55 protein-coding genes and 1 other annotated feature (1 of these 56 running past the window's edge) are annotated in these 55930 nt (G+C 61.5%); of the genes, 44 read left to right on the top strand and 11 right to left on the bottom strand.

Translation table 11 applies throughout. From position 1 onward, the window contains the following. Positions 1–61: 61 nt before the first annotated feature. The 10 genes from E6C55_RS12465 (at position 62) to nfsA (ending at position 13116) form a co-directional block, all read left to right on the top strand. Positions 62–1648 carry a family 10 glycosylhydrolase gene (locus E6C55_RS12465; protein ID WP_136370144.1) on the top strand — a complete coding sequence of 529 codons (1587 nt, stop codon included), beginning with the start codon at positions 62–64 and terminating at the stop codon, positions 1646–1648. A 16-nt stretch (positions 1649–1664) separates the two neighbouring features. Continuing rightward, entirely contained in the window at positions 1665–2180 is a 516-nt protein-coding gene (locus E6C55_RS12460; RefSeq protein WP_136370116.1) for a metallophosphoesterase family protein, read from the top strand. A 157-nt stretch (positions 2181–2337) separates the two neighbouring features. After that, positions 2338–4080: an ABC transporter ATP-binding protein gene (locus tag E6C55_RS12455; RefSeq protein WP_136370115.1), complete on the top strand. Its 1743-nt coding sequence runs from the start codon at positions 2338–2340 to the stop codon at positions 4078–4080. Beyond that, complete coding sequence (locus tag E6C55_RS12450; RefSeq protein WP_136370114.1) at positions 4067–5980, top strand: ABC transporter ATP-binding protein; 1914 nt, start codon at positions 4067–4069, stop codon at positions 5978–5980. Before E6C55_RS12455 ends, E6C55_RS12450 begins: the two co-directional genes overlap by 14 nt. A gap of 90 nt (positions 5981–6070) precedes the next feature. Further along, positions 6071–6673: a TVP38/TMEM64 family protein gene (locus E6C55_RS12445; RefSeq protein WP_136370113.1), complete on the top strand. Its 603-nt coding sequence runs from the start codon at positions 6071–6073 to the stop codon at positions 6671–6673. A 107-nt stretch (positions 6674–6780) separates the two neighbouring features. Beyond that, a complete protein-coding gene (locus tag E6C55_RS12440) occupies positions 6781–7446 on the top strand; it encodes a sulfite oxidase-like oxidoreductase (protein WP_136370143.1) in 666 nt (221 codons plus the stop codon). Between the two features lie 137 nt (positions 7447–7583). Next, entirely contained in the window at positions 7584–8642 is a 1059-nt protein-coding gene (locus E6C55_RS12435) for a M42 family metallopeptidase (RefSeq protein WP_136370112.1), read from the top strand. A 29-nt stretch (positions 8643–8671) separates the two neighbouring features. Then, the gene (locus E6C55_RS12430; RefSeq protein WP_168735603.1) at positions 8672–9397 is read left to right on the top strand and encodes an MOSC domain-containing protein; all 726 of its coding nucleotides are present in this window, start codon (positions 8672–8674) and stop codon (positions 9395–9397) included. Positions 9398–9809: 412 nt separating this feature from the next. Continuing rightward, positions 9810–11957, top strand: a complete 2148-nt coding sequence (locus E6C55_RS12425; RefSeq protein WP_136370110.1) for an acyltransferase family protein — start codon at positions 9810–9812, stop codon at positions 11955–11957. A 403-nt stretch (positions 11958–12360) separates the two neighbouring features. After that, complete coding sequence (nfsA, locus tag E6C55_RS12420; protein ID WP_136370109.1) at positions 12361–13116, top strand: oxygen-insensitive NADPH nitroreductase; 756 nt, start codon at positions 12361–12363, stop codon at positions 13114–13116. Here the strand turns inward: nfsA and E6C55_RS12415 are convergent. Continuing rightward, positions 13108–14136 (bottom strand): LLM class flavin-dependent oxidoreductase, encoded by a 1029-nt coding sequence (locus E6C55_RS12415; RefSeq protein ID WP_136370108.1) that lies wholly within the window; start codon positions 14134–14136, stop codon positions 13108–13110. The genes nfsA and E6C55_RS12415 overlap by 9 nt on opposite strands. Before the next feature lie 149 nt (positions 14137–14285). Between E6C55_RS12415 and E6C55_RS12410 the strand changes: the two genes are divergently transcribed. The 10 genes from E6C55_RS12410 to E6C55_RS12365 all read left to right on the top strand — a co-directional run bounded on the left by E6C55_RS12410 (position 14286) and on the right by E6C55_RS12365 (position 23857). Next, on the top strand, positions 14286–14975 hold the full coding sequence (locus tag E6C55_RS12410) for a metal-dependent hydrolase (protein WP_136370142.1): 690 nt from the start codon (positions 14286–14288) through the stop codon (positions 14973–14975). A 22-nt stretch (positions 14976–14997) separates the two neighbouring features. After that, positions 14998–15267, top strand: coding sequence for a YqkE family protein (locus E6C55_RS12405; protein WP_136370107.1), 270 nt, complete (start codon positions 14998–15000; stop codon positions 15265–15267). Positions 15268–15394: 127 nt separating this feature from the next. Further along, positions 15395–16468 (top strand): nucleoside hydrolase, encoded by a 1074-nt coding sequence (locus E6C55_RS12400; protein WP_168735602.1) that lies wholly within the window; start codon positions 15395–15397, stop codon positions 16466–16468. A gap of 104 nt (positions 16469–16572) precedes the next feature. Next, positions 16573–17250: a GntR family transcriptional regulator gene (locus E6C55_RS12395; RefSeq protein ID WP_136370141.1), complete on the top strand. Its 678-nt coding sequence runs from the start codon at positions 16573–16575 to the stop codon at positions 17248–17250. Between the two features lie 197 nt (positions 17251–17447). After that, positions 17448–18809, top strand: a complete 1362-nt coding sequence (locus E6C55_RS12390; RefSeq protein ID WP_136370105.1) for a GntP family permease — start codon at positions 17448–17450, stop codon at positions 18807–18809. 27 nt (positions 18810–18836) lie between these two features. Next, positions 18837–20399 carry a gluconokinase gene (gene gntK, locus E6C55_RS12385; protein WP_136370104.1) on the top strand — a complete coding sequence of 521 codons (1563 nt, stop codon included), beginning with the start codon at positions 18837–18839 and terminating at the stop codon, positions 20397–20399. Between the two features lie 28 nt (positions 20400–20427). Continuing rightward, positions 20428–21123 (top strand): response regulator transcription factor, encoded by a 696-nt coding sequence (locus E6C55_RS12380; protein ID WP_136370103.1) that lies wholly within the window; start codon positions 20428–20430, stop codon positions 21121–21123. 91 nt (positions 21124–21214) lie between these two features. Then, positions 21215–22138, top strand: a complete 924-nt coding sequence (locus E6C55_RS12375) for an ABC transporter ATP-binding protein (protein ID WP_136370102.1) — start codon at positions 21215–21217, stop codon at positions 22136–22138. Beyond that, entirely contained in the window at positions 22131–22898 is a 768-nt protein-coding gene (locus E6C55_RS12370; protein WP_136370101.1) for an ABC transporter permease, read from the top strand. The genes E6C55_RS12375 and E6C55_RS12370 overlap by 8 nt, the downstream gene beginning before the upstream one ends. A 17-nt stretch (positions 22899–22915) precedes the next feature. After that, the gene (locus E6C55_RS12365) at positions 22916–23857 is read left to right on the top strand and encodes a sensor histidine kinase (RefSeq protein WP_168735601.1); all 942 of its coding nucleotides are present in this window, start codon (positions 22916–22918) and stop codon (positions 23855–23857) included. A gap of 332 nt (positions 23858–24189) precedes the next feature. Here the strand turns inward: E6C55_RS12365 and E6C55_RS12360 are convergent, their stop codons facing one another. Beyond that, a complete protein-coding gene (locus E6C55_RS12360) occupies positions 24190–24669 on the bottom strand; it encodes a Dps family protein (protein ID WP_136370099.1) in 480 nt (159 codons plus the stop codon). A 158-nt stretch (positions 24670–24827) separates the two neighbouring features. Here E6C55_RS12360 and E6C55_RS12355 point away from each other — a divergent pair, with 158 nt between their 5' ends. The 3 genes from E6C55_RS12355 to E6C55_RS12345 all read left to right on the top strand — a co-directional run bounded on the left by E6C55_RS12355 (position 24828) and on the right by E6C55_RS12345 (position 26913). Beyond that, the gene (locus E6C55_RS12355; protein WP_136370098.1) at positions 24828–25709 is read left to right on the top strand and encodes a radical SAM/SPASM domain-containing protein; all 882 of its coding nucleotides are present in this window, start codon (positions 24828–24830) and stop codon (positions 25707–25709) included. Positions 25710–25789: 80 nt separating this feature from the next. Continuing rightward, on the top strand, positions 25790–26191 hold the full coding sequence (locus E6C55_RS12350) for a Fur family transcriptional regulator (RefSeq protein WP_136370097.1): 402 nt from the start codon (positions 25790–25792) through the stop codon (positions 26189–26191). Further along, positions 26161–26913: a winged helix-turn-helix domain-containing protein gene (locus E6C55_RS12345; protein ID WP_136370096.1), complete on the top strand. Its 753-nt coding sequence runs from the start codon at positions 26161–26163 to the stop codon at positions 26911–26913. Before E6C55_RS12350 ends, E6C55_RS12345 begins: the two co-directional genes overlap by 31 nt. Positions 26914–27611: 698 nt before the next feature. On the opposite strand, the gene E6C55_RS12340 is transcribed toward E6C55_RS12345, so the two are convergent. Further along, positions 27612–28559, bottom strand: a complete 948-nt coding sequence (locus E6C55_RS12340; protein ID WP_136370095.1) for a transposase — start codon at positions 28557–28559, stop codon at positions 27612–27614. 547 nt (positions 28560–29106) lie between these two features. Here E6C55_RS12340 and E6C55_RS12335 point away from each other — a divergent pair. The 5 genes from E6C55_RS12335 (at position 29107) to E6C55_RS12315 (ending at position 33364) form a co-directional block, all read left to right on the top strand. Continuing rightward, positions 29107–29316: a hypothetical protein gene (locus tag E6C55_RS12335; RefSeq protein ID WP_136370094.1), complete on the top strand. Its 210-nt coding sequence runs from the start codon at positions 29107–29109 to the stop codon at positions 29314–29316. A gap of 356 nt (positions 29317–29672) precedes the next feature. Then, positions 29673–29870, top strand: a complete 198-nt coding sequence (locus E6C55_RS12330; protein WP_136370093.1) for a cold-inducible protein YdjO-related protein — start codon at positions 29673–29675, stop codon at positions 29868–29870. A 170-nt stretch (positions 29871–30040) separates the two neighbouring features. After that, positions 30041–31465, top strand: a complete 1425-nt coding sequence (locus E6C55_RS12325; RefSeq protein ID WP_136370092.1) for an aldehyde dehydrogenase family protein — start codon at positions 30041–30043, stop codon at positions 31463–31465. Between the two features lie 24 nt (positions 31466–31489). Further along, positions 31490–32860, top strand: a complete 1371-nt coding sequence (locus E6C55_RS12320; RefSeq protein ID WP_136370091.1) for an aldehyde dehydrogenase — start codon at positions 31490–31492, stop codon at positions 32858–32860. A gap of 150 nt (positions 32861–33010) precedes the next feature. Next, a complete protein-coding gene (locus E6C55_RS12315) occupies positions 33011–33364 on the top strand; it encodes a hypothetical protein (protein WP_136370090.1) in 354 nt (117 codons plus the stop codon). A 58-nt stretch (positions 33365–33422) separates the two neighbouring features. Here E6C55_RS12315 and E6C55_RS12310 read toward each other — a convergent pair whose 3' ends face one another. The 3 genes from E6C55_RS12310 to E6C55_RS12300 all read right to left on the bottom strand — a co-directional run bounded on the left by E6C55_RS12310 (position 33423) and on the right by E6C55_RS12300 (position 36213). After that, positions 33423–34469, bottom strand: coding sequence for an ABC transporter permease (locus E6C55_RS12310; protein ID WP_136370089.1), 1047 nt, complete (start codon positions 34467–34469; stop codon positions 33423–33425). After that, positions 34466–35179 carry an ABC transporter ATP-binding protein gene (locus E6C55_RS12305; protein ID WP_211093571.1) on the bottom strand — a complete coding sequence of 238 codons (714 nt, stop codon included), beginning with the start codon at positions 35177–35179 and terminating at the stop codon, positions 34466–34468. The genes E6C55_RS12310 and E6C55_RS12305 overlap by 4 nt, the downstream gene beginning before the upstream one ends. Before the next feature lie 188 nt (positions 35180–35367). Continuing rightward, the gene (locus E6C55_RS12300) at positions 35368–36213 is read right to left on the bottom strand and encodes a helix-turn-helix transcriptional regulator (protein ID WP_136370140.1); all 846 of its coding nucleotides are present in this window, start codon (positions 36211–36213) and stop codon (positions 35368–35370) included. A 143-nt stretch (positions 36214–36356) separates the two neighbouring features. Between E6C55_RS12300 and fabF the strand changes: the two genes are divergently transcribed. The 3 genes from fabF to E6C55_RS12285 all read left to right on the top strand — a co-directional run bounded on the left by fabF (position 36357) and on the right by E6C55_RS12285 (position 39701). After that, positions 36357–37604 carry a beta-ketoacyl-ACP synthase II gene (gene fabF, locus E6C55_RS12295; protein ID WP_136370087.1) on the top strand — a complete coding sequence of 416 codons (1248 nt, stop codon included), beginning with the start codon at positions 36357–36359 and terminating at the stop codon, positions 37602–37604. 318 nt (positions 37605–37922) lie between these two features. Further along, positions 37923–38597 carry a hypothetical protein gene (locus E6C55_RS12290; RefSeq protein WP_136370086.1) on the top strand — a complete coding sequence of 225 codons (675 nt, stop codon included), beginning with the start codon at positions 37923–37925 and terminating at the stop codon, positions 38595–38597. A gap of 195 nt (positions 38598–38792) precedes the next feature. After that, positions 38793–39701 carry a hypothetical protein gene (locus E6C55_RS12285; RefSeq protein WP_136370085.1) on the top strand — a complete coding sequence of 303 codons (909 nt, stop codon included), beginning with the start codon at positions 38793–38795 and terminating at the stop codon, positions 39699–39701. Here E6C55_RS12285 and E6C55_RS12280 read toward each other — a convergent pair. After that, entirely contained in the window at positions 39672–40001 is a 330-nt protein-coding gene (locus E6C55_RS12280; RefSeq protein WP_136370084.1) for a hypothetical protein, read from the bottom strand. The genes E6C55_RS12285 and E6C55_RS12280 overlap by 30 nt on opposite strands. Positions 40002–40149: 148 nt before the next feature. Next, the gene (locus tag E6C55_RS12275; protein ID WP_168735594.1) at positions 40150–40428 is read right to left on the bottom strand and encodes a hypothetical protein; all 279 of its coding nucleotides are present in this window, start codon (positions 40426–40428) and stop codon (positions 40150–40152) included. A 170-nt stretch (positions 40429–40598) separates the two neighbouring features. Here E6C55_RS12275 and E6C55_RS12270 point away from each other — a divergent pair, with 170 nt between their 5' ends. From E6C55_RS12270 to E6C55_RS12240, 7 genes are all read left to right on the top strand, one after another. Continuing rightward, positions 40599–42554 carry an ATP-dependent DNA helicase gene (locus E6C55_RS12270; RefSeq protein ID WP_136370138.1) on the top strand — a complete coding sequence of 652 codons (1956 nt, stop codon included), beginning with the start codon at positions 40599–40601 and terminating at the stop codon, positions 42552–42554. Between the two features lie 106 nt (positions 42555–42660). Next, positions 42661–43401, top strand: coding sequence for a GTP pyrophosphokinase (locus E6C55_RS12265; protein WP_136370083.1), 741 nt, complete (start codon positions 42661–42663; stop codon positions 43399–43401). Positions 43402–43503: 102 nt separating this feature from the next. Further along, on the top strand, positions 43504–44379 hold the full coding sequence (locus E6C55_RS12260; RefSeq protein WP_136370082.1) for a cation diffusion facilitator family transporter: 876 nt from the start codon (positions 43504–43506) through the stop codon (positions 44377–44379). A 20-nt stretch (positions 44380–44399) separates the two neighbouring features. After that, complete coding sequence (locus E6C55_RS12255; RefSeq protein WP_136370081.1) at positions 44400–44957, top strand: GNAT family N-acetyltransferase; 558 nt, start codon at positions 44400–44402, stop codon at positions 44955–44957. Between the two features lie 46 nt (positions 44958–45003). Further along, positions 45004–45369 carry an ArsR/SmtB family transcription factor gene (locus E6C55_RS12250; RefSeq protein WP_136370080.1) on the top strand — a complete coding sequence of 122 codons (366 nt, stop codon included), beginning with the start codon at positions 45004–45006 and terminating at the stop codon, positions 45367–45369. A gap of 145 nt (positions 45370–45514) precedes the next feature. Then, positions 45515–47008 carry a 4-hydroxyphenylacetate 3-hydroxylase family protein gene (locus tag E6C55_RS12245; RefSeq protein WP_136370079.1) on the top strand — a complete coding sequence of 498 codons (1494 nt, stop codon included), beginning with the start codon at positions 45515–45517 and terminating at the stop codon, positions 47006–47008. 78 nt (positions 47009–47086) lie between these two features. Next, positions 47087–47330, top strand: a binding site (T-box leader). Between the two features lie 115 nt (positions 47331–47445). After that, positions 47446–48600 (top strand): aminotransferase class I/II-fold pyridoxal phosphate-dependent enzyme, encoded by a 1155-nt coding sequence (locus E6C55_RS12240; protein ID WP_330999624.1) that lies wholly within the window; start codon positions 47446–47448, stop codon positions 48598–48600. 736 nt (positions 48601–49336) lie between these two features. Here E6C55_RS12240 and trhO read toward each other — a convergent pair. Continuing rightward, on the bottom strand, positions 49337–50242 hold the full coding sequence (gene trhO, locus E6C55_RS12235) for an oxygen-dependent tRNA uridine(34) hydroxylase TrhO (RefSeq protein WP_211093570.1): 906 nt from the start codon (positions 50240–50242) through the stop codon (positions 49337–49339). A 226-nt stretch (positions 50243–50468) separates the two neighbouring features. On the opposite strand from trhO, the gene E6C55_RS12230 reads away from it, so the two are divergent. Both E6C55_RS12230 and E6C55_RS12225 read left to right on the top strand, forming a co-directional pair. Then, the gene (locus tag E6C55_RS12230; RefSeq protein ID WP_136370077.1) at positions 50469–51758 is read left to right on the top strand and encodes an MFS transporter; all 1290 of its coding nucleotides are present in this window, start codon (positions 50469–50471) and stop codon (positions 51756–51758) included. Positions 51759–51787: 29 nt separating this feature from the next. After that, complete coding sequence (locus E6C55_RS12225; protein ID WP_136370136.1) at positions 51788–52540, top strand: polysaccharide deacetylase family protein; 753 nt, start codon at positions 51788–51790, stop codon at positions 52538–52540. 11 nt (positions 52541–52551) lie between these two features. On the opposite strand, the gene E6C55_RS12220 is transcribed toward E6C55_RS12225, so the two are convergent. Then, positions 52552–52854: a hypothetical protein gene (locus E6C55_RS12220; RefSeq protein WP_136370076.1), complete on the bottom strand. Its 303-nt coding sequence runs from the start codon at positions 52852–52854 to the stop codon at positions 52552–52554. 75 nt (positions 52855–52929) lie between these two features. Further along, positions 52930–53193, bottom strand: a complete 264-nt coding sequence (locus E6C55_RS12215) for a hypothetical protein (RefSeq protein WP_136370075.1) — start codon at positions 53191–53193, stop codon at positions 52930–52932. 155 nt (positions 53194–53348) lie between these two features. On the opposite strand from E6C55_RS12215, the gene E6C55_RS12210 reads away from it, so the two are divergent. From E6C55_RS12210 to E6C55_RS12195, 4 genes are all read left to right on the top strand, one after another. Further along, the gene (locus E6C55_RS12210) at positions 53349–54596 is read left to right on the top strand and encodes a D-alanyl-D-alanine carboxypeptidase family protein (protein WP_230986663.1); all 1248 of its coding nucleotides are present in this window, start codon (positions 53349–53351) and stop codon (positions 54594–54596) included. Continuing rightward, positions 54593–55231, top strand: coding sequence for an AAA family ATPase (locus E6C55_RS12205; protein ID WP_230986662.1), 639 nt, complete (start codon positions 54593–54595; stop codon positions 55229–55231). Before E6C55_RS12210 ends, E6C55_RS12205 begins: the two co-directional genes overlap by 4 nt. Before the next feature lie 52 nt (positions 55232–55283). Next, positions 55284–55511, top strand: coding sequence for a hypothetical protein (locus tag E6C55_RS12200; RefSeq protein WP_136370073.1), 228 nt, complete (start codon positions 55284–55286; stop codon positions 55509–55511). A 163-nt stretch (positions 55512–55674) separates the two neighbouring features. Then, positions 55675–55930 carry the 5' portion of a manganese-dependent inorganic pyrophosphatase gene (locus E6C55_RS12195; RefSeq protein WP_136370072.1) on the top strand. 677 nt of this gene lie beyond the right edge of the window, so the window shows 256 of its 933 coding nt (coding positions 1–256); its start codon is at positions 55675–55677; its stop codon lies off the right edge, out of view.

Below are 55930 nucleotides of genomic sequence, written 5' to 3'. Positions count from 1 at the left end.
AGTTGCACGAACAATGAAGAATATGCTCCCTAACCGCCTTGTACATACAACCTTGCCGCTTATGCTGCTTGCTTCCGCATTCCTGCCGGCAGGGAGGCAGGCCGAAGCCGCAAGCTCGACCTCAGCGGCCCAGAACCAAATCCAGATCGTCATGGGCGGCGTGCCGATCGTGACCGATACCGCTCCTTACGTGCTGCCGAAGGTGAACCTGACGATGGTTCCGATCCGCGTCGTCAGCGAGAGCCTGAGAGCCATCGTCGATTGGAACCAGAGCTCGAAGACGGTGACGATCAGTCAGTCCGGCAAGACGATCAAGATGGTCAGCGGCCAGAAGAGCGCGACGGTGAACGGCCTGGCGGTGGCGCTGGATGCTCAGACGGAAGTGGAGAACGGCCGCGTCATGGTGCCGCTCCGCTTCGTGAGCGAGAATCTCGGCGTGCAGGTTGATTGGAACTCCAAGACGAAGATCATCACGCTGACGCCGCTTGCATCCGGAGGCGGACAAGCGGGCGGATCGGTCGCCGGCACCGATATTCGGGGAGCGTGGGTCTCGACCCTCTACAACCTCGATTGGCCTTCCGTCCAGTCGTATTCGAATGCGGCGAAGCAGCAGGAGGAGTTCTCCGCGATGCTGGACGGCTTGCAGGCGATCGGCATGAACGCGGTGTTCGTGCAGGTCCGCTCGGCGGGCGATGCGCTGTATCCGTCGCAGCTCGTTCCGTGGTCGAAGGTGCTGACCGGCACGCAAGGAAGCGATCCCGGCTATGATCCGCTCGATTATATGATCGAAGAGACGCACCGCCGGGGGATGCAGTTCCATGCGTGGTTTAACCCGTTCCGGGCGAACACGGCGCTGACGACGGACGGGCTGGCCGCGAATCATGTGGCCCTAACGCATCCGGAATGGATCGTGAAGGTGAAGACGGGGAATACAGGGAATACGGGGACAAGCTACATCGATCCCGGCATTCCGGAAGCCCGGCAGCACATCGTCGACGCGATTATGGAGGTCGTGAACAACTATGCGATCGACGGTGTTCATCTGGACGATTATTTCTATCCGTCGGGGTCGGAAGCGAGCTTCGACGACAGCGTATCCTATCTGCTGTACAACCCGAACAAGCTGCTGACGAAGGCGGAGTGGCGGCGCGACAACATCAACCAGTTCGTCAAGCTGCTCGATGAGACGATTCACCGGGCGAAGCCGAGGGTGTCGTTCGGCATCAGCCCGTTCGGCGTCTGGCGGAACGCGTCCGTCGATCCGACCGGCTCGGACACGACGGCCGGCGTGACCGCATACGACGGCATGAGCGCGGACGTGCGGACGTGGATTCGGCAGGGCTGGCTCGATTATGTCGCGCCGCAGGTGTACTGGAGCCTGACCCTCTCTGCCGCGCGGTACGACAAGGTGGCCGACTGGTGGGCGGGCGAAGTGGCCGGAACGGACGTGAAGCTGTACATCGGGCACGCCGCCTACAAGGTCGGAACGACCGAGATCGGATGGCAATCCGCACAGGAGATCATCGACCAGTTGCAATATAATAAGAAGCATAACGCTATCGAAGGCGAGTTGTTTTTCCGGGCGGCGCACTTGCTCTCAAGTCCGCTTGGGCTGGCGGATCGGCTCCGCGACTACTACGCCGATTGATCGGAGGAATGGACCCGTGAAGCTTGGCATCGTCTCGGATACCCACATGTTCCGAATGGCGAAGACGTTGCCCGGACCGCTCGTCCGAGCCTTCGGCAGCGTGGACGCGATCCTGCACGCCGGAGATTGGACCGATCTGCGCGTCCTTGAGCTGCTCGAGAAGCTGGCTCCCGTTCACGGGGTGGCCGGCAACAACGACGGACCGGACATCGTGAAGAAGTTCGGGCTGCGGCGAATGTTGAAGTTCGGCAACGCGACGATCGGGCTCGTGCACGGACACGGAGAGGGAGGGCGGCTCGCGACGGAGACGAGGGCGCTGCGCGCCTTCCAGAACGACAAGGTGGATGCGGTCGTCTACGGACATTCGCATCTTCCCGTCCTGAAGCGCGTGAACGGCTTGCTCGTCTTCAATCCGGGCTCGCCGACCGACAAGAGGCGGCTTAGCCAGTATTCGTTCGGCCTGATGGACATCGAGGACGGCCGAATTCAGGCCAGACACGTCTATTACACGGACAAGAACGCTCGCGCCTGACGTCGTTCCCGCCCTTCGCCAATCGTTCGCACCCTGAATTCCAAGTTGTGAAATACTTACCTCCGCTATAAAATAGATAGCGTATGGCAGACCGCAAGGAACCGCTTCCATGCGGTTTTTTGGCATGAATTGACGTGCGAAGGAGGAGAGCGTTCCCATGGGCTATATCAGAAAATACGTTCGCCGCTACGGCCGGGGCTTCAGCCTCTCGTTCCTGCTCGTCGCGGGAGAGGCGCTGTGCGACCTGCTGCAGCCCGCGCTGCTCGCTCGGATGATCGACGAGGGCGTCGCCAAGCTGGAGCTGGACACGGTGCTCCGGATCGGCGGCCTGATGCTGCTCGTTACGCTGGCGGGCGCGATCATGGCGACCGGACGGAACCTCGTCTCGAGCCGGGTGTCGCAGTCGTTCGGAGCGGAACTGCGGAGCGACCTGTTCCGGAAGATCCAGGCGCTCCCGATGCGCAGCCTGGACCGGTTCGACCGGGCGTCCCTCGTCACCCGCCTGACGAACGACGTGACGCAGATTCAGAACTTCGCGAACGGGATGATGCGGATCTTCGCGAAGGCCCCGATTCTCGGCATCGGCAGCCTCGTGCTGGCGATCAGCCTGAGCCCCGGCCTCAGCCTTGTGCTGCTGACGGTCGTTCCGCTCGTCGCGATTCTGATCGCGGTCAACTTCAAGATCGGATTCCCGTTGTTCGCGAAGGTGCAGCGGGCGCTCGATCGGCTTAACGGCGGCATGAGAGAGTATTTGTCGGGAGTGCGCGTCGTCAAGGCGTTTAACCGCTTCGAGCAGGAGACGGACAAGTTCGAGCTCGCCAACGACGAGTATAAGGGGCGTTCGCAGCGGGCGATGCGGGTGATGGCGTTCTTCAACCCGGCGATCGTCCTGATCGTGAATCTGGGCATCGTCGGCATTCTGTGGCTCGGCGCGGCCAAGGTCGATAGCGGCAGCATGCAGGTGGGCCATGTCGTGGCGTTCGTCAACTACATGACACAGATTCTGTTCTCGCTCATGATGGTGTCGATGGTCATCAACATGCTCGTTCGCGCGAGAGTGTCGGGAGGCCGCATTGCGGACGTTCTCACGCTTCAGGAGGCGGACGAATGGGTGCCGGGCGCGGAGGCGAAGGCTCGCGAGGAAGGGCGCATCGAATTCCGCGGCGTCTCCTTCTCCTATGACGGCCCCTCCGGCGAACCCGTTCTCAGCAATATCGAGCTGGACATCTTTCCGGGACAGACGGTGGGCATCATCGGTTCAACCGGTTCCGGCAAAAGCACGCTGGTGCAGCTCATTCCGCGCTTCTGCGAAGCGACCGCGGGCGAGGTGGCGATGAATGGGGTGGACGTGCGGGAGCTTGATCCGAAGTGGATTCGCGAGAAGGTGGCGATCGTGCCGCAGCGGCCGGTTCTCTTCACCGGAACGATCCGCGAGAACCTTCGCTGGGGCCGCGAAGACGCGACGGACGAGGAGACCGTCCGCGCGGCCCGCTTGGCGGAGGCGGACGGCTTCATCCGCTCGCTGCCGGAAGGCTACGAGACGAAGCTCGGCCAAGGGGGCGTCAACCTGTCCGGCGGCCAGAAGCAGCGCCTCTCGATCGCCCGCGCGCTTATCCGCCGGCCGCAGGTTCTTATCCTCGACGACTGCACGAGCGCGGTCGACGTGACGACGGAGGCGGCGATCAAGGAAGCGCTGAGCCGGTACGCCGAGGGAATGACGTGCATCATGATCGCGCAGCGGATCACGTCCGTCATGGATCTCGACCTGATCGTCGTGCTCGATCACGGGGAGATTGTCGGCCGGGGCAAGCACGACGAGCTGCTGCGCGGCAACCGAGTCTATCAGGAGATCTACCATTCGCAGATCGGCAAGGAGATGCACACTCATGGCGTCCAATGAATCCAGACCCGAATCCAGACCCGTATCGAGACCGGAAGCCGGCCGCGATGCCGGGTCCGAAGCCAAGCCCGCGTCCGGCGCCGACTTCTCTCCTCCCGTTACAATCGGAGCGAATCGCGGACACGGACGGGGCGGAGCAGGCCAGAAGCCGCGGAATTTCCAGGGAACGCTGCGGCGGCTATGGTCGTATATCGACAAGGAGCGCCGATGGCTGCTCATCGTCTTCGCTCTGATTCTCGTCGATTCCGCCGTGACGCTGTCGACGCCTTATCTGATCGGCGAAGCCGTCGACGCCATTCTGGGGAAGGGCCAGGTCGACTTCGGCTATCTGGAGATCGTGCTGCTGGCCATGTTCACGGCCTATGCGGGAGACGCGGGCCTTACGCTTCTGCAAGGCTGGATGATGGCCGGCATCTCGCAGCGCATCCTGCACCGCCTGCGCAGCGCTCTGTTCGTCAAGCTGCACCGTCTGCCGCTGGCGTTCTTCGACACGCGCAGGCACGGCGAGATTATGAGCCGCCTGTCCAACGACATCGACAACGTCAGCACAAGCGTCTCGCAGACGACCTCGCAGCTCATGGGCGGCGTCATCTCGGTCATCGGCTCGCTTATCTTCATGCTTGTGCTGAGCCCTCTGCTCACGCTGGCGAGCCTCATTACCGTGCCGCTCGTCTACCTGCTCGCCAAGTCGGTGTCGCAGCGCTCCCGCGTGCTCTTCAAGGAGCAGCAGGTGCAGCTTGGCATGCTGAACGGGCACATTGAAGAGACGATCACCGGCATCGACGTCGTCAAGGCATTCAACCGCGAAGATGCGTCGATTCTGGCGTTCGAGGAGGCGAACGCCAAGCTGCGGGAGACAAGCACGAAGGCGCAGATCGTGTCCGGCTTCCTCATGCCGCTGCTTGGCGTCATCAACAATCTCGGCTTCGCCGCGGTCGCCATCGTCGGCAGCGTGCTGGCCGTACACGGCCATATCACCGTCGGAGTCATCGCCAGCTTCATCGGCTATTCCCGGCAGTTCGTTCGGCCGCTGAACGACATCGCGAACGTCTTCAACGTGCTGCAATCCGGTCTTGCCGGAGCCGAGCGGGTGTTCGAGGTCATCGACGAGACGGAAGAGGACAAGGACGCAGAGGGAGCGGTTGTGCTCACGAACCCGCGCGGCGATGTTCGCTTCGACAACGTGACCTTCGGTTACCGGGCGGACAATCCGATTCTGAAGGGAGTCAGCTTCTCCGTTCCGGCCGGCTCGAGCGTGGCGCTTGTCGGACCGACCGGCGCGGGCAAGACGACGATCGTCAACCTGCTCACCAGGTTCTACGACGTGAACGGCGGGCGTATTCTGTTGGACGGAAGGATTCTTACGGACTACACCCGGGACAGCCTGCGCAGCTGCTTCGGCATCGTCCTGCAGGACACGTACCTGTTCTCCGGCACGATCGCGGACAACATCAAGATCGGCAAGCCGGAGGCAACGGACGAGGAGGTTCGGAAGGCCGCCGCGGCTGCTAACGCCGATACGTTCATCCGCAAGCTGCCCGGCCGTTACGACACGCTGCTGACCGAGAACGGCAGCAACATAAGCCAGGGCCAGCGCCAGCTCATCGCCATCGCGCGGGTCGTCCTCGCCAGCCCTTCGATTCTTATCCTCGACGAAGCGACGAGCAGCATCGACACCCGAACCGAGCTGCATATTCAAGAAGCGCTGCTGCGGGTTATGGAAGGAAGGACGACATTCATCATTGCGCACCGGCTCAGCACGATCCAAGGGGCCGACACGATCATGGTCATCGACAAGGGCGGCATCGCCGAGCAAGGCTCGCACGAGCAACTCGTTCAAGCGGAGGGCATCTATGCCGGCATGGTGCGCAGCCCCCTTACTGTCGCGGACGGAGCCTGAGCATGCGAATTCGCTTGCTAACTAATAAGGAAGTGCTAAGATAGAATAGCAATGAAGCAAGTCGGATAAGGAAGGTTCGGGACGACAACCATGGGCGATTATATCAATAATAATGTAGATTGGGTGCTGGACACGCTCGGCCTAAGCGGCTTCGGCATCGTGCTCATCACGCTTCCTCTGGCTGTCATCCAGGGCTCTCTCGGTATTTTCCCATTCTCGACATTAATCTTCCTTCATATCTCCGCCCTGGGGCTTGTGAACGGGATGTTGATGAGCTGGCTGGTGAGCATCGTCTCGTCGATCGTCGTGTACGCCTGCTGCCGCTACTGGTTCGCCGATTGGTTCGAGCGCCGGATGCAGCGGTATACGGGTCGTTATTCCAAGTGGAAAAGATACTTCGAAGAGTACGGGGTGTGGACAATTATTGTGCTGCGTACGATTCCGATCGTGCCGAACAACGTCATCTCGTTCCTCGCATCCGTGTCCGGCGTCAAGCCGGGACCTTACGCGATCTCGTCGCTGGTCGGCAACCTGTCGCATATCGGCATGTTCAGCATCATCAGCTCGTCGATCCTGTTCCCGGAGAACGACATCGGGCCGCTCATCGCAGCCTATGCGGCGTTCTGCCTGATCCTGATCGGGTGGTTCCTCATGCTTAAGCTGCGGGGGCGCTCGCGGAGCGAAGGAACGTGACGGCTGAACGCGACCGCCGGGGTTTGACAGGCCGAATGGCCGATCGCTATAATTTGGACATTCAGCTCCGCCGGGCAACGGCTCATCAAGAGAAAGGAATGGACATCATGCTGACCAAAGCGGAACGGATCAAGAAGAGCAAGGCGCCGCCGGCGCCGAGCGGGCTCGAAGGACGCCTGCCCCCGGGACAGACGCTGACCGATCGCTTCCCGATTCTTCACGAAGGCGAGGTCCCCCGCTACGAGATGGTCGATTGGACGCTGCGCGTATTCGGCGAAGTGGAGGAAGAAGCCACATTCACCTACGAGCAGTTGATGGCGCTCCCCAAGACGACGATCGAGACGGACATTCACTGCGTGACGCGCTGGTCCAAGTTCGACACCGTCTGGGAGGGCGTGCGATTCCGCGACGTGATGAAGCTGCTGAAGGTGAAGCCGGAAGCCAGGTACGTCATGGTCCACGCGGACAACGACTACGAGACGAACGTGCCGCTTGCGGACTTGCTCGGGGACGATATCCTGCTCGCCTATCAGTTCAACGGGGAACCGCTGACGGACAAGCACGGCTGGCCGCTGCGCCTCCTTGTTCCGCATCTTTACTTCTGGAAAAGCGCCAAGTGGATTCGCGGGTTCGAGTTCATGAAGGAGGACCGGCCCGGCTTCTGGGAGCGGAACGGCTTCCACAACTATGCCGACCCGTTCCGGGAGCAGCGCTTCTCCGGCGAGGACCTCGGACTCCCGGAAGACGAATGGCATCATAAGGACTACGATTGAATATAAGGACTACGTTTGAATAAGAGGCGACGCCTGTTGCCACGATAACGCATATCGGATCAACGCGGGATAGTCGAGATTATCGGCTATCTTGTTCTTTTGCACGGACGATCCGGCTACGGAAGGGAAGAGCGGACATGACGCAAGCGACGCCAAGCGGCTATCAGGTGAACGGGGCCTACGTGGAGCAGCTTCTGTTGAAGCTGCTGAATACGCCCAGCCCGAGCGGCTTCTGCATGAACATCATGAAGCTGGTGGAAGAGGAGGCGGCGAAGCTGGGCTGCGCCGTTGAACGGACGCCGAAGGGGAACGGCATCCTTGTCGTGCCCGGCGCCGCAGCCGGCGAAGGGACAGTGGCGCTGACGGCCCACGTCGATACGCTCGGCGCGATGGTGCGTGCCGTCAAGTCGGGCGGCACGCTGCGGATGACGCCGATCGGCGGCTACGACATGTCGACGGTCGAAGGCGAATATTGCACGATCCATACGCGCGACGGCCGAACCTACGAAGGGACGGTACTCTCGACGAAGCCGTCGGTGCACGTCTACCCGGATTCGCGGGAGTGGAAGCGGGACGAAGCGAACATGGAGATTCGCATCGACGAGGACGTCGCGAGCAAGGAAGACGTTCTGAAGCTCGGCATCGCGGTCGGCGACTTCGTCTCGTGGGACGCCCGCGCCAAGGCGCTGCCAAGCGGCTGGATCAAGTCTCGCCATCTCGACGACAAGGCGAGCGTCGCCGCGCTGTTCGGCGTGCTGGAATGGCTGAAGCGCGAAGGCAAGACGCCGGCGCGTACGGTGAAGATTGTCCTCTCCACGTACGAAGAGGTGGGCCACGGCGCCGCCTGGATTCCGCCGGACGTGACCGAGATGATCGCCATCGACATGGGGGCGCTCGGCGACGACCTGTCCGCCACCGAGAAGGACGTCTCGATCTGCGCGAAGGACTCGTCCGGGCCGTACGACTACGAGATGACGTCGCGGCTCATCGAGCTGGCGAAGCGGGAAGGATTGCCGCATGCGGTAGACATCTACCCGCAGTACGGCTCCGACGCGTCCGCCGCGCTTCGCGGGGGCAGCAACATCCGCGCCGCCCTCATCGGTCCGGGCGTCCATGCCTCGCATGGCATGGAGCGAACGCACCGGGACGCAGTGCTGAACACAGCGAGGCTTCTGCTCGCGTATATCATGGAGTAACGAAGCAAGCCGGACGGGAGGGAATGCGAATGATCGCAGGAAGCGTGGAGGAGCTGTGGCGATACCCGGTCAAGTCTTTCGCCGGGGAGCGCCTGGCGAAGAGCCTCGTCGAGAGCTGCGGGCTCTACGGAGATCGCCTGCATGCGTTCGAGGACGAGACGAAGACGGGCTGGGACCGGTTCGTAACCGCGCGGGGCATTCCGGCCATGCTCTCCTATCGGGCGGAGCTGGCAGGGACGGAAGACGCGGTCGGTGAGGGAGACTGCGCAGTCGCGATCACGGCGCCGGACGGCGAGAGGCTCCGCTGGGACGAGAAGCTGCTCGAGCGCGTCCAGACGCTGACGAAGACGAGGCTCAGCATGAAGACGTACGACGGACAAGCCGAAGGGCTGATGGGCGTCGACGACAGCCCTGTTCTGATCGTGTCGGATCGCACCATCCGCAGAATCGAGGAGCGTTGGGGCAAGCCTCTCGATCCGCTCCGGTTCCGCGCCAACCTGCTTGTCCGCCTAAGCGACGAGGCGCCGGACGAGCTGGAATGGATCGGCCGCGACATTGCGATCGGCTCCGCGAGGCTGCGCGTCGACAAAGGCTGCGAGCGCTGCTCGATGGTCACGTTCGATCCGGACACGCTGGAGCGGGCCCCTTCGCTGCTGCGGCTCGTGAACGAACAATTCGGGCTGACGGTCGGGGCGTATGCCGCGGTTGCCACTCCCGGAACGATCGCGGTCGGCGACGCGATTCGACTGCTGTAACCCCGCCCCGGTTCCGCATCGCAGCCTCGACATGACAGCAACACCAGACCGCGAAAGCGGTCTTATTTTTTTCTTGCTTTTCGACGAAATCTCCTATAAATCATTGAACCTTTAAGGTAGTCCTTTCGTCTAATTCGGCATAAGACAAAACAACGGGTGCAAACAGGCTTCACAGCGCTCGGAAAGGGGGAACAACGAACAAGAGATACCGGCAAGCAGGCGGAACAGCGGACTTTATTTAATGGCATTAACTGTATGCTTGAAGCATGCGCAAGGCACTGCCGACCCGCCGTGAGGCGCGTCTTCTTTAACCAAGAGCGGAACGAAAGGTAGAACGGGAATATGGAACCTAGAGAGAGATTCGTGAGTAATGATGACTTGCCATTCTTAATGAGTGGAGGAGTCCGCTGCCATGCCTGAGCAATCAAACAAGAAGCGTTACATGCCCGGCCTCGACGGTCTTCGGGCGTTGTCGGTGATAGCGGTAATCGTCTATCATCTTCCCATGAACGTGCTTCCCGGGGGATTCCTCGGCGTCGGCGTGTTCTTCGTCTTATCCGGTTATTTGATCACAGACCAATTGGTCGCCAAGTGGAAGGCCGAGCGGACACTCGATCTCCGCGGGTTCTGGCTGCGCAGGGCGAGGCGCCTGCTTCCCGCCATGCTGCTTCTCGTCGCTGTCGTGTCGGCGTGGCTGGCGGCGACCGATGCTTCCCGGCTTCATTCCTTGGGAGGGGACATCGGCGCCGCGCTCGCATACATCCACAACTGGTGGCTGATTTATCATAATGTCTCTTACTTCGAGAGCTTCGGACCGCCCAGCCCGTTCGGGCACTTCTGGTCGCTGGCGGTAGAGGAGCAATTCTATGTGCTGTGGCCGCTCCTGCTGGCGCTTGGCCTGACGATCGCCCCGAAGCGGGGACCGCTGGCCCTGCTCATCATGGGCGGAGCTGCGGCCTCGGCGATGGCGATGGCCTATCTCTATGCGCCGGGAACCGACCCGAGCCGCGTGTATTACGGGACGGACACGCGGGCGTTCGGCCTCTTGATCGGCGCCGCACTCGCCGTCGTTGTGCCGAGCGCAAGCCTTAAGCCTATTGAGTCGGGAAGAGGAAGATTCCTGATGGACGGAATCGGCGCGACCGCCTTAATTGCAATCGCGCTGATGGCTCTCTTCACGCACGAATACGGCTCCTTCGCTTACCGCGGCGGCCTGGCACTGCTGTCCGTCGTCACCGCGATCCTGATCGCCGTTCTTATTCATCCGTCCAGCCGACTCGCGCAGGTTTTATCCATCAAGCCGCTTCGCTGGATCGGCGTGAGATCCTACGGCATCTATCTCTGGCATTATCCGGTTATCGCCTTGACGAGCGAGGCGAATACAGCCGGCGGGGCCGATTACCCGAGAATCGCCTTCCAATTATGGTTGACCCTGCTGCTCGCGGCGCTGTCCTGGAACTTCGTCGAACGTCCGATCATCGGCGGCGCGCTCGGTCGGCTGTTCCGGAGATTGACATCCCGCCCGGCTTCATCCGGCGGCAGTGCGGCCTGGCGGGCTCTTCACCCGCGGGCGTTCGCGCTGCTGTCAGTGTCGGCGATCTTCGCCCTCTGCATCTCCTGCGGCAGCGGAAGCGGCGAGCGCCCGGGGGCATCCGCCGAAGCGGCAGGAACTACGCCTGTCGTGCAGGCGCCGTCTGCGGGCGGCAATTCCGATCTTGAGCTCGTATCCGGGGGAGCCGACAGCTCGCCGTCGGCATCCGGCAAGCCGGGGGCGTCGCCATCCTCAACCTCGGAGCCGGAAGCGACGCCGGGAGCTTCTCAGGCGGCGAAGCCAGGCGAGAAGGAGCCGACGGTTAAGCAGCCCGACGGATCGGAATCGAATGGATCGCAGTCGAACGGAGCGAATTCCAATGGAACGAACTCCAATGGAACGAACTCCAATGGTGCGAATCCTGGCGGGGCGAGCCCCACTGGATCGAAGCCGGGCGGAACGCAGCCCGGAGCAAGCGGGTCCAACGCAACAAAGCCTAATGAAGCGCAGCCGGACGGAACGAATTCCGCATCCGCAACGCCGCAGGCCGACGGCAAGGGAGTGACCGTCATCGGGGATTCGGTGATCCTCGGCGTGAAGCCTTATCTCGAGAAGCTGCTCCCCGGCATCCTCGTGGACGGCGAGGTCGGCCGCCAGATGAACAAAGCGATGGAGACGGTGGAAGCGCTCGAGAGCGGCGGCGACATCGGCAAGGTAGTCGTTATCGAGCTTGGGACGAACGGCTCCTTTACCGAGAAGAAGCTGAAGGAGATTCTTGACGAGCTTGGCGATGATCGGTCCATCATCCTGATCAACACCCGCGTTCCTCGGCAATGGCAGGACCCGGTCAACAAGACGCTCAAGGAAGTCGCTGCAGACTATGAGAATGTCAGCATGATCGACTGGTATCGGGCCAGCGCCGGCAAGGAAGAGTACTTCGGCAAGGATGGCGTCCACCTGACCCGCACGGGCGCGGAGGCCTACGCCGATCTCGTCGCGAAGGAGCTGGCAAGCGTCAGGGAAGCTTAGCCATTGCCATCCATCGCCATCGCCGTAAGGCCAAGCAAGCATAAGAGCCTGCCGTTCCTTCCGAATCGTCGCGATCAGGGAGGGCGGCGGGCTCTCTTTGATTGGAGATATACCCCTACCCCGTATATTTTCCTCGCCGCCCGCCATCGCCCCTATCCCTTTTCGCCAAAGGGTGCCTTATCCCCTCTAATCAGTATCCTAATAATTGGAAATTCAGATGAAGCCTGAACGGCAGGGATAAGGCACCCTTTTTGGAATAGGGGATGGTCCCCGCCAGGCCCCTGGAGATACATTTTGTAACCAAGCGCCCTCCGACGTCATCGGGTCGACGGGCGGGCACCAAGGCTCATCTGGTACAATACTGGTACAATAAAGGCGACATCATGGAAAAGAGGGGTGTACAATGAACGAGACCATCGAGCAACTGCGGAAGCATTGCTCCATTCGCGCTTATACCGATCAACCCGTATCCGAGGAGCAGCTTCGAGCGATCGTGACGAGCGCGCAGGCGGCGAGCACGTCGAGCTTCGTGCAGGCGTATTCGATCATCGGAGTGAGGGATCGGGCGCGCAAGGCGAGGCTGGCGGAGCTCGCCGGGGGGCAGAAGCATGTGGAGCAATGTCCTCTGCTGCTTGTTTTCTGCCTTGACTTGCATCGCCTGGAGCTGTGCGCCAGGCTTGAAGGCTTCGAGCCCGAGCGTACGGAGACTGCCCTGGAGTCGACCGAGCAGTATACGGTCGGGGTCGTCGACGCGGCGCTGGCTGCTCAGAATGCGGCGATCGCAGCCGAGTCGCTGGGCCTCGGCATCTGCTATATCGGAGGCTTGCGCAACCGCCCGAAGGACGTTGCCGAGCTGCTGAAGACGCCGGAGCGGGTCGTGCCGCTGTTCGGCATGACGGTCGGCCGCCCGGCGGAGCCGGCCGCGACGAAGCCGAGGCTGGCTCCGGAGGCCGTCTATTCGGAGGAGTTCTACCCCGCCGACGAAGAGGCGCTGACCCGCTTGACGGAATATAACGGCATGCTGTCGGCTTACTACCGCGAGAGGACGGGAGGCGGCCGGGCCGACCGCTGGAGCGAGCAGATGACGCTGCGGCTGTCGCGTCCCAGCCGCCTCGATTGGAGAACTTATTTGACCAACCGAGGGCTGCCGTTAAAGTGAAGGGGCGGAGGATGCGCCCAGGCCGAAAGCGTCCGCGAGCAGCCGGTACGACTTGACCCGGGCGTCGAAGTCATGCGTGATCGTCACGATCATGAATTCGTCGATGCCGAATTGATCGCTCAGGTTCAGCAGCCGGGCCTTCACTTGCTCGGGGGTGCCAAGGATTCGGCGGTGCGAGCCGGCGCGGATGCGTTCGCGGTCGTAGTCGGTATACGGGTAGCTTAATGCGGTGTCTACGGAAGGGAAGTAGTCGAGCATGCGGCCCTGCTCGAGCGACAGGAAGAACAGCTCGGTGCTTGTCGCGAGCCGAGCCGCTTCCTCTTCGGTGTCGGCGCAGATGACCATTACTGCGGCGAGCGCGCGCGGCTCGGGATGAAGGGCGTTCGACTGATAGCGATCCTTGTAATATGGAATAGCATCCTCGCTGCCGGGCACGCCGAAGAACTGCGCGTATGCGTAGGGAACGCCCAGTTGCGCCGCGATCTGCGCGGTTCCCATGCTGGAGCCGAGCAGCCACAGCTCCGGCCGCGTCTGGATGGCCGGGGAAGCATGGAGGCCGGCGAACCGGTGTCCGGCCGGAAGCGAGTCGTACAAGTAGTTCAGCAGGTCGTTCACCTGCTGCGGGTAACGGTCGATGTCGCCGTAGCGGCCTTCCTGAAGCGCCCGCGTGGAGAGGGGCATACCGCCCGGAGCGCGGCCGAGGCCGACGTCGATGCGGCCGGGATTCAGCGCTTCGAGCAGCTTGAAGTTCTCGGCCACCTTGTAGGCGCTGTAGTGGGGGAGCATGATGCCGCCGGAGCCGAGCCGGATGCGCTTCGTGTGTGCGCCAAGATGGGCCAGCAGCACCTCCGGGCTGGAGTGCGCGAGCGAGCGGGACGAATGGTGCTCGCTTACCCAGTAGCGATGATAGCCGAGCCGGTCGGCCTCCTGGGCGAGCTTTGTCGTATTCTGAAGGGCCTGCGAGGCGTTCTGGCCTTCGCAGACCTGGGATTGGTCGAGAATGCTCAGGGTAAGGGTCATGCGGGAATCCACCTCTTTTTCTCCACATCATACCTCTTGCGCTTAACTGTAGTCAATAAAATCACAGAATAAGATTGCCGGGGCGAACGGGCGATTGAATGGGGGCGCTTGTCTCGTATATGATAGGAGTAATCGGGAGGTGTTGAATGATGGAAATTACGTATCACGGCCATTCTTGTATCCAGATCGAGACGGAAGGGAAGTCGCTCGTTGTCGATCCGTTCTTGCGGGGCAACCCGATAGCGGTCACGAAGCCGGAGGACATCAAGGCGGATGCGATTCTGCTCACGCATGCGCACACGGATCATATCCTCGATGCGGAACCGATCTCGAAGGCGAACGGGGCTCCGGTCATCGCCATCGTCGAACTGGCGACGTACTTGTCGTGGCAGGGCGTTCAGACGATCGGAATGAACATGGGGGGCACGTATGATCTCGGCTTCGCCAAAGCGAAGATGATTCCGGCCTTTCACAGCTCGGGCATTGTGGATGAGAAGACGAAGACGATCCATTATGCGGGGATGCCGGCCGGCTTCCTGATCCGTGTCGAGGGCAAGACGATTCTTCATACGGGCGACACGTGTCTATATGGGGATATGAGAATGATCGGCGAGCTGGAGGATATCGACCTCGCCTTCCTGCCGATTGGAGACCACTACACGATGGGGCCGGACGACGCGCTGCAAGCGGCCAAGTGGCTCGGGGCGCGCCATGTCGTGCCTGTGCACTACAATACGTTCCCGCCGATCCGTCAGGATTCCGAAGCGTTCGTGAACCGCCTGGAGCAGAGCGGAATTCGCGGCCGCGTCATGGCTCCGGGGGATCGTTTTACGCTGTAATACGCTGTAAGGAGGGATCGGAATGGCGAAGAAGAAGATGGCGCCTCCGCCCCGCAAGCTGTCGCCGGACAGCTCGGCCGATTCGAAGCTCACGCTGAAGGAGCTGCTCGGAGCCGATGTCATCGGCAAGCTGAAGGCGCAGGCGGACGAGCTGAAGGCATCGGAAGCGGCCGCGCGGGAGCGCAAGCGGCTTGCGGAAGAGGAGAAGCGCAAGGCGGAGCAGAAGCGTCTCGACAACGACTTCGAGCACCTTCTGAACAACAGCTCGTCCGATTGGCGGAAGTTCAAGTAACGGTACGTTTAACGGCTGCAGGCGGGTTGGCTGAGAACCGAATAGAGTATAAAACGGAGGAGCCTGTCATTCGCAGGCTCTTTGGTCATATATGTTAGTAGTTGCGGAGCTAAGGGGGGACGGTCAGATGGAGAAGATGGGGGTGGAGGCACAATTCGAAGCGGGATTGGGCGGCGTGCGGAGGGAAGAGCCCGTTCCGCTGCTTCTGGACATCGGCGCCGATATCGACGGGGCGTTCGCGCTTGTGTACGCGCTGCTGTCGCCCGGCATCCGCCTCGTCGGGGTGACGACGTCCGGCGGCGACCTGCCCGCGCGTCAAGCGGCGGACAACGCGCTGCGGCTGATCCGTCTGTGCGAGCCGGGCTATGAGGTGCCGGTGGCGGCGGGAGAGGACGGGGAGCGGGAGTTGGCGGCGGCGGGCACGGCGGGCGGAAAATCGGGCGGCGGACCGGACGGCAGATCAGGAAGCGGAGCGGGGGACGGAGAGGACAACGGCCGCTTCGGCCTTGGCGATGCGCTGCTGGCGCCGTCCTCGCAGGCGCCGCTGCCCGAGTCCGCCGCGAGCTTCCTCGCGCGCGCGGCGGCGGCCCGTCCCGGCGAGCTGACGCTCGCGCTCGCCGGACGGGCCAGCAATTGGCCGGCCGCGCTGGCGCTCGAGCCGGCCACGGCCGCCCGGTTCCGCGAGGCGATCGCGGCGGGCGGAACCGTTCTGGCCCCGGGCGACGTCTCGCCCATGGCCGAGTCTCGCTTCCACGGCGACCCGCGGGCCGCCGCGGCGCTGCTGGAGACGGCCGACCGCCTGACGGTCGTCGGCCTCGATGCCGCCCGGCGCGCGCTGCTCGCCGGGCCGGACCTTGCGCTCGCGGCCAAGCTGGCCCGCGAGCCGCGCAGGCGCCGCGCCGCCGAGCTGCTGCGGCGCCTCCAGGCCTACCGAGCGGGCCGCCTGCTGGCGACAGGCTTCCCGCTCGGGGCCGTGCCGCTCCACGCGACGCTCGGCGTGCTCGCGGCGGAGGACCCGTCGCTCTTCTCGTTCCGCACGTGGCGCGCACGGGTGGAGAGCGGCCCCGGCCTGACATCGGGGACGGTCGTCGCCGACCGCCGCGACACGCCGGCGGCCGCCTCCGGCAGGGCGGTCCGCTTCGCCATGGACGCGGACGGGCCGCGCGCGGTCAAGCGGTTTTTGTCTGTTTTCGTGCAATGATGCCGTTTACAAATCCCCGCCGGAGGAGTAAGATAAGAAAACGATAAAGTTGTATACAAGTACACAGGGACTTAGGGGGGATACGAATGTCTGGGGCGACACGAATGCTTTATCCTTCCTCATGGCTGCGCGGAGCCTCCCTCGGAGAGGCGATCTCCTGCGAGCTTCGGCTGGGCATTGTCACCGGCAAGCTCAAGCCCGGCGAGAAGCTGTCGGAGAACGGCATCGCCGCGGACTTCGGGACGAGCCGCTCCCCGGTGCGCGAGGCGCTTCGGACGCTGTCCGGCGAAGGGCTTATCCGGCTTGAACGGATGGGAGCCGTCGTTGTCGGCCTCGGCGCGGAGGAGGTGCGCGAGCTGTACGATGTTCGCTGCCTGATCGAGAGCTTCGCTCAGGAGCGGCTCTCCCGCATGGATCGGGAGCCGATCCTGGCGCGGCTTGAGCGCATTCTCGACAGAATGGAGCTGGCGGCCAAGCACAAGGACATCGAGGAGTTCGCGCTTCTCGACTTCACCTTCCACGAGACGATCGTCGAGGAGGCGAACCATTCCCGCATCCGGCAGCTCTGGCGAAGCATCCGCCAGCTTGTGCTGACCGTCATGCTCGTCACGACGGAGGACGTGTTCGGCGAGGGCGAAGCGCGGGTGGCCGCGGTCATCGGGAAGCATCGGGCGCTGCTGGACAGCCTGCGTTCGGGCGACGAGACGGAGGTTCGGGAGCAGGTGCGGACATACTTTGCCGATTCCTTCGCAACGCTTGACCATACGCTCGGCCGAGCGTAAGCTCGTAACGCAAGAGAAGCGGCCTCCGGGCCGAGAGCCTCCTCCCGAGCAAGTTGTCGACAAGTATACATAATGTCATTCGATGAATTCCTTGCACGATGTGCCGATTGTGCCAGCAACGGGTAAAACTAGAAGTAACCCGTTGCCGGCCCCGTATGATCCGCAGAACCAAGCCCATAAGCATGAGGAGGACGCCCATGGATACCTTATTCGGCATGAGCCATACGGGAACGTTGCTTGTATGGACATTGCTGGCCATCGCTTTTCTTATCGTCATGATCTCCACATTCAAGTGGAACCCGTTCGTCACGCTGCTCATCTCGAGCTTCGGGCTCGCCTTGCTCGCGGGCATGAAGCCGGCCGACTCGGTGACGTCGATTACCAAAGGGCTCGGCGGCACGCTCGGCACGATTGCGATCGTTATCGGGCTTGGCACGATGCTCGGCAAGATGATGGCCGAGTCGGGAGGAGCGGAGCGCATCGCGACGACGTTGATCGACAAGTTCGGCGACCGCAAGGTTCACTGGGCGATGCTCATCGTCGGCTTCCTCGTCGGCATTCCGGTGTTCTTCGAGGTCGGCGTCATTCTGCTCATTCCGATTGCCTTCATCGTCGCCAGGAAAACCAAAATGCCCATGCTCCAGATCGGCATCCCGATGCTCGCCGGCTTGTCCGTCGTGCACGGGCTCGTTCCGCCGCATCCGGCTCCGATGATCGCCATCGAGGCGTACGGCGCCAACCTGGGCAAGACGATCCTGTATTCCATCCTGATCGGCATTCCGGTCGCCATCCTCGCGGGGCCGGTCTTCGGCAAGCTCATCGGCAAGCGAATCCAGGTCGAGCCCGATCCGAAGCTGGTCGAGCAGTTCGCCATGAAGGAGCAGCGCAGCCTGCCCGGCTTCGGCATCACGCTGTTTACGATTCTGCTGCCGGTCATTCTCATGCTGATCGGCTCGATCGCCAGCATCGCCGATCCCGATGCGACGAACGGCTTCACCGTGTTCTGCGAATTTATCGGCCATGAAGTCGTGGCGCTGTTGATCGCGGTTATCTTCTCGTTCTTCTCGCTCGGCTTCGCTCGCGGGTTCACGAAGGAGGAGGTGTCGAAGTTCGCTTCGGACAGCCTGCCTCCGATTGCGGGCATCGTGCTCATCATCGGGGGCGGCGGCGCGTTTAAGCAGGTGCTGATCGACAGCGGCGTCGGCCAGGCGATTGCGGATCTGGCGACCAGCGCGAACGTGAACGTCATTCTGTTCGCCTGGCTTGTCGCCGCGCTGATTCGGGTCGCGACCGGTTCGGCGACGGTGGCGATGACGACCTCGGCCGGCATCGTCGCGCCGGTGCTTGCCATGACGCCGGGAGCGAACGTCGAACTCGTCGTGCTGGCTACCGGCGCAGGCTCGCTGGTGCTGTCGCACGTCAACGACGCCGGCTTCTGGATGGTGAAGGAGTTCTTCAACATGAGCGTTCCGCAGACGCTCAAGTCGTGGACCGTCATGGAGACGATTCTGTCGGTCGCCGGGCTGATCCTGATTATGCTTGTAAGCGCATTGGTCTAACCGATAGACGGGGGAGGAAAAAAAAGGATGAGCAGCGTCAAAAGGTACCGAATCGGAATCGACATGGGGACCACAAGCACGAAGGCGGTTGTCTTCGACGAGGAGGGACGGGTCGTCTCGACGGCGAATGCGGGCTATCCGCTCTATACGCCAACGCCTTCCATCGCCGAACAGGACCCGGAGGAGATCTTCGCGGCGGTCGTTGCGGCCGTCGGCACGGCGGTGAAGGAAGCGGGGCTGGCGCCGGGAGACGTTCAGTTCGTCTCCTGCAGCTCGGCCATGCACAGCGTGATTCCGGTGGATGGGGCGGATCGGCCGCTGATGCGCGGCATCACATGGGCGGACAATCGCAGCGCGGAGTGGGCGAAGCGGCTGCGGACCGAGATGGACGGCATCTCCGTCTATCGCCGCACGGGAACGCCGATCCATCCGATGTCGCCGATCACGAAGCTGATGTGGCTCCGGCAGGAGCATCCCGAGCTGTTTGCCCGCGCGGCGAAGTTCGTCTCGATCAAAGAATACGTGCTGCATCGGCTGTTCGGCCGCTACGTTGTCGACTGGTCGATCGCGTCGGCCACCGGGCTGCTGAACCTGTCCCGCCTGGAATGGGACGAGGAGGCGCTCGCCATCGCGGGCATAACGCCGGACCGGCTGTCGGAGCTGGTGCCGACGACATTCGTCCTCGAAGGCATGACGAATACGAATGCGGCGGCCGGCATGGGCCTGTCCGCGTCCACGCCGTTCGTCGTCGGAGCGAGCGACGGCGTCCTGTCGAACCTCGGGCTGAACGCGATCGACCCCGGCGTCGTCGCCGTGACGATCGGCACAAGCGGCGCGATCCGCACGATGATCGACCGGCCCGCGACCGACCCGAAGGGGCGCTACTTCTGCTACGCGCTTACGGACAAGAAGTGGGCGATCGGAGGGCCGGTCAACAACGGCGGCGTTATTTTCCGCTGGGTGCGCGACGAATTCGCAGCCTCTGAGACCGAGACGGCCAACCGGCTCGGCATCAGCCCGTACGACGTGCTGACGCGGATCGCCGAGCGCGTTCGCCCCGGCTCGGACGGGCTGCTCTTCCTCCCGTACTTGACCGGAGAGCGGGCGCCGCTCTGGAATCCGGATGCGAGGGGCTCCTTCTTCGGGCTCACCCTGCATCATCGGAAGGAGCACATGATCCGCTCCGTGCTGGAAGGCGTCGTGTACAACCTGTACACGGTTATGCTCGCCATGCAGGAGACGATCGGCGAACCGAAGCGCATTCTCGCCACGGGCGGATTCGCCCGCTCGCCGCTGTGGCGGCAGATGATGGCGGATATTTTCGACCAGGAGGTCGTCGTTCCGGAGAGCTACGAGAGCTCCTGCCTCGGCGCCGTCATTCTCGGCCTTGCCGCCTTCGGGGATGCGAACGCCTTCTCGCGCGTCGGCGCGATGGTTGGCGCGACGCACGCCCACAGCCCGAACCCGGAGGCGTCCGCGACGTACCGGGAGCTTCTGCCGCTCTTCGTGCGCCTCTCCCGCAAGCTGGAGGAGGAGTATGCGGACATCGCGAAGTTCCAGCAGAAGCTGTTCGTTCGGGAGGACACTTGAATCATAGAGGCGAGAGGAGGACATTCCCGTGGATCACACCATTCGGGTTCTCGTGGTCGAGGACGATGACGATATCAACCGGCTGCTGTGCGGCGTGCTGGCAAGAAGCGGCTACGCTCCGCAGCCCGCTTACTCCGGGACCGAGGCGCTGTTGTACCTCGAGCGCGAGATGTGGGGGCTTGTGCTGCTCGACCTGATGCTGCCCGGATTGCGCGGGGATGAGCTGCTATCCGTCATCTCCGCGAAGGGCGACACGCCCGTCATCGTCATTACCGCGGAGAACGAGCGCGAGACGCGGATCGGCTCGCTCAAGAAGGGAGCGGACGATTACATAACGAAGCCGTTCGACCTCGAGGAGGTGTCGGCCCGCATCGAATCGCTGCTCCGGCGGTTCCGCCGGCTGCCTGCCGCAGCGTCGCCGAAGCTGCTCCGCCACAAGGACCTCGTCGTCGATCCCGAGGCGAAGTCGGTCCGCGCGGCCGGCCGGGAGCTGGTCTTGACCGCCCGCGAGTACGACATTCTGGAGCTGCTGCTCTCGCAGCCGAAGAAGCTGTTCACGAAGGCGAACGTGTTCGAGAGCGTCTGGGGAGAACCGTTCCTCGGCGGGGAAGAGAACGCGATCAACGTGCACATGAGCAATCTGAGAAGCAAGCTGGCGAAGGCGAACCCGAACGAAGAATATATCGAGACCATCTGGGGGATGGGCTACCGGCTCAAAACTTAAGATTTTCTTATGATATGGCTTTAGCTTCCCTTATGGAACGGTCTGTACAATCGAGCTTATCGAACCGGATAAGGGAGGACAGAGCGCAACCATGAACGAATACGTGCTGCGAACGCATCGGTTGGTCAAGGCCTACAAGAACCAGCTTGCGCTGGACGACGTCAATCTGAACATCCGCCAAGGCTCCATCTACGGATTCATCGGCCAGAACGGGGCGGGCAAGTCGACCCTGATGAAGCTTGTCACGGGAATGGCGTTCCCCACGTCGGGAACGATCGAGCTGTTCGGGGAGAGCGGGGATAAGGAGCTTGTGCGTGCGAGGCGCCGGATGGGCGTCGCCATCGAGAATCCCGCCCTCTTCCCGCAGCTTACGGCCAAGGAGAACCTGGAGATCCATCGGCTGCAGCGGGGCATTCCGGGGAAAGAATGCATCCGCCGCGTTCTCGAGCTGGTCGGACTGGAAGGCACGGGCAGGAAGACGGCGCGGAACTTCTCGCTCGGGATGAAGCAGCGGCTGGCGCTGGCGGTCGCTCTACTGGGGGACCCGGAATTCCTCGTGCTCGACGAGCCGACGAACGGGCTCGACCCGGTCGGCGTCGTCGAGATGCGGGAGCTGCTGCAGAAGCTGAACCGGGAGACCGGCATCACGATTCTGATCTCCAGCCACATTCTCAGCGAGCTGCATCTGCTGGCAAGCCATTATGGCATCATTCACCGGGGACGCCTGCTGGAGGAGCTTACGCTGGACGAGCTTCAGAAGCAGTGCCGTCAATACATCCATATCAAGGTCGACTCGCCGGAGCTGGCGGCCTCCGTATTGGAGCAAGAGCTGGCGACAACCAAATTCGAGGTGCTTGCGGACGGGACGATTCAATTGTTCGAGCATCTGGGGCGACCGTCCCGCGTATCGGGAGCGCTCGCGGCAGCCGGGCTTGCGATCGAGCAGTTCATGCCGATGGGGGAAGCTCTCGAGAGCTACTTCGCGAAGCGGATCGGAGGCGGGGCGCATGAATAACCTGATTCGGGCGGAGGGGTACAAGCTGCTCAGGAACCGCACGTTCTGGCTGCTTCTGCTTGTTCTGGCGGCGGCCGCTGTCGTCAACGTCCTGCTCGCCCGCTTCGACGACCCGAACGACGGCGGCGCTATTGACGCATTGTCGGGCATCGATGCTTGGACGTCGTCCCTGGCGGCCAATCCATACATTATCAAGATCGGCTTCGGCATCCTTGCCGGCTTCTTCCTCTCGAGCGAATACGCGAACGGAACGATGAAGCGCTCGGTGTCCGCCGGCTTCCCCCGCAGCCGGATTATTGCGGCCAAGCTGACGGTTTTCTCGCTTGGGGCTATGGGAGCCGCGCTTGTATATCCCCTCGTCAACCTGGTTCTCGGTTCGCTGGTTCTTGGCTTCGGCGAGCTGCCGGGCGGCTCGGAGGCGGAATACATCGTTCGCACGCTCGGGATGACTCTGCTTGTCGCTGCTGCTTTTGCGGCGGTTACCGGGTGGTTCGCCATCCTTCTGAACGACAGCGGCAAGACGATCGGCTTCTCGTTCGTATTCTTCTTCTTCATCGACGGCGTTATCCTCATGGCGAGCAAGTATGCTCCCGCGCTCGAGACCGTATACGATTACAGCATTCTGCGAGTCATCCTCGATCTCGCGAACGAGTCGGTCAGCCGGGGAGACCTTCTTGTCGATATCGCGATTTGCCTCCTCACTTGGGTGGCGTTTGTAGGGCTTGGCATTGTGGTTTTCCGGCGTAAGGAGATCAAGTAGAGGAGGAGGTGTCGGCCGTGTGGCCTGAGCTGGTCGGAACGGCGGCAAGCATCGCGACGGCCGTCGCCTTTTATCGAATCCACCGTTGGAAAAGACAGCTAAGCGAGCTCACGAGACAGTTGCGGCGTTATAACCGGAGCGAGTCCGGCCAGAAGCTTGTCCTGGACTGGCACGATGCGGCGCTGGAGGAATTGGCCGAGGAGATCAACCGGCATACGGCGCTCATCGAGCGGGCGCAAGCCGAGCAGAGGCGTTCCGAGACCGAGCTGAGGCAAGCCGTCGCCAACGTCTCGCACGACCTGAGAACGCCGCTTACCTCGATCTCCGGCTATATCCAGGTGCTGGAGCAAGAGGGACTGACCGACGCAGAGCGGAAGGACGCGATCTCCGTTATTCGGCATCGCACAGCGAGGCTGAAGGCGCTGCTGGACGACTTCTTCGAGCTGTCGGTGCTCGACTCGCCGGACTACCGGCTGAACCTCGGCGCAGTAGCCCTGGGGCGCCTGATCCCGGAGATTCTGCTCGGCTTCTACGACCGGCTCAGCGAGAGGCGGCTTCAGCCGGACCTCCGGCTCGAGGACGCGCCGCTGCCCGCAACCGCGGACGAAGCGGCCGTTCGCCGCGTCGTGGAGAACCTCATGCTGAACACGCTGCGCCACGCGCAAGGAGCGATTCGCATCGAGCTGCGGAGACGGGACAACGACGCCGTCCTGGAGCTTCGCAACGACGCTCCGCATCTGCGCGGGCACGATCCGGAGCTGCTGTTCAACCGCTTCTACATGGCCGACCGGTCCCGCTCCGCCGTGCGCAGCGGCGAGCCGGGAGGCGGGACCGGCCTTGGCCTGTCGATCGCGCGAGGCCTGATGGAGAAGATGGGCGGCTCGCTGCGCGCGGAGCTGGAAGGCGACTCGCTGCTCCTGACATGCCGCTGGCGCTTGGCGGGGCAAGGGAGCAATTAACCCCGGCCCTATGGCAGCCGAATTTATATGAATTTTCACATTCATCGGCTTCGAATAGAGGCAATCGCGGCGTTTTATGTGGTTTTTAGCATACATCCAGCAACTCGGGCCGGAATTTGCTCCACGAATGTGATTCTTCACATAGAATCGCCCAAACTCCCCGTTATCGCGCCGCACCAATGTGAATTTTCATACAAAACTGCCAAAAGTCATGCTGAAGACCATCAGCAACACGGTTGTCGAGTACGCAGAAGTAAAGAAGCCCTCCCCAAGCGAGCAATCGCGGGGGAAGGCTTCTTTATTACGTTTTGCTTATTCCGCATTCGCCTCCATTACTCCCCGGCCGAGCTGGCGAGCCGGATGGCGGACTGAGCGGGAACGCCCAGGTATGCGTTCAGCATCCATACGTGCTTCTCCAGGCCGGCTGCGATATCCTGCAGCAAGTCGGCGCTCGTGATGTCGCCGAGCGATTCCGCATACGACTGCCCGACGCGCAGCTCTTCGATCAGCAAGCTGAAGTCGTTCGCAATCGCGGCCACCATCTGCTCGGAGCTCTCCTTGCCGCCGCTCTCTTGCACCGAAGCGTTCCTAAGCGTCTCGGCCAGTGACAGGACGGCATTGTCGCCGAGGGCGAGCAGGCGCTCGGCCAGCTCGTCAATGTGGCCGGCGGCTTCGCCGTACAGTTCCTCGAATTTCGCATGAAGGGTGAAGAACTGCGGCCCCCGAACATGCCAGTGGTACGTTCTCAGCTTCATCTCGATGACGATCCAGTTGGCCAGTTGCTTTGTCAGTATGTTTTTCATCGCGCTCATGTGCAATTCCTCCTATGATTTAAATTTAAACTTAGTTTAAATATGTATATAATATAACACGCCATCGCGAGACCATCATGAAGATTGGATGAAGATATTCGGAGGCGGGCGACTCTGCTACAATAGAAGTGCTTAATGGAGGCGGAGGTACAAGACGGATGAAAACATTCAATAAGTTCTATATCGAGATCACGAGCGTATGCAATTTGGCATGCAGCTTCTGTCCGGAGACGAAGCGCCAGGCGCAATTCCTGCAGCCGGAACGGTTCCGGCATATTCTGGACGAGATCAAGCCGCACACGAACTCCATCTACCTGCACGTCAAGGGGGAGCCGCTTCTGCATCCGAAGCTGGGCGAACTGCTCGACATCGCCGCGGAGAAGGGCTTCAAGGTGAACATCACGTCCAACGGAACGCTTCTTCATAAGAATAGAGAGAAGCTGCTGGGCAAGCCGGCGCTTCGGCAGATGAACTTCTCCTTGCACAGCTTCGACGGGCATGAAGGGTCGACGGATAAGGAAGGCTACGTGAGCAAGGTGCTCGGGTTCGCGAAGGAAGCGGCGCGGGACTACGGCGTTCTGATCTCTCTAAGATTATGGAACCTGACCGAGCATAATGCCACGAACTTGGCCAGGCAGCGCAACCGCGACATTCTCGAGATGATCGAACGGGAATTCGAGCTCGCCTTCCGGATCGAAGAGGAGTTCCAGAGAGGCAAGGGAATCAAGCTTGCTGACAAAATCTACTTGAATCAAGATCACGAATTCAAGTGGCCGAAGCTGTCGGAAGAGGAGGATCTCGGGCGCGGCTTCTGCCATGGGCTGCGGAACCAGGCAGGCGTACTCGTGGACGGAACGGTTGTGCCGTGCTGTCTCGATGGGGAAGGCGTCATCAACCTCGGCAACATTTACAAGCAGCCCTTCTCGGAGATTGTCGAAGGGGAGCGGGCGAACCGGATGTACGACGGCTTCTCGCGCCGCGAGGTCGTCGAGGAGCTGTGTCGCAAGTGCGGGTACCGGCAGCGTTTTAACCTGGCTTGACATAAACTTAAATTCAATATAAAATTAAACTTAATTTAAGTATTGGATGGCTGTTTCGAACCGGGGAAGGAGGATGCTTGATGTCTCGCTACGGATTAACGACGCCGCGCAAGATCGTACTGGATATCGTCTCGGAAGCGCACGATCATCCGACGGCTGCGGATGTCATCGACCGATTGAAGGCTCAGGGACATTCCGTCGCCTATGCGACCGTGTACAATTCGCTGCGCTATTTGACGGAGAAGGGCATGATTCGCGAGCTGAAGCTGGAAGGGGACGCGAGCCGCTACGATGCGCGCACCGAAGATCACCAGCACATCGTCTGCACGGAATGCGGCCGAGTCGACGAGGTTATGACCAAGACGCCGCAGGACTGGCTGGATCTTATCGCGGAAGAAACCGGTTATCTGATCGTCGAAGAACAATTGCTGTTCAAGGGGGTGTGTCCATCATGCAGAGCGTCCGGCCGAACGAGAGCGTAAGCGATGCCGTCGTCGCAGGATTAGAGGGAGCCTTCTGCACGACGACGAGGCGAATCGCCGTGATCAGCGCATTTCCCGCAGCGCTGAAGCAGCTTGTCGCTGAACTGATGACCCGTTGTTACGACGTGCTCGTGTTCCATCACGCCCAGGACCCGGTCCTTCCGCTGCTGGACAACGACCTCGTCATCGTGGACCGTACGACGATCCAAGACGAGAGCGCCCCTTCCTTCATGAACGAATCAACGGGCGTGCTCTACCTCGTCCGCCAGACGGACAGCGGAACCTCCGGCAGCGGAAGAAGCCTTGTATGGCCTGGGCCCGTCCAGGAAGCGGTTCGCGTGATCGCAGAGATCACAAGCGAGAAGCAGACCGTCTCCTCCGGCGAAGGCGACCCCGTCTTCGGCATTGCCGCCCAGGCCGAGCAGATGCTTCGCTTCAAGGATCTTCTCATCGACCTGAAGCGGATGCAGACATACGCCAGCGGAGTCAAGATCGACCTGACCAAGACGGAGTTCGACCTGCTTCGCCTGCTGATCTCGGCCGGCGGTGTGCTGTCCCGCCAAGCGATCATGGAAGCCCTCTGGGGAACCGACTACTTCGGCGGCAGCAATTCGATCGACGTCCATATCAAGAGTCTTCGCCAGAAGCTGGGCGATAATCCGAAGCATCCGCAATACATCGCAACCGTTCGCGGCTTCGGCTACCGGATCGCCCTCGACTGACGGACTCGGCTCGCCCGTTTCCGCGACCGCTAGCCACCGTAATCTCGTACCTCGTATTCTTCTTGCCTTTCTCTTCGTCCTGCCCTCAGACAGCCTCCTATGCTGTTCGAGGGCAGGACTTTTTGTTCGCTGCCATCCTGTTGTTCGTTGCCATCCTATCGGGTCGGTCACTGAATATATGGAAATATATGTATTATTATCGATATACTCGCTCAGCGCGCTGTTACCCTTTTTCCCAAAGGGTGCCTTATCCCCTCCGTTCAGGTTGCGGGCTATTCAGCTCGCGGGCGGCGGCGGAGGTTGCAAGTCACATGCTTAGCAGGTTGCAGGTCCGGCGCTTAGCAGGTAGCAGTGCAGGCTGTACACAGAGGTTGCAGCTCGCATCTTGGCAGTGACAGTCGCAGGCTGTGTGCAGAAGTTGCAGCTCGCGTCCTTGGTAGATGACAGTTGCAGGCTACGTGTAGAGGTTAAAACTTGCGTGCTTAGCCGGTGACAGTTGCAGGCTGTGTGCAGAAGTTGCGGGTCGTGTGCTTGGCAGGTGGCAGTTACAGGCTGCATGCTAAGGTAATGGCTATGAAGCTATGGTTACGGAGTGCTCACATTGGCTCCAAGGCGCGCGTCTGGATGGAGGGCTATGGTTGAGATACCAGTTCAAGTTCAAAGTGGCGCTGTACGCTCTCGCTCAAACAGTCATCCTGCTAAACCGCGGTATACAGCCGAAGCCACTTGCCCCTCCACTTCGCCTTGCTCTCGAACTTGTGCCACGGAGGCAGGAGGACTGGTCGGTCCTTCGTGAGCTCGGGATAGGTGATCGCAGGAGTGGTAGCGCTCAGGCGAAGAACGGAGCCAAGCGACAGGCCGGCAACAAGGAAGTCCGCCGCATGATTGGCGCGATAGCCGTACTCGTTCAAGTAAGCTTGAAGGTGCTTGGGACGAATACCGCAGAACGTATCGTTCAGCCAACGCTCAACATGGCGTCGGTGGTCCCGAAGAGCGGGGTGCTTCCGGTTGGCGACAGGCGGAATAATCGTCGCGGGGCTTCCGTCCGTGCAAGCCGACCGGAACGCTTCGATGCCGGCTCGGATGATCCGCCTGAAGAACCCCTCCTCGACATGGTCCGGCGACGGCTGCCAGAAACGAATGAACTCGGGCTGCTGCTGCTCGTCCAACGACGCGGCAAGGAGCAAGGGCTGGCGTGCATCGAGATAGATGGCAGGGCCGTAATCGGCGTGTTCAATATGGATGTTGCCGCTCAGAATGCGGCTCTCGATCTCCAAGGACAGGGCGTGCCGGATTTTGTGAGCGATGAGCCAGGCTGTTTTATAGGTAACCCCGAGGATGTCGCGCAGCTCTGTCGCCGCAATGCCGGAAGGCTGCGAGAGCAGATAGATGGCTTGGAACCAGCGGGGGAGGGAAGTGGAACTTCCTTCCATGACGGTCCCCGAGATCAGGGATGTCTGACGGCGGCAAGAGGCGCATTCGAACAGGGGGAGCCTGCGGGTCCGAATAAGGAAGTAACGGGCTTGGCCGCAGCAAGGGCAACGGAAGCCATCGGGCCAGCGCGCGTCGAACAAAGCCGAGATGCAGGCTTGATTGGAAGCGAAGCGTTCCTTGAACTGTTCGAAAGCGATCGGATCGTCGATCATGAGAGGATCACCGCCAGGAGAGGGAATGTGCTTCCATAATACCAAACAAACGTTCTCGTTACAATCATTTTGTGGGAAAAACCATCCACTTCAATCTGGACACGACCGGATCGCCTAGTAAACAGCGCCCCCTGAACGAAGGGGATAAGACACTGTCAGGAGAAAAGCAGGAACTGAGCAACGGGGATAAGACACTGTTTGTAGAGGGGGAGGGACTGAACGGAGGGGATAAGGCACCCTTTTTGGAAAAAGGGAAGTGCTCTTTCTATGGGTTGATAATATACAATTAAAGGAAAATAATTAATAATTTAGAATTCTTTGAGCGGGTTGGTTCCTCGGATTGCTCCAAGTGAGGCAAGAGATCGAGAAAGCCAGGCGAAAGTGGGGGAGGGGCAGAAAGAGGAGGAGGGCCAGAGGCAGGCAGAAAGAGACAGACAGAGTCAGAGAGAGTCAGGGAAACAAAGACAGACAGTGACAGACAGTGACAGACAGTGACAGAGAGAGATAGAGAGAGCGCAAGAGAGAGACAACCAGAGAGACAAACAGAGTGAACAAGAGAGAGGAACAAACAGACAGGCAGAGAGAGCAAGAGAGAGACAAACAGACAGAGAAAGAGAGCGAAAAAGAGAGACAAACAGACAGAAAGAAAGAGAAAGAGAAAGACAGGCAGGCAGAGAGAAAGACAGAAAGACAGAAAGACAGAGACAGGGAGACAGAAAGAGGATGTGAGAGCTGGAGAGAGTTTTGGTACTTTTAAAGGAGGCTGAGGCGAGTCGGCAAGAAGGCGGCGGGGTAAGAGTAGGTAATTTCAGTGTTTGGGCGAATGGAGGTATAAAAACCGTTGTACGGGACATAACCATTCGTATGTGAACGGTTACATAGCTCGCAGGGCGAGTCAGTACCCTGAAGGAACGAGGGGGAAGCGTTCATGAAGACGAATCCATTGGCCAAGGGATGTCTGTGGGGACTGGTTATCAGCAGTTTATTCTGGCTGGCGCTCGCGTTCATGCTCATTCGGATAGGGTAAGGCTTGACTTGGACGATCCGAAAGGACTATATTAATTCGGTGTCTCTTAGTCTTCCAGAACCAAATGAAGGGAATGCGATTGCGAATTGTCAGGTAACGAAGAACAGAAGCCGAAGCTTAATCTCGTCAAGATTCTCAAATGCAAGAACAGCGATTGCAAGGCATGGGTTCGCGAGGAGCTCGCAACTCCGGGCCAGGTGTGCCCGATGTGCCAGGGGCCGATGCTGCGTACGATGAAGCATCTTCCCGCCCTTCAGAAGAAGTTCAAGTCCTCGTCGCGATAAGGCGGCGGGCGATCCCCCATTGAATCGAGAGCCTCCCATGCGGAGGCGGGCTGTCCGCCGGGCCGAGTGCCGTCCGGGATCGGGCAGCCTTTTTAATTGGGGATATATCAGAGAGGATAGAAGTGGTATTCTTAGGGAAGGAAGCTCGGAGCGGAAGGAGAATGACAACGATGAGACGAGAGCTCTGGATTGGCGGAAAATGGCTGCAGGCAAGCGAGTACACGGCGCTGACGTCCCCTTATGGCGGTGGGGTTATTGCCGAAGTGGCCCAGGCGGGGGAGGCGGAGACGGGGCTTGCGATCGATGCGGCCGAGCTGGCGGCGCCGATCATGGCGAGAATGCCCGCGCACGAGCGTTCCGCGATTCTGGAGCGGGTTGTTCGGCTGATGGAGAGCCGCAAGGAAGAGCTGGCCGGGCTGCTCGTCCGCGAAGCGGCCAAGCCGATCCGGACGGCGCGCGGGGAGCTCGCGAGGACGATCCAGACATATCGGTTCGCGGCGATGGAGGCTACGCGCATTCACGGCGAGACGATTCCGATGGACGCCGCTCCCGGAGGAGAAGGCAGGGTGGCGTACACGGTGCGCAAGCCGCTCGGCGTCGTCGGCGCGATCACGCCGTTTAACTTCCCCTTTAACCTCGTGGCCCACAAGGTGGGACCGGCGATAGCGGCGGGCAACACGGTCGTGCTGAAGCCCGCCGGGCAGACGCCGCTGTCCGCGCTGGCGCTCGGCGAGCTGTTCGCCGAGGCGGGCTTGCCGGACGGAGCGCTCAACATTGTGACCGGCCGCGGCTCGGTCGTCGGGGAAGCGCTTGTCCGGGACGAACGCGTGAAGGCGATCACGTTCACCGGCAGCCCCGAGGTCGGCATCGCGCTGCGGGCCAAGGCGGGGCTGAAGCGGGTGACGCTGGAGCTGGGCTCGAACTCCGCGCTGATTGTGGACGAGAGCGCGGAGCTGACGGACGAGCTGATCGACCGCTGCGTGCTGGGCGCGTTCTCGTTCGGCGGCCAGGTGTGCATCTCGATTCAGCGCATCTACGTCCATCGCTTGCGGACGGACGAGTTCCTGGGCAAGTTCGCGGAGGCGGCGCTGCGGCTGAAGACGGGAGATCCGGCGCTGGACGACACGGACGTCTCGGCGCTGATTCATCCGCGGGAAGCGCAGCGGATCGACGCTTGGGTCCGGGCGGCCGAGAAGCGGGGAGCGCGGATCGTCGCCGGCGGCCGGCTGTTGCCGGACGGCGTCTACGCGCCGACTATCGTAACCGGCGTGCCCGAGGACGAGCCGCTCTCCTGCCGGGAAGCGTTCGGTCCGGTCGTCTGCGTGGAGTCGGTCGATTCGATCGACGAGGCGATCGCTCGCGTCAACCGTTCGCGCTACGGGCTGCAGGCCGGCATCTACACGAAGGATATCCACGCGGCGATGCGGGCGGCCGACCGGCTTGAGGTCGGGGGCGTTATGATTAATGATTTTCCAACATTCCGGGTGGATCACATGCCGTACGGCGGCGTGAAGGAGAGCGGCATCGGCAGGGAAGGCATTAAGTACGCGATCGAAGAGCTGACGGAGCTGAAGCTCGTATCGATCCGAATCTGACGACCGGGCGGGGAGAGGAACGGGATGAGCGAGATCGCAGAGATCGTTCGCAAGCAGAAAAGGTGGTTCGCAGGCGGGGCGACGCGGGGGACGGAGCTTCGGCTCCGGAAGCTGAACGAGCTGCTTGGCGCGATCAAGGCGCGGGAGAAGCAGGTGATGGAGGCGCTGAGCCAAGATCTCGGGAAGTCCGAGAGAGAGGCGTACATGAGCGAGATCGGCATCGTCTACGAGGAGATCCGCTTCATTCGCAAGCGGCTGCGCAAGTGGGCGAAGCCGCGGAAGGTCAAGACGGCGCTGACGCATGTCGGCTCCGGCGGCTACATCGTCAGCGAGCCTTACGGAACGGCGCTGATCATCGCTCCGTTCAACTACCCGTTCCAGCTCGCGATCTCTCCGCTCGTCGGCGCGATTGCGGCGGGCAATACGGTCGTGCTGAAGCCGTCGGAGCTGACGCCCCGCGTGGAGGAGGTGCTGCGCGAGATCGTGTCGGCCGTCTTCCCGCCCGAACATGCGGTTACGGTGCACGGAGGCGCGGAGACGAGCCGGGAGCTGCTCGAGCAGCCGTTCGACTACATCTTCTTCACGGGGAGTGTGCCGGTCGGCAAGGTCGTCATGGAAGCGGCCGCGAAGCAGCTTATTCCGGTGACGCTGGAGCTCGGCGGGAAGAGCCCCTGCATCGTTCATCGCGACGCGGACCCGAAGCTGGCGGCGAGGCGCATCGCCTTCGGCAAGTTCATGAACGCCGGGCAGACGTGCATCGCCCCTGACTATATTTACGTTCACCGCGACGTAAAGGCAAGGCTGCTGGAGGAGCTGGACGGCGCGATCAAGGCGTTCTACGGCCCGGAGCCGATCCGCAGCCCGGAGCTGGGGCGGATCGTGAACGAGCGGCACTACAGGCGGCTGGTCGGCTTGCTCGAAGGAACGGAAGCGGTTATCGGCGGCGAGCGGGACCCGGAGACGCTGAAGATCGCGCCGACGGTTGTCTCTGTTGCCGATTGGGGGCAGCCGGTTATGGGCGAGGAGATTTTCGGCCCGGTGCTTCCCGTGCTCGAGTACGAGAGCCTGGACGAGGTCGTCGCCCAGGTGAACGCACGGCCGAAGCCGCTGGCGCTCTACCTGTTCACGCGGGAGAAGCTGACGGAGAAGCGGGTGCTGGAGACGATTCCGTTCGGAGGCGGCTGCGTCAACGATACGCTGATGCACATCGCGACGCCGTACCTGCCGTTCGGCGGAGTTGGCGCCAGCGGCATCGGAAGCTATCACGGGCTCTACAGCTTCAAGACGTTCACCCATGAGAAAAGCGTGCTGAAGCAGACAGTCCGCTTCGACTTCTCATTCCGGTATCCGTCGGCGAAGAACGGCCTCGCGATATTGCGCAAGCTGTTCCGCTGAGCGGGACGCGAAGGGGAATACGAACGAGGCGAAGCGGAAGACGAACGGAAGATGAATGGAATGTGAACGGGTTCATTGAACCGACGCGGTTTTTGTAATATGATAGTCTCTCGAGGGTATGTATCGGCTTGAACGGAGGGGCATGACGTCATGCGTGAGGTTGCCATTGATTTGCAGAAGGATTGGCTGGATACCGTGCGGGAGATTTATCGGGGCTCGGGCATGCCGTTCGCTCCGGACACGCCGGCGGAGGAGGTTGCGCTTACGTACTTCCTGAACGCGGCCGGGAACGAAGAGGATGCGCGGCGGATGCGCAGCGAGAACGAACAATGGCTGCAGGAGCTGGAGACGAGAATCCGGGACAATCTCGAATCCGTCATCATTCCGGACATTCGCGTCAGAACCGGCTATCAAGGAGAGCAGTTCCGGTTCCGCTGGGTGTATCAGGACGGCGAGCACATCGTCGAGGAGCTCTCGAACTACCGAATCTCGCTGAATCCGTAAGTGCGCAACAAGAAGAGAGGGGCTGCCGCGTTGCCGGGCAGCCCCTGTTCGCGCGCGGTTAGAAGGCGCGCTGCTTCCCGAGCGCCAGCAGGTTCAATAGGAAGAAGAGGGCGGAGAAGCCGAGCAGGATGGAGAGATCGGGCAAGACGCCCGCGAAGCTTGCGCTGCGCAGCATAACGCTCCTCAGCGCGTCCGCTCCGTAATAGAGCGGCATGACGTAGCTGAGCTTCTGCAGCCACGGGTTCATCGCGTCGAGATTAAACAGCCCGGAGAAGAACACCTGCGGCACGATGACGACCGGGATGAATTGAATGATCTGGAACTCGCTTCCGGCGAACGACGACAGCAGCGTGCCGAGTGTCAGGGCGACCAGGCTCAGCAGAAGGTTCGTCAGCAGCACAAGCCAGAAGGAACCGTCCATGTACAGCCCAAGCACATGAATCGAGTACGTGGCGATGAGCGTGGCCTGCAGGATCGCGAAGACGCCGAAGCCCGCGAGGTAGCCGGCCGCCACTTCGAAGCGGCGGATCGGCGTCGCCATCAGCCGCTCCAGCGTCCCCGTTGTCTGTTCCCGCAGGAAGGCGACGCCGGCGAGCAGGAAAACGAAGAAGAACGAGAAGAAGCCGACGAGAACCGGTCCGAACGAATCGAATGACGTGAGTGTGCCGTCCCCGTATTCGTAAGAGACGAGGAGCTGGGACGAGAAGGCGCTGCTCGTCGTAGCCTCGGCCGATTCGTCCGGCTGCATGGCCTGCTGCAGGAGCAGCAAGGCCGACTTCGCTTCCGCTGGGTCGCTGCCTTCGAGCCGCACGGCGATCCGATTGCCCTCCGTGAAGACGATCGCCGACAGCTTGCCTTCCTTAAGGTCCGCCTCCGCCTCGTCCTTGGACGAATAGGAGACGAGGTCCGCTCCGGCGGCCGTCAGCTTGGCGCCGAGAAACTCCGGAAGGCCGACCCCCGCCAGCTTCGGAGCGGTGCTCTGGCCGTTGAAGACGAAGTACATCAGCGTCAGAACGAGCAGCGGCGCCAGGAACAGCAAGGCAAGCGTTCGTCGGTCCTTGCCGAATTGGCGAAGAATGCGGAGAGCAAGCGCACGTATTCTCATGCTTCCGTCCCCCTTCCGAGAACGATGAACGCTTCTTCGATCGTGGCCGCGCCGGTGGCCGTGCGAAGCTCGTCGGGGCTGCCGATCGCGATCAGTCTGCCGTCGCGGATAAGCCCGATCCGGTCGCAGCGGTCGGCTTCGTCCATGACGTGTGTCGTCAGGACGATGGTGATTCCGCGGCCGCGCAGCGCGAGCAGCTCCGCCCAGATCGACTGGCGCAGCGCCGGATCGATGCCGACGGTAGGCTCGTCGAGCAGCAGCAGCTCCGGCTCGTGGAGCAGCGCGACGGCGAGCGAGAGCCGCCGCTTCATGCCGCCCGAATACGCGGAGACGGGCTTGCTGCGATGCTCGGTCAGGTCGACGAGCGCAAGGACGCTCTCGATCCGCTCCTGCCGCCTTGCTCCGGACAGCCCGTAGAGCGCTGCGAAGAATTCCAAATTCTGTGTGCCTGTCAGCTCGTTGTACAGGGCATCCGCCTGCGCCATATAGCCGACTTTCGCGAGAACTTGCCGGTTCGGCACCCGCTTCCCGAGCAGCGTCGCCTCTCCGGCGCTTGCAGCCTCGAGCCCGGTGATCAGCTTGATGAGCGTCGTCTTCCCCGAGCCGGACGGGCCGAGCAGTCCGAACAGCTCGCCGCGCTCGACGGTGAGGCTCAGGTCCTTCAAGATCGTCCGGCTTCCATAGCTTCTCGAGGCGCCCTTAAGATCAATAGCCGGAAGCTTAAGCCCGTTGACGGGCGCTTCATCGACCGCCGCGTTCGACGCTTGTCCCCGTTGCTGCTCGTTGTCCGCCACAGCCTCGCCCTCCCTTTTTTTTGTCGACTGGATATAAGTGAGTGATGGTCATGCCCCTATTATAGGTGACTTGGGAGAACGTGGATAGAGAGGGAGGCGGCGGCTTACGACGATTGGGTTCTGGCCATCAAGCGCCGCAGCTTCTCTTCGGTCGTCGTGCCCGGGTCGGGGGTGTACACGCTGCAGCGCAGGTCGGGACTTCCGTGGATCATCAGCGACGTCAGGTGGAACTGCATCTTGCCGGCCTTCGCGTGCCGGAACTCGATGACCATCTCGGGAGCCGAGCTGACCTTGCTCGCTTCCCACAAGCGGAGGAAGTCCGGGTCGAGCTCGCTCATCTCTTCCAGGAATGTCTCGTACCAGCCGTCTCCCACGTATTCCCCGTAGTAGGAGCGGAAGATGGCGAGGAACCCGCCGACGAACAGCTCCCAGTTGACGGCGAGCCGGCGGAATTCCTTCCGCTCGAACAGCAGCCGAATGAGGTTGCGGCGCTCCGGGGCGATCCGGTCGAAGTCGAGGAAAATATGCGATGCGGCTTCGTTCCACCCGACGATCTGGCAGCGGCGGTCGGAGACGATCGTCGGGCACGAGGCGAGCTCCTTCAGAATATGGCGCAGCGGCGCGTCGATGCGGGGCGGCTCCTGCGGCAGGGGGGCGGGCTCTCCGCTCTCCAGCGCCAGCGAGAACAAGTACTTGCGCTCGTCCTTCGTCAGCCGGAGCGCGCTCGCGATCGCATCGAGCACGGCCGAGGAAGCCTGGATGTCGCGGCCTTGCTCGAGCCAGGTGTACCAGGTCAGGCTGACGCCGGCGAGCTGGGCGACTTCCTCGCGCCGCAGGCCCGGCGTTCGGCGGCGGCCGCCCTCGGGGAAGCCGGCTTCGGACGGCCTGAGCTTCGCGCGCTGCGATTGCAGGAAGGCGGACAGCGCTTGAAGGCGGGCGGATCGGTTCATGGTCGTTCTCATGTTCGCATTCCTCTCCATTACCTTGAATCATCATAGTAGTTATTATACTAGGATAAACGACAACTTGTAATAGGATACTTGCTGTGTCATTCTAGTTCCATCGTCAGCTATTAAGAGGAGGTACTAAAACGATGGAACGAGTCGTCATCACGGGCATGGGTGCGATTACGCCGCTCGGCAACGATGCGGAGACGATGTGGGGGAAGATGGCGAGGGGCGAATCCGGCATTCGCGAGATCGATGTTTTCGATGCGAGTGCGTTCAAGACGCGAATCGCGGGAAGCGTGCGCGACTTCGACGCGGACGGCCGGTTCGGCAGGAAGGAAGCGCGAAGAATGGATCGCTTCACCCAGTTCGCGCTGGCGGCGGCCGAGCAGGCGTGGGACGATTCCGGCTTGGGGGCGGCCGCGGTGGACAAGGAGCGTCTGGCCGTCTATATCGGCTCCGGCACGGGCGGAATTCGGACGCTGCACGAGCAGGAAGGGGTGCTCCGGGAGAGAGGGCCGGACCGCGTCAGCCCGCTGCTCGTGCCGATGATGATCTCGAACATGGCGGCGGCAACGATCGGCATTCGCTTCGGGGCGATGGGGCCGTCGATGTCGCCGGTCACGGCCTGCTCGATTGGCAACACCGCGATCGGCGAGGCGTTCCGGCTGATCCGCCTCGGCCTCGCGGACGCGGCATTCGCCGGCGGGGCGGAGGCGGCGGTCGAGCCGATCTCGCTCGCGAGCTTCGGCAACGCGACATCGCTCTCGACCCGCAACGGGGAGCCGGCGCGGGCAAGCCGCCCGTTCGACGCGGACCGCGACGGCTTCGTCATGGGGGAGGGGGCGGGCGTTGTCGTGCTGGAGTCGCTGAGCCACGCGCGTCGGCGCGGCGCCCGCATTCATGCCGAGGTCATCGGTTATGGTGCCAGCTCGGACGCTTATCATATGGTGGCGACGCATCCGGAGGGCTACGGCGCTTACTTGGCGATGCGGGCCGCGCTGGCTGAAGCCGGTCTTGCGCCGGATGACGTCGACGTCATCAGCGCCCACGCGACGAGCACGCCGATCGGCGATCTGTCGGAGACGCTTGCGATCAAGCGGCTGTTCGGGGAGCGGGCCGGGCGGGTTCCGGTCACGGCGAACAAGTCGATGCTTGGCCATCTGCTCGGCGCGTCGGGCGGGGTGGAGGCGATCGCGCTCGTCAAGAGCTTGCAGGACGGGCTGATTCCGCCGACGATCAATTACGAGCGTCCCGATCCGGCATGCGACATCGACTGTGTCCCGAACGTCGCACGCAAGGCCGCGCTTCGCGTCGGCATGTCGAACTCGTTCGGCTTCGGCGGCCATAACGCGGTTATTCTGCTCCGGGCGGTGGTGCCGGAGGAGGAGTAATACCGGGGCGAAGGCGAGGGGGAGGTGGGGGCGTACCATTTGCTTTTTCGAAAAAGGGTGGCTTATCCCTGCCGATCAGGTTGAGGGTTTCCAATAATTGGGATACTGACGAGAGGGGATAAGGCACCCTTTGGCAAAAAGGGATAGTGGCCCCCATCGGCCCGCGCAGCAGCAGATACGGGGTGGGGGTACCCAAGTCGCTTCATCCGCCTACCGTCAGCTCCTGCCATGCATAGAAGTTTTTTGCCGATCACCGCCTCGTTCTCTTCCTTCCGAAGCCCTTCCGATGGTATGATAGGACTAAGGTAGGTGCTATGGATGACGACAACCCAAGATAACGGTCAAGAAAATCAAGAACGCCAAGAAGCGGAGAAAGCGATGGAACAGATGAAGGAGCTCGTGAAGGCGCTCCATCATAACGGCATCGTTGCGCTTCAATCGCAATTCGAAGGCTGCAAGGTGGACGGGCAGGTCACTCAGCACAATGTGTACGGGCCGATGTTCACGTTCCGCGTAACGAAGGAAGATGGGAACGCTTACGTGTGCGGGTTTTTCCTGCGCGAGCTGCTGAGCAACTTCCAGACGCGTCCGAATCCGGCGCTGTGGATGTCCTCCTTCTTCGTCGACCTGATGAAGTCGCCGGAGAGCGTGCTGCTCCCGAGGCCGCCGCAGAATGAGGACGAGGCGAAGAAGGTGATGGACGGCCACATTCTTCCGCATTGCTTCGGCACGATCAAGGAGGAATTCGGTCCGGACGAGATTTATTCCGGTCTCGATCTTCACCCCGAGCACGGTCCGGTGCTCGAAGCCGGCTTCCCGAAGTACAAGGACGGCAATAACGTCGTGGCGATGCCGCTCCATCTGCTGCTGGCGCACTTCCTGCTCAATCGCGATCCGGCCGATCTCATTCTGGACGGGCTGTACCGGATTCTGGAGGAGCAAGAGAAGGCGGCAGGCGAGACGGCGGATGCCAGCGAACAACCCCAAGCGTAATCGCAGCTCCATCGATAGGCTTTATAAGCAGCGGCGCCCGGAGAGCTTCTCCGAGCGCCGCTGCTGCTCGTTCCGGGCGACGAACGGCTGCGGCAGGGATGAACGGATAGGCGGGAATGACGGGAATGAATGGAAGGAGTTGGAGACACTACTAAGGGGATTCGAATGCACAGCTCTATAAGGAGAGAAAACAACATGGAACGATGGAAGCGAGCGGCGGCGGCACTCCTTCTCGGGGGAGCCGGCTTGTTCGCCCCGCTCGGCAGCGGGAATGGCGCCCAGGCGGCGGTCATCGACACGATGGCGCCTGCTCGCTCGCACACGCATACACACTCGCACACGCATACGCACGAGGGCGAGGATGAGGCGCCGGAGACGGAGGAGGAGAGGAGCAAGCTCGCCTCCTGGAGCTGGCCGGAAGGAGTGCCGAGCGCGGAGCGGCCCGCCAAGCTGGTCATTCGGCTTCGCGACAGGGATGGCACTCCGATCGACGGATTGGAGCTGAGCCACGAGAAGCTGATGCATCTCATCGTCGTCAGCAAGGACCTCGCGTCGTTCCAGCACCTGCATCCCGTTTATGAAGGGGGCGGCGAAGGGGGCGGCGAGTTCCGCATTCCCGTCGTGTTCCCGAGCGGCGGACGCTACAAGCTGTTCGCGGGCTTCAGGCCGACCGGCCTGAACGAATTGACGCGCACCGCCGAGATCGAGGTTCAAGGACCAAGCGCGAGCGGCGAGGCGCTGGCTCCGAGCGAATCGTTCTCCGCTTCCGCGAACGGGGTGGAGATCGCGCTGACTGCGGCGCACCTGATGGCCGGGATGCCGTCCTCGCTGACGTTCGCGTTCCGGGACGAGCAGACGGGCAAGCCCGTGCGCGATCTGGAGCCTTACCTGGGGGCGATCGGCCATGTTATCGCGATCAGCGAAGGCGCGCAGGAGATGCTGCACGTGCATCCCGTGAACGCGAGCGCGTCCGGCCCCCAGGCGGTATTCGCCGCGACGTTCCCGAAGGGCGGCCTGTACAAAATCTGGGGGCAATTCCAACGAGGCGGAGAGGGAATGACCGTGTCGTTCGTGCTACGGGTTCCTTCTCAGGAGGACGGCTGAGAGCAGATAGAGCAGGAGAACGGCCGCGAACAGGTTAAACAGGCCGGGAATCGCCGCAATCGCGAGATAGCCCCCGACCGGCAGCGACCAGACGAAGACGACGACGAGCAGCACCGGGGATTGCAGGATCGCGCCGATCAGGCCAAGGCAGGCGGGCAGAATCAGCATGAAGGTGACGACGGCGATCGTTCCGCTTCCGGGGCTGGCGTCGGAATAAGGATTCCACAGCAGCAACAATCCGCACAGCAGAAGGCAGCCGAGCGATGCGAGCCCTCCCGCTGCAACCGCGAAGTTTCTCATGCGCGAACCTCCTCGGGGGTTTTCTTTATTTTACCAGATAATGTGTATGGGAAAAACGCCCCTTCAGCCGCATCCGAAGCCATGCTCGGTCGGCGGGAGGGGCGAGGGAGCGGTGCGTCCGGATCGGGCGCCGGTCCTCGTGCGGGAATCAGCCGCAGGTCGGATAAGGAAGCACGTCGGCGATGTCCGTCAGCGGGTAGTGGAAGGTGGCGAACTGGGAGTGGTACAAGTACTGCAGCAGCGACAACTGGCCGTTCTGCACGTTGCACAGAATGCCGGATGCGCCCGTTCCGTTCCGGAAGGAGATGCCGACCGGCCTTCCCATGAAGTACGTTGCTTTCTGCTGTACGGTTACGCCGCTGCCGGACGGCTGCTGCTGCTGTTGCAGCGGCTGTTGCTGGCCTTGGTTCGCGAACGGCATGAGCATGGCGGGCAATCCCTCCTGTGAGATGGTCTGCGGTATTGTATGCACGGTGCCCCTTATATGGTTATTCGTCTATAGGGTATTCAAAAATAGGGTATTCCAAAAAAACGATTGCGCCGCTTCCGCGATTCATGATATATTCACTCAATTGCGAGGAGAAAGGTTGATTGTTCTTGAATCGTTATCCCTTCGTCTACGAGAAAAACAAGCCGTTCCTTCAGCAGGTCGGCGAATGGGTCGCCGATGTGTTCTACGACATCCTGCCGGAAGCCGGCTTCGAGATCCGCGACGAACAGATCTATATGGCGTACCAGTTGGAACGGGCGTTCGCCGACAAGGCGACGCTCTTCGCGGAGGCGGGCGTCGGCACCGGCAAGACGCTTGTCTATCTGCTGTATTCGGTCTGCTACGCCAGGTATGTCGGCAAGCCGGTCATTATCGCCTGCGCGGACGAGTCGCTGATCGAGCAGCTCGTCAAGCCGGAGGGCGATCTGGCGAAGATAGCGAAGCATCTTCAGCTCACGATCGACGCCAGGCTCGGCAAGTCGCCGGACAAGTACCTGTGCCTCAGGAAGCTGGACGAGGCCCGGGAGAAGGACGCCGAGGCGGAGCTGTTCGACAGCGTCAGCAGGGAGCTGCCGGACTTCGTCTACAAGTCTGCGGCGATGCAAGCGTTCCATGCATACGGCGATCGCAAGCAGTATCCGTATCTGAACGACGAGCAGTGGGAGCGGATCAATTGGGACCCGTTCCAGGACTGCTTCGTCTGCGACCGCCGCCACCGCTGCGGCCAGACGCTGTCGCGCGATCATTACCGCGGGTCTTCCGATCTGATCGTCTGCTCGCACGACTTCTATATGGAGCATGTCTGGACCTTCGAGAGCCGCAAGCGGGAAGGGCAGCTCCCGCTGCTTCCCGACCACAGCGCGGTCGTGTTCGACGAAGGCCATCTGCTGGAGACGGCGGCCCAGAAGGCGCTCACCTACCGGCTTAAGCATTCGGTCTTCGAGTCGCTCATCACCCGGCTTCTCGATGGCGAGATCCGCGAATCGCTTGCGCTCGCCATCGAGGATGCGCTGATGCGAAGCGATGCGCTGTTCCTGCTGCTCGAGCGGACAAGCAAGGCGGTCGCGGGCTCAAGCCGCAAGCGTGTCGAGGCCGGCGAGGAGCTGCTGCGCGAGATCGGGAAGCTTCGCTCCGCCCTGGATCTCGTCGAGGAGGAGCTTGTGTTCGAGAGCGAGCTGTATACGCTGAACGATTACCATCTGAAGATCGTCGAGGAGCATCTCGAGCTGATGCAGCGGGCGCTCGCCTTGTTCGGCCGGGGCGAGACGCCGATCTGCTGGGCGCAGGACAGCCCGGAAGGGCTTATGCTTGTCATTATGCCGCGGGCGGTCAAGGAGGTGCTGCGGGAGCGGGTGTTCTCGCAGCGGATGCCGGTCATCTTCTCCTCCGCGACGCTGTCGGTCCGCGGCTCGTTCGACTATCTGGCGGACAGCCTCGGCATCGATGCCGGCAAGTCGTTCAGCGTCGACTCCCCGTACGAGTATGCGGAGCGGATGGAGGCGTTCGCGCCCCTGCAAGGCGGCTTCGCGAATTCGGCGGAGAAGACGGGGGCGGCGCTGGCGCAGATCGGCCATACCGATGGCCGGGCGCTGCTGCTCTTCAACTCGCGGGAGGAGCTGAATCGCTTCAAGAAGGAGAGCGAGGAGCTGAGAGGCGCGGCCGATTACCCGTTCCTGTTCGAAGGGGACCGGGAGATCTCGGGCCTCATCTCGGACTTCCAGAACGAAGAGAGAACCGTTCTCGCGGCCGTGACGCTCTGGGAGGGCTTGGACATTCCGGGCCCCTCTCTGTCGAACGTGATCGTCTGGTCGCTGCCATGGCCCCCGCAGGACCCGGTCTTCGAAGCGAGAAGGAACGCCTCCGCGAACCCGTACGAGGAAGTGGAACTGCCGTATATGCTGCTCAGGCTGCGCCAGGGGATCGGCCGGTTGATCCGGACCCGCGAGGATCGCGGGCGAGTCGCGATTCTCGACGAGGGGCTGGCGGCCTCCGCGGAATTGCGGGAGATCGTGCAGGGGCTGCTGCCGGAGGGAGTCGTTCTCGAAGCGCTGCAGCGCCGCTAAGGCATCGCTGACGCGCCGATTTGTTCTTGGGGCCGTCATCCCCTACAATAGAAGAGATTGGCATGGCGGCAACAGCCCGTTAAACAGCAACGATCGGAGAGATACGATGAATCCATTCCCGGTTACGCAACTCAAGCAGTTCCGAGACGAGATTACTCGCTTTATGATGCTTTATAAATTCGCGCTTGCCGAGCTTGAGACCAAGGTGGAGATTCTGCAGGAAGAGTTCCAACTGCTTCACGATTACAATCCTATCGAGCATACGAAGTCGCGGCTCAAGTCGCCGGAGAGCATCCTGAACAAGATCCGGAGGAAGAACTGCCCATTCAGCCTGTCGGAGATCCGGAGCAGCATCAAGGATATCGCGGGCCTGCGAATTACTTGCTCGTTCATTGCGGATATATATCGAATTCGCGATATGCTGCTCTCGCAGCGAGACTTGACGCTTATCGAAGAGAAGGATTATATCGAGCGTCCGAAGGGCAACGGCTACCGGAGCCTGCATCTGCTCGTCGACGTTCCGGTGTTCATGTCGGACCGCGAGGAGCAGGTGTGCGTCGAGATTCAGATTCGCACGATTGCGATGGACTTCTGGGCCAGCCTCGAGCACAAAATCTATTATAAATACGACGAGACGGTGCCGAGCCGGCTGACGGAAGAGCTTAAGGAGGCGGCCGAGGCGGCGTTCCAGCTCGACAAGAAGATGGAGCGGCTGCAGAACGAGATCGGCCAGATCAAGTCGGAACGGGAGGACGAGCTTCAGGCGAAGCTGGGACAGCTTCTCGGACAAGCCGGCCCGCTCCAGATTCCGCCCGATCTGCTGAAGCTGTTCGCCGGCAGCGAATAAGGATAGAACGGGCGGAATTGGGCAACACTGGTAGCTTATCGGAATATCGCCATCTCGCGTCGGCGGGGCACCGCGAGGCCGAGAGGGTGAAGGAGGCCGGTGTTGGAAGCTTACGAGAAAATCAAGCAAGGAGAGAGAGGCGCCCTGCTCAGCATCGGGGTGTACATCGTTCTCGCCTGCATGAAGCTGTGGATCGGGTTCGCCTACCATTCGGAAGCGCTCCGTGCGGACGGCCTGAACAATTCGACCGACATCGTTGCGTCCGCGGCGGTGTGGATCGGGCTGCGCATCTCCCGCAAGCCTCCGGACCAGAACCATCGGTACGGCCACTTCCGCGCGGAGACGGTGGCGGCGCTTCTCGCCTCGTTCATCATGCTTGTCGTCGGCTTGCAGGTGCTCTATCAGGCGGTTGCGAACTTCGTGTCGGGAGCGTACACGGAGCCCGACCTGCTCACGGCATGGACCGCGCTGTTCTGCGCGTGCGTCATGCTCGTCGTCTACGTCTACAATTCGCGGCTTGCTCATCGAATCGAGAGCCGGGCGATGCTGGCGACGGCGCAGGACAACCGCTCGGACGCGATGGTCAGCCTCGGGGCGTTCGTCGGCATCATCGGGGCGAAGCTCGGCTTCGCTTGGCTCGATCCGGCCGCCGCACTTGCGGTCGGCTTGTTGATCTGCAAGACGGCGGTCGATATTTTCCGCGATTCGAGCCATGCGCTGACGGACGGCTTCGACGAGAAGGCGCTGCAGCGATTCCGCGAGACGATCGGGAGCACGCCCGGCGTCGCGCGGGTTAAGGACGTGAAGGCGCGCGTTCACGGCAACAATGTGCTGCTCGACGCGACCGTTGAAGTGGCGGCCAGCTTAAACGTGGCGGAGAGCCACGGCATTACGGAAGAGATCGAGCGGCGAATGGGAACGGCGCACGGCGTGAAGCATGTCTTCATCCATATTGAACCGGAGGGAGAAGGAGCCTGACGGCTTCGGGAGCACGAGCGATGGCGAATTATCGGTATGTGACGCAGAAGGTCAACGAGGAGATCCGGGTTCGCGAGGCGCGGCCCGAGGATGCGGCGCGGGTGATGGAGCTGCTCGTCCAGACGGCCGCCTGGCTTCGCAGCATGGGCTCTTCGCAATGGGGCGCGCTGCTCGAAGGGAACGATTACCATCACACGGAGGACGCCGTCCGCAGGGGCGACGTGTTCGTGTTCGAGCGGGAAGAGGAGCTGGCCGGCGTGGTCATGCTGCTGCGGCAGCCGAGCGCGTGGGATCTCGACCTGTGGGGCGGCGAAGGGCACGAGGGAGCGGTGTACGTGCATCGGCTTGCCGTCTCGAGGCTGTACCGCGGCAGGCAGCTTGGCCGGGACATGCTCGCGTGGGTGAGAAGCGGCATTCGCTTCGGCGGGCAGGACCGGATTCGGCTCGACTGCATTGCGGACAACCCCGTTCTGAACGACTTTTATACGCGTATGGGGTTTGCGCACAGGGGAGTGTCGGAGGGCGGCTTCTGCAAGTACGAGCTGCTTCTTCCCGAGCGGACGCCCGATCTGCTATAATGGCGTCATTCGCAGGAATGGCGCGCCATGGAGAGGAGGAGCCGGAATGGAACCGTCCCTGATGGAGGAATGCGAGGGCGCGTGCATCGGCACGGAGCCGAATCTTGACGAGGTCCGCAAGGAGCTGCTGGACGAGGCATCCGTCCTCGAGATGGCCGAATGGTTCAAGGCGCTCGGGGACCCGACGCGGGTAAGGCTGATCGGGGCGCTGCTCGAGCGCGAGCTGTGCGTCCACGACCTGGCGGAGCTGCTGGAGATGGGGCAATCGGCCGTCTCCCACCAGCTCAGGTACCTTCGCAACGTGCGGATGGTCAAGCGGCGCAAGGTCGGCAAGACGGTCTATTATTCGCTCGACGATTCGCATATCGAGCAGATTTTCCACGTGACGCTGCAGCATCTGAAGCACAAGTGAGATCACGGCATTCATCAGGGTATTCGCGAGGCGGGTTCGCCTTTGCGGATGCCCTGGTTTTTTTGTCGGGCGGGGATTCGCGGATCGGGAGCCGAACATACACTATGGGTGGAAAATAGGCGGCGAACGGGAAGGGGATACCGAGGTGGGAATCAAGAACGGGGAGCAATATGCCGCGCGCGTCGACGAGGCGAAGCCGGACGTATGGCTGCGCGGAGAGCGGCTGACGGGGAAGCTGTCGGCGCACCCGGCGTTCGGCGGGCTGATGCGGACGCAGGCCGCCTTGTACGATATGCAGCACGAGGAGAAGCTGCGGGAGCGGATGACGTTCCTGCGGCCGGAGTCGGGAGAACGGACCGGGCTGTCGTACTTGCAGCCTCGAACGAAGCGCGATCTGGCCCGCCGGAGGGAGATGATGCGGCTCTGGGCCGAGCGGCATCACGGGTTCCTGGGGCGCTCGCCCGACTACATGAACACGGCGGTTATGGCCTTCGGCGTGTCTGCCCGCCTGTTCGCCAAGGAATACCCCGAATACGCGGACAACGCCCTGAGCTATTACCGCTATTGCATGGACAACGACATCACGCTGTCCCATGCGTTCATTCAGCCTCCGTCCGCGAGAATATCGTCGTTCCTGCAATCGCTGGAGGTTCCCGCGGCCGCGCACGTCGTCCGGCGCACGGCGGAAGGGATTGTCGTAAGCGGGGCGTTCTATCTGACGACGCAGGGGGCGACGGCGGAGGAGATTCTTGTGTTCCCGGTGCCGCTGCCTCACTTGTCCGCGACGGAGAACCCGTACGCCTTCGTCTTCGCCGTTCCGAACAATCTTGAAGGCATGCGCTTCGTCTGCCGGGACAACTGGGCATCATCCGATTCCGCCGGCGAACACCCCCTCGGCTCCTCGCTGGATGAGATGGACTCTCTGGTTATTTTCGACCAAGTGCTTGTGCCTGCGAATCGCGTCTTCCTGTGCGGAGATCCGTTCATGGTTAACCGCTGGATGGAGCTGAGCCGGTTCCACACGCACGCTTCCCACCAGATTCTGTGCCGAATTCTGGCCAAAACAGAGTTTCTGAGCGGGCTGGCGGACAGTCTGGTCGAGACGATGGGGCTTGGCGCGTATTCGCATGTGGTGGAGAAGTCGGCGGAGCTGATGGCGGCCGCAGAGACGCTGCGGTCGATGCTGCTCGCCTCGGAGGCGACGGCGAAGAAGGATCGGTTCGGCTCGATGCTCCCGAATCCGGACATTCTGTACGCCGCCAATCTGCTCTATCCCCGACTCTATCCGCGGATGGTGGACATTCTCCAATTGATCGGGGCCGGGGGGCTGATCATGCTGCCGACGGAGCGGGACTTCGCGTCGGAGAACGGCCCTGCGCTTGAGACGTACCTGAAGTCGGGCCGGCTCGACGCCCGCAGCAAAACCGCCTTGCTGCGCCTCGCCTGGGAGATCGCAGCCAGCTCGTTCGGCGGACGGCAGACGCTGTACGAACGCTTCTTCTTCGGCGATTCGACGCGGGTGGCGGCGCGGCTGGCGGACCATTATACTCTCAGGCAGGCTCATCGGGAGCGGGTTGGCGAGTTCTTGAGAGGGCTGTCGGGCGAAGAGGGCGAGCGGCCGCCTAATAGCTGCCGATAAAAAAGGCTTGCAACTTGGAACGGAACGCGGCTATAATAGCTTTAATTTTAATTTCAGCTTTAATTTTATAAGCGAATGATAAATTCTATGACGAGAAAGAGTACGTTATCGAGCTGTTCCTCCAGAGAGTCGGGCGAGGTGAGAGCCGACGTTCAGGCGATAACGGAAAGCCATCTCCGAGAAGCGGGCTGAATTCAAGTAGGTTCCGACGCAATTCCAGCGTTAAAGGGAACGCGTATTGATGGATACGCGAGCGGAGCGCCGTCTTGTTTGGATTCGGACGGAACTAGGGTGGTAACACGGGTGCAGACTCGTCCCTTTTTTGGGGACGGGTTTTTTTGTTTTATTTGGGTTGATTAAGGAGGAGACTGGCGATGAACAAAGTAACTTATCCGAGCCTGAGCCTGGAGCTGCAAGAATCGAATCTGAGGGACAGAATGAATCCGGTTGTGCGCGACATTCCGCCGTCCGGCATTCGCAAGTTCTTCGATCTGCTGGACGGCAAGAAGGAGGTCATCTCGCTTGGAGTCGGCGAGCCGGATTTTGCGACGCCGGAGGTGGTGCGGGAGGCGTGCATCCGCGCTCTGGAGCAGGGGAGGACATCGTATACGTCGAACTCGGGCATGCCTGAGCTGCGGGAAGCGATCGCGGATTATTTGAGCGAGGAGTTCTCGGTCGACTACGAGCCGGACAGCGAGATTCTCGTGACGGTCGGAAGCAGCGAGGCGATCGACTTGGCGCTGCGGACGCTGATCTGTCCGGGGGACGAGATCCTGATGCCGGTGCCGTGCTACATCTCCTATTCGCCGATCACGTCGCTCGGGATGGGGAAGGTCGTGCCGGTCGATACGGAGGCGGCGAGCGGCTTCAAGCTGACGGTCGAGGCGCTGCGGGCGAAGGTTACTCCCAGATCGAAGGTGCTTATCCTGTGCTACCCGAACAACCCGACCGGGGCGACGATGACGGCCGAGGATTGGCTGCCTGTCGCGAGCTTCGTCCGGGAGAACGACCTGATCGTCATCGCCGACGAGATCTATGCGGAGCTGACGTATGGGGAGGAGGCCAAGATCAGCTTCGCCTCGCTGCCGGGCATGAAGGAGCGGACGCTGCTCGTCAGCGGGTTCTCCAAGGCGTTCGCGATGACGGGCTGGCGGGTCGGCTACGCTTGCGGCCATCGCGAACTGATCGGCGCCATGCTGAAGATCCACCAATACACGGTCATGTGCGCGCCCATTCTCGGCCAGATCGCCGCGCTCGAGTCGCTGAGGATCGGCCGGGAAGAGAAGGACCGGATGGTCGCATCGTACGACCGGCGCAGAAGGCTGTTCGTCGAGGGGCTGCGCCAGATCGGCCTGCCTTGCCTGGAGCCGCGCGGCGCGTTCTATGCGTTCCCGTCGATCGCGCATACGGGAATGACTTCGGCGCAATTCGCGGAGCGGCTGCTCGCCGAAGCGAACGTCGTTACGGTTCCGGGAGACGTCTTCGGCGCTGGCGGGGAAGGGCACATTCGCTGCACGTACGCCTCCTCGATGAACCAACTAAACGAAGCGCTGGAGCGGATGGGCAACTGGCTGCATCGCCTTCGCGGCTGACGACGGTTAACCAGCAGACGGTTGCCAGGCCGGCACGTTGGCAGGCTAATGCGGGGAAGGGGAGCAACCGGACTGTGCCGGGGAGCGACGCGAATGACGGGAAAACCGACATTTGGAGCACGGGAGTAGCTGGAGGGTGGCGCGAATGACGGGAAAACCGACATTTGGAGCGCGGGAGTAGCTGGTGAGCGGTACGAATGACGGAAAAACCGACATTTGGGGCGCGGGAGTAGCTGGAGGGTGGCGCGAATGACGGAAAAACCGACATTTGGGGCGCGGGAGTAGCTGGGGGGCGGCGCGAATGACGGAAAAACCGACATTTGGAGCGTGAGAGTAGCAGGGGGACGATGCGAATGACGGAAAAACCGACATTTGGGGCGGTATCGGAGGACAGTTGGAGGCATGGAGACGATTGGTGGAGGGACCACTCTGCTGGATAGTCTGCTCTTCGCAGACGAATGCCTGAAAAATCACCATTCAGCTCCCTAACAACTCCTCCCGAGCTGTTGAATGCACAAAAAATCAGCATTCAGGGTCCGGGAGCCACGCCGAAGCACCTGAATGCTCAAAAAATGGCCATTCACGCTGCCGAAGCTCCGAACGAGCAACTGAATGCCTAAAAAACCGGCATTCAGTGCCCATCCGGAGTCCGGAAGCCACGCCGGGGCGCGGATTGCCACAAGAACGGATCGCCACGAGCGCGGCAGATCCAGGTGCCGCGGCGGCAGGCAGCAGCTTAGCGGGCGGAGGCGAGCTCGCGGTCGTGCTCTTCGCACTCGGCGGAGCAGTAGCCGTGCTTCTCTTCCAGGCAGTCCGGGCAGACGATGTGCTGCAGGTGGCACGTGTCGTCCGTGCAGTTGACGTACGTGTCCGCCGGTTCGCCGCAGTGGTGGCAGCGGCCGACGACGATGTCTTCGTCCGTGTGGTTGATCGGCACGGAGATGCGCTCGTCGAAGACGTAGCACTTGCCGTCGAACAGACGGCCCTTCACTTCTTCGTCCTTGCCGTAGGTGACGATGCCGCCTTCGAGCTGGTAGACGTCCTCGAAGCCTTCGTTCATCAGCACGCCGGTCAGCTTCTCGCAGCGGATGCCGCCGGTGCAGTAGGTGAGCACCTTCTTGTCCTTGTGCTCGCCCATGTTCTTGCGCACCCACTCCGGGAATTCCTTAAACGATTCGACGCTCGGCCGAATCGCGCCGCGGAAGTGGCCGAGGTCCCACTCGTAATCGTTGCGGCCGTCGAGGACAATGACGTCGTCGCGCTGCAGGTACTCGTGGAACTCCTTCGGGGACAGGCGCTTGCCGCTGTACACCGTAGGGTCGAGCGGCTTCTCGTAACGAAGCGTCACAAGCTCCGGCTTCAGCCGCACGAACATCTTCTTGAACGCGTGGCCCTCCGCTTCGTCGATCTTGAAGACGATGCCGTCGAAGAGCGGGTTGGCCCTCATGTCCAGCATGTATTGCTCCGTCTGCTCATAGGTGCCGGAGACGGTGCCGTTGATTCCCTCTTCCGCAACGAGAATGCGGCCCTTCAGGCCCAGCGCGTGGCAGTAGGCGCGGTGCTCGTTCGCGAACGCCTCGGCGTCCGGAAGCTTGACATACTTATAGTAGAGCAGAACTCGATATGGGGGTTGATTGATCATCGCATATGATCCTTTCTATATCGAAGATGGTTCAAGAATAAGCGAAGCGGCAGAGAAGTTGTCCTCTCTACCGCCTATAAATCGTGTATGAAGGACCCGCAATCTCGCAAAAAACAACACTTTATAGAATAAAGCAACTTTGGCTGTTTTGTCAAATGGCTGTCATAACGGCGCTTCCCGTTGCGAATATTATTTCCCAGAAGGAAGCGAGAGGAAGGGACTACTCATGACGACTGCCGCGAACGGCAACGCGAACGGAACCGGGTCTTCCGAGGAGCAGGCTCTATACGTAACCGGACGACGGAAGCGCAAGCTGCTGCTCAGCGCGGGCATCAGTTGGCTGTTCGACGCAATGGACGTCGGGATGGTCAGCTTTATCGTTGCGGCGCTTGTCGTCGATTGGAACTTGAGCGCGCGCGAGGTCGGCTGGCTCACGGCGACCAATTCGATCGGGATGGCGGCCGGGGCCGCCGTGGCGGGGGCGCTTGCGGATCGCTACGGACGCAAGGCGGTGCTGCTGTGGACGCTGCTGATCTTCTCCGCTGCCAGCGGCTTGTCCGCGCTCGCTTCCGGCTTCGCGGTGCTGTGCCTGCTGCGGTTCGTCGCCGGCTTCGGCCTCGGAGGCGAGCTTCCGGTCGCGTCGACGCTCGTCTCCGAATCCGTGCCGGCGGCGGACCGCGGGCGATATGTCGTCCTGCTGGAGAGCTTCTGGGCGGTCGGCTGGATCGCATCAGCGCTGATCTCCTACTTCGTCATTCCCGCGCACGGGTGGCGAATCGCGTTCCTGATCGGGGCGATTCCGGCGGTTTACGCGCTGTACCTGCGGCGAACGATCAGCGACTCGCCTCGTTTCGCCTCGCTGCAGCGGGCGAAGCCGAGTCTGTCGGATCGCATCCGCGCCGTCTGGGCCCCTCGCCATCGCCGTGCTACGCTCACTCTGTGGGTGCTCTGGTTCACGGTCGTATTTTCCTATTATGGCATCTTCCTCTGGCTTCCGACGGTTATGGGACGAATGGGCTTCGATCTGGTCAAAAGCTTCGAATACGTGCTGATTATTACGCTGGCGCAACTGCCTGGCTACTTCACCGCGGCCTACTTCATCGAGAAGCTCGGGCGCAAGTTCGTGCTTGTGGCGTATCTGCTGCTGACGGCGGTTAGCGCGCTCGGCTTCGGCCTGTCCCGGACGGAAGCGGCCTTGCTGGTTATGGGAATCTGTCTGTCGTTCTTCAATCTCGGGGCATGGGGAGCGATGTACGCCTACACGCCGGAGAACTATCCGACGTCGATCCGTTCCACCGGAGTCGGCTTGGCCGCATCGTTCGGCCGCATCGGCGGAGTGATCGGTCCTTACCTGGTGGGCGAGCTGGTGGCGAGGGATGTGTCGATGCGGGGGATTTTCTCCATCTTCTTTGTTGCCATTGTCGTCGGGGCGCTTACAGTGTGGTTATGGGGAGAGGAGACGAAGGGGACGGAGCCGGACCTGGGACATAAATCGAACGTTCGCATCCCATACTAACGGGCATGAACGAAGGGGGAACGAACGTGATGAGACCGACAGGGATCGCCTTGCTGGCGCTGTCCGCGCTGCTTGCGACAAGCGGCTTCGCACCGTATCCGCAAACAAATTCCAGGAAGCACTACGAATCCCGGGGCGAGATCGTCTGGGAGGTTCCGATGGATGAGAAGCTGATCGCCCTGACGTTCGACGACGGGCCGGACCCGAAGACGACGGAACGCATTCTCGATCTGCTGGCGAAGTACGAGGCGAAGGCCACCTTCTTCGTCGTCGGCAGGAGGGCGGAGCGGTTCCCCGAGATTGTCAGGAGGGAAGCGCTGGAAGGCCATGAAGTGGCGAACCATACGTACACCCACATGTACTTCAACGGCCGCAATCGCCTGCAGGATATCGCGAGCGAGATGGATCGCACGGGGGAGAAGCTGACGGAGATCTCCGGCCAGCAGCCGCGCTGGTTCCGGCCGCCGGGCGGCTTCTACAACGAGACGGTCATTCGAATGGCGAAGGAGAGAGGGTACACGGTAATCCTCTGGTCCTGGCATCAGGACACGAGGGATTGGGTTGCGCCGGGAGTCGGCCGAATTGTTCGCAAGGTGCTGACGAACGCCCGGAACGGAGACATCGTGCTCATGCACGATCACGTGGAAGGCTCGACGCAGACGGTCGAGGCGCTCGAGCAGATTCTGCCGGAGCTGAGCCGAAGGGGGTATCGGATGGTCACGGTCTCCGAGCTGATGAGACACGGCAAGTCCAACCCCGTTCGGCTGGGGAATCCCCATTAGAGCAGGAGGAATCAGAGCAGGCGGAATCGGGCAAGCTGATCCTCCAGTCCGGCCCGCAGAAGAATCTCCCGCTGCTTCGGACCGATGAGATCGAAGTGAGGGTATTCGTCGCGGTCATGGATGTAACGAGGAGACAAGCCGTTGGCTATGCACCACTCCGCCAAGCGGTTCCGATCGGAGCAGCCGACCTTCGTGACGGTCGTAATGCCGGGCCAGCGAGGGTCCAACCAGAAGTGAGTCAAATAAGCGATCTCGCCGTCTTCGACCCGTCTCTTCCATTCGGCCAATTCCGCACGTTTGATACCGAATGCCAAGCCGCCGCCCCCTCTCCATCCTCAATAATTGCGCCAATGCCGGCAGCCGCCGCCCGAGCTCCACAGCTCGGGCGGTTATTTTTGCGAATCGGTCAGCAGCTTCGCGTACTTCTTCTCGTTCCGCTCCCACAGCAGGCCGGCGACGATGGCCCCTACCGAAGGGAACATGACAAGCCTTCCGAGCAGATAAGTGAAGGAGATGTTGCCGTTGAAGACGACATCGAAGATCGAGAAGAGGACGACGGCCGATACGCCGATCGCCAGGAAGCCGTACCGAAGGACGAATTTCTGCTTGCCCTGTTCTCTGCGGACTTGCCAACGGTTCAAGAATGGTTGCATAAGATCGAGTTCCCGCGCTTTCTATCATTTTTTATAGGTCATTTTCGTTCGTACCCCGACCTTTTATACTATAATACGAAATAAGACGCTATAAAACCATTCCGAACAACAATACAACAATCTTCCCAACCGATCAATCACATAGGCGGTGGACCATGGCACGTCGCGGAATGCTCTGTATACTCTCATTGGGAATTGGCTTGGCTCTTATCCGGGTTCCGACCGGCTTCGCCGAAGAAGCGGAGCTTACTGCGCTGCCGATCGACTCGGAGTCTGCGATTCTGATCGATGCCGACTCGGGCGTTGTCCTGTACGGGAAGAACCCCGAAGTCTCGATGTTCCCGGCAAGCATTGCCAAAATTGTAACCGCAATCATCGCGATCGAGGAAGGAACGTTAACCGACATCGTTACCGTCTCCAAGGAGGCTCGTTATGAGGAGGGGACGCGCGTGTACCTGGCCGAAGGGGAGCAGGTGACGCTCGAGAAGCTCGTTTACGGCCTGATGGTCAACTCCGGCAACGATGCCGCAACGGCCATCGCGGAGCATCTGGACGGCAGCAAGGACGCGTTCGCCGAGCGAATGAACCGGTTCGTGCGGGAGCAGGTCGGCGTGCGGCATACGACGTTCACGAACCCGTCCGGCTTGCCCGATCCGAATATGGTGACGACCGCCGAGGATATGGCGCTGATCGCCCGCTACGCGATGGGCAATGAGACGTTCCGCAAGGTCGTCTCGACGCAGACGCTGCCGTGGAACGGCGAGGAGTGGCAGACCGAGCTGATCAACCACAACCGGATGCTCTGGGATTACGAAGGGGCGACCGGAGTGAAGAACGGCTATACGACCGCCGCGGGCAATACGCTCGTGACGTCGGCGACAAGAGACGGCGTCGATCTGATCGCCGTCGTGCTCAAAGCTTCGGGCAGCAAGCAAGCCTACGCGGATACGACGAAGCTGCTCGATTACGGCTTCGGGGCGTTCTATTCCAAGACATTCCTCCAGACGGGGGAGACGTTCGTGCGCGAAGACGACGAAGCGATCGTCGAGTGGAAGGCGGAGCGGGCGGTTGCCGCGCTTGTGCCCAGCGGGTCGGACCCCGCCTTCGAAGTGAACGCAAGCGGCGAAGTGCTGATCGAATCGCCGTACGGCGGGCAGGTGGCCGGCCGCCTGGTTGAGGCGAGCCGCTCGGAGAAGGCCGATCCGGAGCAGGTCGCGGTGCCCGCGGGAGAAGCGGAGGCGACGGCCAGCATGAAGGAGAGCGGGAGGGGCGGCGAGGTATCCGGCCTCGTGGCGGCTTCCGTCGGCCTTCTTATGACGGCGGGCTGGATACGCAAGCGCAGAGTCAGACGCCGCCGTCAGAGCGGCGGGTACGGCGGATATCGGGAGGATCGATGGGATTGAAGGGATTAAAGGGATTGAGAGGACGACTGATCTTTGTCGTCGGCCCGGCCGGAGCGGGGAAGACGACGATCGCGAAGGAGCTGGCGAAGCGGCTAAGGGCGGCGCTGCTCGATATGGATATGTTCGCAAGGCCGGCGTCGGAGCGGATTATGACGCTGGCGGGGCTCGATCCCGAGGACCGGGACTCCGACGAATACAAGAAGCTGTGCCGGGACTTGGGCTACCGGATGACGATGAACGCGGCGCTCGATCAGCTTGAGCTCGGCCTCGATGCGATCGTCGTCGGCCCGTTCACGAAGGAGACCGAGAGCGCAGAGTGGCTGGAAGCCGAGCTGAGCCGCCTCGGGGAACGGAGGAGCGAGGTCGAGGTCAAGGCGATCTATGTCATCTTGCACGACCTGGAGCTGTATCGGCGCCGGATCGAAGGCCGGGGGCTGGCGGCGGACGAGTGGAAGCTGAGGAATTGGGACAGCTTCAGCCGTTCGCTCGCCGTTCGGCAGATCAAGTGGAAGCTGCCGGACGATTCCGTGCTGTATTGGGACAACGCAGATGAGCTTGACGGGGAGCGGCTGAGCCGGCTCCTGGAATTTGTGGGGAATAGACACGGTTCGCCTCCGCAGACCGACAGCATGTGACGCCGAAGGAGCGCTACAATGGACTCATCCTATCGAATGAGAAGGTGAGCTCATGGCGAAGTCGAAGCGCGGCAGGGCGATCTGGAATGTGCCCTCTCACGGGCGGGGGACATGCCCGGTGTGCAAGGCGACCCGCATCAAGCTGCTCTATCCGCGCACGAAGTCGGACGGCAAGTCGATCAAGGTGTGCAAGCGCTGCTCGGTGGCCCCGGTATCGAGGCTGGACGAGGCTGTCGCGGAGATCAAGTCGGCATCGGAGAGCAAGCTGGTCTTGTCCTAGCGATTGAAGGCGAAGGCGAAGGCGAAGGCGGCGTCGGGGAGACAATCCTTGGCGTCGCCGTTTTGCCGTTCGGACACTTCGGATGAACGCGGGGGCAAGCTTGCTTGTTTTCCTTTTGCTAGGGTATAATTTTATCGCCATCTGATAAATAAGGAGCATGAATATGGGAAAAGCATTGATCTTCGGACATAAGAATCCTGACACGGACACCATCTGCTCTGCCATCGCGTATGCCGATCTGAAGACGAAGCTCGGCCAGGACGTCGAAGCCGTTCGCCTGGGCAACGTCGGCGCCGAGACGCAGTTCGCGCTTGACACGTTCCAAGCGGCTGCTCCTCGCCTTGTCGAGACGGTAGCGAACGAAGTCAAGGAAGTTATTCTCGTCGACCATAACGAACGCCAACAGAGCGTCAGCGACA

It is taken from the genome of Cohnella fermenti (genome assembly GCF_004801405.1).
In the GTDB taxonomy this organism is placed as follows: domain Bacteria; phylum Bacillota; class Bacilli; order Paenibacillales; family Paenibacillaceae; genus Cohnella; species Cohnella fermenti.
This window is presented reverse-complemented; position numbering and strand designations above follow the sequence as displayed.

What these genes read in the sequence shown, in the direction of transcription:
- E6C55_RS12465 (WP_136370144.1), top strand. Translation starts at nt 62, where the DNA reads ATGCTGCTTGCTTCCGCATTCCTGCCGGCAGGGAGGCAGGCCGAAGCC.
- E6C55_RS12455 (WP_136370115.1), top strand. Translation starts at nt 2,338, where the DNA reads ATGGGCTATATCAGAAAATACGTTCGCCGCTACGGCCGGGGCTTCAGC.
- E6C55_RS12450 (WP_136370114.1), top strand. Translation starts at nt 4,067, where the DNA reads ATGGCGTCCAATGAATCCAGACCCGAATCCAGACCCGTATCGAGACCG.
- E6C55_RS12445 (WP_136370113.1), top strand. Translation starts at nt 6,071, where the DNA reads ATGGGCGATTATATCAATAATAATGTAGATTGGGTGCTGGACACGCTC.
- E6C55_RS12440 (WP_136370143.1), top strand. Translation starts at nt 6,781, where the DNA reads ATGCTGACCAAAGCGGAACGGATCAAGAAGAGCAAGGCGCCGCCGGCG.
- E6C55_RS12435 (WP_136370112.1), top strand. Translation starts at nt 7,584, where the DNA reads ATGACGCAAGCGACGCCAAGCGGCTATCAGGTGAACGGGGCCTACGTG.
- E6C55_RS12430 (WP_168735603.1), top strand. Translation starts at nt 8,672, where the DNA reads ATGATCGCAGGAAGCGTGGAGGAGCTGTGGCGATACCCGGTCAAGTCT.
- E6C55_RS12425 (WP_136370110.1), top strand. Translation starts at nt 9,810, where the DNA reads ATGCCTGAGCAATCAAACAAGAAGCGTTACATGCCCGGCCTCGACGGT.
- nfsA (WP_136370109.1), top strand. Translation starts at nt 12,361, where the DNA reads ATGAACGAGACCATCGAGCAACTGCGGAAGCATTGCTCCATTCGCGCT.
- E6C55_RS12415 (WP_136370108.1), bottom strand. Translation starts at nt 14,136, where the DNA reads ATGACCCTTACCCTGAGCATTCTCGACCAATCCCAGGTCTGCGAAGGC.
- E6C55_RS12410 (WP_136370142.1), top strand. Translation starts at nt 14,286, where the DNA reads ATGGAAATTACGTATCACGGCCATTCTTGTATCCAGATCGAGACGGAA.
- E6C55_RS12405 (WP_136370107.1), top strand. Translation starts at nt 14,998, where the DNA reads ATGGCGAAGAAGAAGATGGCGCCTCCGCCCCGCAAGCTGTCGCCGGAC.
- E6C55_RS12400 (WP_168735602.1), top strand. Translation starts at nt 15,395, where the DNA reads ATGGAGAAGATGGGGGTGGAGGCACAATTCGAAGCGGGATTGGGCGGC.
- E6C55_RS12395 (WP_136370141.1), top strand. Translation starts at nt 16,573, where the DNA reads ATGCTTTATCCTTCCTCATGGCTGCGCGGAGCCTCCCTCGGAGAGGCG.
- E6C55_RS12390 (WP_136370105.1), top strand. Translation starts at nt 17,448, where the DNA reads ATGGATACCTTATTCGGCATGAGCCATACGGGAACGTTGCTTGTATGG.
- gntK (WP_136370104.1), top strand. Translation starts at nt 18,837, where the DNA reads ATGAGCAGCGTCAAAAGGTACCGAATCGGAATCGACATGGGGACCACA.
- E6C55_RS12375 (WP_136370102.1), top strand. Translation starts at nt 21,215, where the DNA reads ATGAACGAATACGTGCTGCGAACGCATCGGTTGGTCAAGGCCTACAAG.
- E6C55_RS12370 (WP_136370101.1), top strand. Translation starts at nt 22,131, where the DNA reads ATGAATAACCTGATTCGGGCGGAGGGGTACAAGCTGCTCAGGAACCGC.
- E6C55_RS12360 (WP_136370099.1), bottom strand. Translation starts at nt 24,669, where the DNA reads ATGAGCGCGATGAAAAACATACTGACAAAGCAACTGGCCAACTGGATC.
- E6C55_RS12355 (WP_136370098.1), top strand. Translation starts at nt 24,828, where the DNA reads ATGAAAACATTCAATAAGTTCTATATCGAGATCACGAGCGTATGCAAT.
- E6C55_RS12350 (WP_136370097.1), top strand. Translation starts at nt 25,790, where the DNA reads ATGTCTCGCTACGGATTAACGACGCCGCGCAAGATCGTACTGGATATC.
- E6C55_RS12345 (WP_136370096.1), top strand. Translation starts at nt 26,161, where the DNA reads ATGCAGAGCGTCCGGCCGAACGAGAGCGTAAGCGATGCCGTCGTCGCA.
- E6C55_RS12340 (WP_136370095.1), bottom strand. Translation starts at nt 28,559, where the DNA reads ATGATCGACGATCCGATCGCTTTCGAACAGTTCAAGGAACGCTTCGCT.
- E6C55_RS12325 (WP_136370092.1), top strand. Translation starts at nt 30,041, where the DNA reads ATGAGACGAGAGCTCTGGATTGGCGGAAAATGGCTGCAGGCAAGCGAG.
- E6C55_RS12320 (WP_136370091.1), top strand. Translation starts at nt 31,490, where the DNA reads ATGAGCGAGATCGCAGAGATCGTTCGCAAGCAGAAAAGGTGGTTCGCA.
- E6C55_RS12315 (WP_136370090.1), top strand. Translation starts at nt 33,011, where the DNA reads ATGCGTGAGGTTGCCATTGATTTGCAGAAGGATTGGCTGGATACCGTG.
- E6C55_RS12310 (WP_136370089.1), bottom strand. Translation starts at nt 34,469, where the DNA reads ATGAGAATACGTGCGCTTGCTCTCCGCATTCTTCGCCAATTCGGCAAG.
- E6C55_RS12300 (WP_136370140.1), bottom strand. Translation starts at nt 36,213, where the DNA reads ATGAACCGATCCGCCCGCCTTCAAGCGCTGTCCGCCTTCCTGCAATCG.
- fabF (WP_136370087.1), top strand. Translation starts at nt 36,357, where the DNA reads ATGGAACGAGTCGTCATCACGGGCATGGGTGCGATTACGCCGCTCGGC.
- E6C55_RS12290 (WP_136370086.1), top strand. Translation starts at nt 37,923, where the DNA reads ATGACGACAACCCAAGATAACGGTCAAGAAAATCAAGAACGCCAAGAA.
- E6C55_RS12285 (WP_136370085.1), top strand. Translation starts at nt 38,793, where the DNA reads ATGGAACGATGGAAGCGAGCGGCGGCGGCACTCCTTCTCGGGGGAGCC.
- E6C55_RS12280 (WP_136370084.1), bottom strand. Translation starts at nt 40,001, where the DNA reads ATGAGAAACTTCGCGGTTGCAGCGGGAGGGCTCGCATCGCTCGGCTGC.
- E6C55_RS12275 (WP_168735594.1), bottom strand. Translation starts at nt 40,428, where the DNA reads ATGCTCATGCCGTTCGCGAACCAAGGCCAGCAACAGCCGCTGCAACAG.
- E6C55_RS12265 (WP_136370083.1), top strand. Translation starts at nt 42,661, where the DNA reads ATGAATCCATTCCCGGTTACGCAACTCAAGCAGTTCCGAGACGAGATT.
- E6C55_RS12255 (WP_136370081.1), top strand. Translation starts at nt 44,400, where the DNA reads ATGGCGAATTATCGGTATGTGACGCAGAAGGTCAACGAGGAGATCCGG.
- E6C55_RS12250 (WP_136370080.1), top strand. Translation starts at nt 45,004, where the DNA reads ATGGAACCGTCCCTGATGGAGGAATGCGAGGGCGCGTGCATCGGCACG.
- E6C55_RS12240 (WP_330999624.1), top strand. Translation starts at nt 47,446, where the DNA reads ATGAATCCGGTTGTGCGCGACATTCCGCCGTCCGGCATTCGCAAGTTC.
- trhO (WP_211093570.1), bottom strand. Translation starts at nt 50,242, where the DNA reads ATGATCAATCAACCCCCATATCGAGTTCTGCTCTACTATAAGTATGTC.
- E6C55_RS12230 (WP_136370077.1), top strand. Translation starts at nt 50,469, where the DNA reads ATGACGACTGCCGCGAACGGCAACGCGAACGGAACCGGGTCTTCCGAG.
- E6C55_RS12225 (WP_136370136.1), top strand. Translation starts at nt 51,788, where the DNA reads ATGAGACCGACAGGGATCGCCTTGCTGGCGCTGTCCGCGCTGCTTGCG.
- E6C55_RS12215 (WP_136370075.1), bottom strand. Translation starts at nt 53,193, where the DNA reads ATGCAACCATTCTTGAACCGTTGGCAAGTCCGCAGAGAACAGGGCAAG.
- E6C55_RS12210 (WP_230986663.1), top strand. Translation starts at nt 53,349, where the DNA reads ATGGCACGTCGCGGAATGCTCTGTATACTCTCATTGGGAATTGGCTTG.
- E6C55_RS12200 (WP_136370073.1), top strand. Translation starts at nt 55,284, where the DNA reads ATGGCGAAGTCGAAGCGCGGCAGGGCGATCTGGAATGTGCCCTCTCAC.